This window comes from Pseudomonas sp. 58(2021) (assembly GCF_017491585.1).
GTDB lineage: Bacteria > Pseudomonadota > Gammaproteobacteria > Pseudomonadales > Pseudomonadaceae > Aquipseudomonas > Aquipseudomonas fluorescens_BT.
Genome location: NZ_JAFGYZ010000008.1, coordinates 112,613 through 170,283 on the forward strand (window position 1 = coordinate 112,613; position 57,671 = coordinate 170,283).

Sequence of the window (57,671 nt, forward strand, 5' to 3'; positions counted from 1 at the left end):
CACTCAGGCGTTGTTGATTGTTTGATCACTGTCCAAAAACGAAAGAAGTCGCCCGACCTGAAGACCGGGCGAATGCTCCCACTACCGACTGATGCTTGTAGCGACCCGCAAGGCCAGATCCTTCGCATATTTCCTCAATTCCGGGACAGCAGTGGCCTCCCAGAATTGCGCCTTGAGCATCGGGCCAACATAACTCAACCAAGGCACCGTGTTGCCGTGCGCATCCAATACGCAAAGCGATTCATCAACACGGATACCCAATCCCAGGCTGTCCAGCTTTATCAGACCTGCCTGACGCAACTGAGCGATCAGACGATCATCAACGCGGGCAAGGTTTGAGTTCGGTCCGGTGCAATTGATGACATGCGAAACGTCAACGGTCTCGACCGTGGACTTTCCTCGCTGTTCAACATGAACACGCAAGCCTTTTGCCAACCGCTCGATACTCTGGATTCTTCCTGCCATTGGCCGAAGTCGGCCCTGTTCGATCTGCGCTGAAAATGCTTTGAAAGACTCAGGTGCGACTCTGTGGCGATGAGCATCCCAGTAGACTTGCAGATGACGCAGAAAACGCCGCCGCTCCACTTCATTCAAGCGGCCCCACAAGTGCGCTGTAATCGGTCGCAAAGCGCCGACAATATCACGCCAGTCGATTTCTCTCTCGGCCGCCAGGCGAACCAGCTCGCGTATGCGGCGAAGGTAACCCAAAGCAGTCGGAGAAGCGGACTGCAGGCTCTGAACGACCTCGCCTGCAATGGACTCGACATGGCGAGAGGCACGGTGTGGCAATGGCCGGACACCTCGCCGGGAGAGCATGTACACCACCCCCCGATGCCCCTGCTGATCCAAAGTCAACGCCACATCCAACGCAGTCAATCCGGCTCCCAACAGCAGAATCGGAGCTTGCGGATCGATCGGTTCTTCGATGGCCCCCGACCAGGGATCAGCCAGATAACGACCGGCGTCTCGGGCAACCGAGGTGATGGATGGGTTGAACGGTGAAAAATTTCCGAATGCCAGGATCACATGATCGGCAATCAGATTGCGGCCATCAACCAAGCTGATCCGGGCCTTTCCATCTTGATACTCAAGACTGTTGGCCTCGCAAGTGATCCGCTCGAAAGTCACCCCCTCTCGACAATTGTGCCCGGCATCGGCCAATAACCATGAGAGGTAGTCGCCATAGAGCTTTCGCGGCACAAAAGTAGATGACGTCGTACCCGGCAGGCGACCTTCGCAAAAGTGCAAAAAGTGATCTGGCTGATCGACCAATGCCGACATGTTGCCGGCCGGCACATTCAGCAAATGCCTTGAACTACTAGTGCCATACGCCAAACCTCGAGCCATTTCACCGGACCGGTTGAGCAGCACCACATGTGTACCAGGCTCGCAGACTTGCAAGAACTGCACGGCCGTCACCGCACCACTGAATCCCGCACCGATAATGACCAGGGTCTTCAATGATCCTTCCGCCCTTCCATAAATTGCATGATTTTTCTTACAGCCTCTGGCACATCATCCTTGAGTGTATTGATGTGAACATCCGGCGCTTCCGGCGGCTCATAGGAAGAATCGATACCGGTGAAGTTTTTCAGCTCGCCCGAGCGCGCCTTGGCGTAGAGCCCCTTTGTATCGCGGCGCTCGCACTCTTCCAAGGATGTGTCGATATGGACTTCAATAAAAAAAGCATCACCGATCACCTGCCGAGCCAATGCCCGGTCACGCCGAAACGGCGAGATGAACGCACTCACCACAATCAGCCCGGCATCGACGAACAACTTGGCAACTTCTGCAACTCGCCGGATATTTTCCGTACGGTCCTGATCGCTAAATTTCAGATCACGACACAGACCGAGACGAATGTTGTCTCCATCCAGCAGGTAGGTGTGACGATGTTCCTCCAGTAACGCCTGCTCAAGAGCGTTGGCAATCGTCGACTTACCGGCACCGCTTAGCCCGGTAAACCACAAAACCACAGGTCGTTGAGACTTGAGAGCACTACGCTGCTCCCGATCGACGACCATTTTATGAGCGACAAGATTTTCCGCCATCGCAAACACACCGCTGATATATATACATTGACTTGAATCAGGTATTTAACGCTTGAAGATGATTAATCTCTGACGTAAAAGCCCAAGTCCTGAAATAAGCGTGAAGGATAGACCGGGCCATTGCCCGCGCCAAGAAAAACCTCTACGAGCCGAAAAGAACCGACTGTTCCTACATGGATGAGTTCCAAATCTGAAACAACTCATCCACATAGACAGAAACAGATTTTGGAGGCATGGAATTCGCAGACAACTCCTCCAGCAACCTCTCTTCGCCGATCAGGCGTGTGAGAGCGTGTTGGAGCCCAATAACGCTGCCTGGCGCAAATAGCAATCCGTTGACATCATGAGTAACCGCCTCGGCGATTCCGGGCACATCGGACGCCACAACGGGACAACCGGCAGCCTGAGCCGAGTAGACAACAAGCGGGGTATTTTCATTCCAGACAGATGGCACTACCAGTGCATCCAGACCACCCAACACGTTGAAAATGTCATCATTCGAAAATGTGCCGCAGAACGTCACCGACTCATTCCCATCCGACAGACGATGCAGTTTGGCTACATATTCCGGAAATTCGGTTTGTTTGCCGTATATCTTGAGATGCACCTCGCGGGAAGAGAACTGCTGCAGCGCCTCCAGCAACACATGGCAGCCTTTATGCGAGGCGAGCGTACCGATGAAACCCAATACCAGCGGCCTATCATGCAACGTCCGCTCGCGCACCACGACAGGCTGGGCCAGGTTGATGCCATAGGACGACCTGACCATTATTTCGGATCGCACGCCGTTACGCAGAAGCAGTGACTCAATCATCCGATTGGGCGCAATGACAGCCTGCAGAAGATTCAACCGACGAATGTTGCGGTCAAGACGCTTATCGAGAGCACGCACCTCACCCACGAACGAAACCGTTGGGATCCGAGGAGAACGAGCCAGACGCACCAAACTATCGCTGACACTGTCGGGAATTGCGCTGACCAGAGTCGCGATTCGACCGGGCAGCAGATTGGCCGCGAAATGCACCGCACAATTTCCCGCGTCCGGACTCGGCCCGTCACAGGTCTGCCCGCCGCAGCGCAACAACTGCCCAGTGGGACAAATACTCCAGAAGTCGGTCGGCGTGTAATAAGCAGGCACACCTGCCATCACGGCCTTTTCAATCAGTCCGGTGCCGAGGCGGTTAAGGTGAAAGAAGTGCACAACGTCCGGCTGGAACTCTTTCAGCAATTGCTGAAAAAAGTCCGCAGCCAGATGGTTATCATAGCCAATTTCGATTTTCGACGTCTGATCACCCATCGGCACATATGCGTGCCGAAATCGGTCCACCAGAAGCCCGTCGTAATGATATTGGTCGAATCGCTCTTGATCCGTCAGCGCTTCAGTGGCCGGAAAACCTGTGAAGATCCTTACCTCATGCCCCCGCCCCTTCAGCTCGCGAGCGACGGACAGAGTCAGAACTTCGGTGCCTGCAGAAAATTCCGGAAAAAACTGATGTACGGTGAGCAGTACCTTCATTCGAGGTTGCAGCCAGCATTGCTGGAGAGCAAAAGGCAGCTCACCCGATAACCCTCACTTCTGCGATTCTTTCTTGGCCCATTCAAACGTTCTGAAGATACCGTCTTTCATGGAAATCCTGGGCGACCATCCGAGATCATCCTGCGCCAATTTATTGCACAACACACTCACGGGTACATCGAAAGAACGCCCAGGCTTGTAGTTTCTGGCAACCGGGGTGCCGCTGACCTCTTCGATCATCGACATGAGGCTGTTCAAACTTGTACCGATACCCGAACTGATATTGAAAACACTGGTTTTGCCGGTGTAGGTCACCGCTTTTGCAAATGCCTCCGCTACGTCGCTGACATGAAGAAAATCGCGCTGGACGTTGCCGTCTCCCCAGATTTCGATCGGCGTGCCCTTCAATACATTATGAATGAACACACCCACAGCACCTTGGGCTGTTTCCACGCGCTGGCGCTCGCCATACGGATTGGCAACCCGCAAAGACACTTGTTTGATGCCATGAAGGTGGCTGTATAGATGCAAATATTTCTCGATGGCCAACTTGGTTATGCCATAAGAAACCTCTGGATCAGTCGGATGTTTCTCATCAATAGGAATGTACTTCGGAGCGCCGTAAACAGTCCCGCCCGACGAAATGAAAACAATTCGACCGACCTTTTTTTCAACCATGGCATCAAGCAATTGCAAAGTTGCAATTACGTTGCTTTGCACATCATAGATCGGGTTTTCATTCGAGCTTTTTGGCAAGGTCGTCGAAACAAGATGCAAAACAACATCAACGCCGTCGATTGCCTCTTTGATACTACTGATATCCGACAGATCGCCCGTCATCCACTCGACTTGCTCATCAGGCAGAAACGCACGATAGGCAGGCACTCTCGGGCGTTCGAAAACGCGGATCGAATGCTTATCCTGTAACAAACGATCAACGATAGTCGATCCGATAAAGCCGCCGCCGCCAAACACTGTGATTTTCATAAAAACTCTCGACTAACATCGAAACTGTCGAAAAAACATTGACGTTAATCTGCAATAAAAAAGACGAAAAACCTACCACACAAGCAGAAACGCGTCAAGAAACAGACACTTTCAACCTTCGCGCAACCCTCCTGATTAAAGGCCTGTTGAAAATGAACCTGGCCCAGCGATTTCGACGCACCTTCGCTATCAGGAAAGCAAGAATACCTTGATTGAATGGAGCAGCGGTCTGTGCTTCATTCGTCAGACAGTGCGTTGAGTACAGATGATCGAGATAGGAAGTGACTCGTCTGTTTTCCAACGCATTCGTCGCTATTTCTCTGGCCAACCCCAGCGGCAAAAATGGTTGAGACGAATGTTTTCTGTTGGCTCGTGCCTCATCCATGATTTCCAGCCACTGACGACTGGTTGCAGCGGCAGTATAGTTCGCCTCAATCAACTGCCGACAGGCCAGCGCCTTGCGACGACGTGTCTCGGCGTCCGCCGCCAACTCTTGAAGCACCTGCACATAACGAGCGACTTCATCCTCGCCATGCTGGACCAGGTATCCGGTTTCCGCACCCACCAACTCGTCCTGGCCACCCACATCAGCCACAACCGGAACCACACCTGCCGCCATGGATTCGATAAGCGCAACCGAAATGCCTTCGTATTCGGATGGCATCAACAAGACGTCGGACACTGCCAGCAAGGAAAGCCAGTCAGCATGAGCCTTCGCCCCCAGCACCCGTACCTCTGTGCCCAGGTCATACTGCGCGATCAGACTTTCAAACGCAGGGCGCAGCTCCCCCTCGCCAATGACCAAGGCATTGAAGCGAACCCCCTTCTGCTTCGCCACGCTTAAAATCTCGGCAAGCTTCAGTGGCCGCTTCTGATCGCACATACGACCGGCAAAAATAATGGTGAGAGCCTGCTCATCCAAAGCAAAACCGCGCAATACCGCACCGCGCTCGCCTTCGGACAGGGACACCGGATGAGATTTGATTCCCGTATACATCACTCGAATCTTTTCCGGATCGGCGCCGAGCCTCTCCATCCAATCGGACAAGTGACGCGTGCTCACCACATTCAGATCAAGCGCGTCCTGGTAACCAACCGCGAATCGCGGGTGCCCACCATTGAGCCAATGCATCTCTTCGGTATGGCACAAATCCACAAACGCCGTTTCAGGCGCCATGGTGCGCAAGTAAGGCAAAAGCTGATAGCCCAATGTACTGCCGGCGATCAGTACCGTGTCGATGCTCCGGGATTCAATCAGATACAAAATAAAGCGTGGAAAATCCGACAAAGACAGAAAATTCGGCAGCACGAAAACATCACGAGTCAATTCGGCAAACTTTCCGAGCCAGCGATGATCTGCTTCCAGGGTCGCGCACACAGTGACATCAGCGCCACCAGCAACCAGGCCTTCGATAAGGTCAATATTGACCCGATCAGCCCCCCCTTCAACCATCCACGGCAAGAGAAACATGACCCGCCGGCCACTTGCATTGCGCTTGAGCGGGTTGCGGAAAGGAAACGCAACCGGCAACGTTTCATAGGCTGAAGGAAAACGCCGATTGACCTGTGGAATTGCCTTACCGGCCTTTATCTGGTCAGAATCAACATCATGCCCCACCTCCGAGAAAGCGCACCACTGCAGATACTCGGGAATCGTGTATCCCCAATACCCCTTGTCAGCCAGGCAAGAAAGCATCGCGAGCGGATCTCGACCGTCAGACAAAATCGCGATATCGGAGAAAGTCTCCAACAACACCGAACTGCGGAATACCGCCGCTCTGACCCTCAATTGAGCACTGGCAAGGTAATGTTTACCCTCACTCAAATGATGGTTGATCAACCACCTATGCTCGCCCGGAATCATTCCCAAGGAGTTGCAAAAAGCAAATTCCGGATTCGATACCAAGGACCAGATGGCCTTTTCGATAAACGTTGATTTCAGTTGAGTTTTGGCATCCACCAGCACCACGTAATCAAATGCAGACCAAACCGCACTTGTGGATACACACTCGGCACGTGGGCGTAAAAGAACGCGCTCATCCTTCGCAACTTCAGCAATAAACGCCGCACTCAACTGTTCATCCAAGTTGCCGTCGTAACAAACTAGCCACTGCCAACGTTGAAAGGTCTGCACCCGCAGTGACTTGTAAACACCTGACAAATCACATGCGCGCTCACTTGCCAAACTGACAACAAGAACAGGCGCAGCCTGCCCCCCCTCGGCTTGAGCAGCTACGTAATCATTAGCCAGTGCGACCGTACCACAATAGCTGGAGAAATCCGGCGGTGTTGAGTTTTGCATAACAAGACCTACTTCCCTGCGCCAAGACGCTGGAGGCTCTTCAGAAATTTTACGAATGAAAACCCATCGACATCTCGAAGCTTCAGGAACGGCTTCTCAACCAAGCGATAAGTCAAATAAGCGAGCAGGTAAACACACAGAGTGAATATTGGATAAACGATCCAGGGATTATTATATATAGCCTCATGCAACCCAAATCTGTTCAACACCGAAATCACCAGGGTGAAGGCAAAAATATGCCCAAGGTAGATCGAGTAGGAGACCAGGCTCGTAAACTTGACAAAACGGTTGAGTAATTGCGAACGCGAAGGACGCAAATGGAAGAATGCGGGAATCAGAGCAGCAAAAAAAATCGCGGAACAGGAGAAAAACACTGACTGCAAAACTTTGTCATTTAACGTCCAAGGCACTCCCTGCTTTGTCAGAACAATGATGCCGACTACAAATGCCAAAGGGATATACCAAAAGCGGATAATCCGATCAAACAACGGTTTATGCCATGTATAGAGATAAGCCACCAGCACACCGAACCCAATGGCATCCAGACGATAGAGAACCACATAGCGGGCATCGTCATACCTGACCGGCTGGATTGGCATGCCAACACGGGCAAGAAACGGAACCACGATAAAAACCGCGATCGTTATCATCGCCGCCCGTTTTACGCTGGCGCCAAAACCGATCATCAGCAATATGAGCAAAGGGAACGTATAGTAAAACCATTCTTCTACAGCCAAGCTCCACGACAATCGATAAAAGTCTGTCATGGTCCAGGCGAAATTCTGAGCAAACACCAAGTATCGAAATTGCTCGCCGAAGGTCGTTGCACCTTGCCAGTCAAACTTCAACGAAACAAAGAAAAAGAACACGTAAAGCGGCAATGTTCTCATCCATCGGCGATACCAGAAGTTCGTGAGCCCTGCCGTTTTCGTTTCACCCCAACGCGCGGCCTCTTTAAGCAGAATTCGACCGATCAGGAAACCACTCAGGCAAAAAAACAAATCCACACCAAAAATGGCCAGAAATGCGAAATTTGACAGAATTGGGCTGGGAAGAGAGTGCCCCAGCATATGCCCGAATACGACAAGCAGGCATGCAAGCGTCCGACAGACATCAAGTCCGAAAGAACGATTGGGATCCGCAACAGCTGTGCTCATATCAATTCACTACCGAAGACTATTTATTAAAGGAGACCTGCTTGTCCCAGAGGATTTCGCAGCAGTTGCCCTGCGGCGAACGGAACTGGCCAACCGCAACCCGATCAACGGTTGAAAGCCCGTACGCAACCTCATAGCGACAGTAAGCAATCCCCGATCGCGTCTCCGTGGACGTAGGCTTGAGGGAATTCAGGTTGAAATCCTTGTTGATAAAGCCTTCTGCCCCCGCCTTTGAAGTGTCTCGTGGATAAATATGGAGAAAAAAGTTATCCGGAACCTGAGCAACATCGCAGCCTTTGAGCTCCAGCTTGAGGGCATTGCTGACGACATCCAGCGTCACGTGATCCGAAACCGCTATCGACGCAGCACGTTCAACAGGCGCCTCGGTATCTCCCCAACGGGTAAAATACAAAACGCCGGCCGCCAAACAGATAAAAAAAGAAACAGAACTCAGAATCTTCAGGTCAATCTTCACTCAGTGCCTCTACTTCACAAACAATAAAACCAGCGACACCCTCGGTTCCATATCAAAGAGAGTCACTGGTTACGGCGCCGCAGCGCTGGAAAATTCGGTGCGCCGCGTCAGACGGCGCCTAGCTTACGAAGAAACTTACCCACCAGAGCTCGCCATCCAGTAGCAACAGCAACCGCAGGCTGCTCGGTGATCACTGCCGGGCTAAAAAAATCTTCTTTACCCGTAAGCCCGATGAAGTCCAGGTAATTGAAGCCATGCAGCGCTTCAATCTGCACCTGGGATTCGGCGTCCGTCATCAATCGATAAAGCAATTCGATACCGAAGAGCCTCGTACCTGAACAGGTGCCTGCATGAATTGCAACCATTGCCAACAGAAACTGGGTATTTGCACCCTGAGGCGTTACCCATTGCGCAGCTTCCGGAAAGATCTCAAGAATATCCGCTTGTGGCAAATCGACATAGTGTTGTTTCTGCAGATGCCATTCCAGCTTCAAGCGGGCTCGTCTATCCGGACGATCACCACTGGCATTGGACTGATCAGAGAAGATCCGGTGCAATGTCAGCTTTTCCTGAACGACATGGATATCGGACACCTTCAACAAACGGGTCCAAAGCTCCGCATCATCGATCTGAGCATGCGCACACTTGTACAGTTCGCTTTGCTCGTAGGCACTGCGCCTGACCAGAGCACTCGGATGGCACAATCTGTTCTCGTTGAAAAACAGAGCACGCAACCAGGCCGCTCGTGACTTGTTTGGCTGATTGAACCAATCGATAGACAATGGTTGATTGTTTTCGTCAATACATTGCACATGGGAGAACACAGCCCCGATGTGCGGATTGGCATCCAGCACAGCGACTTGCTTCTCTAACTTGTCCAGCGCCCAGGCATCATCCGAATGATGAATAGCGATGTAGTCACCGGTGCTCTGCGATTGGATAGCGCGATTAATATTGTAAATATAGCGGCGAGTTCGATCATTTCGAACCTTGATAATCCGCGGATCATCATAGCGCTGGATAACTTCCCAGGAAGCATCTGGCGAAACATCATCAACGACAATCAGTTCCCAGTCACCATAGGTTTGTTTGAGAACAGTATTAATCGCCTGTTCAATATACTTATCGTGATTATAGGAAGTCAGTACAACCGAAACCTTTGCCACCTTAATCTCCCTTGCGCCTTTTCATAATATGCACCGTCCTGCGCAATCGAGCGACGATTTTTGCATCAATATATTTGTAGGAGGTTAGATAGCGCTTGTGCTTAAGAGCAAACGCTTCACGCTCAGAAACAAGTGAGGCCACCTCCAACCGCGACCGCTCAAGATCAGCCCTCAACTGTGCTGACTCGGCCTTAGTCTGCTCGTGTGCAACTTTCGTCCGCTCGTGCTCGCCCTTCGTGTGTCCATGGTCGACCTGAGACTGATCGAGGAGTGATTTCAACTGACTAAAATCAGTCCTCAATTGTGCCAGCTCGCCTCTTGTCTGCTCGTGCGCAACTTTAGTCTGCTCGTGCTCGGCTTTCGTCTGTTCCTGGTCGACCTGCGCCTGTTCGTGTAGTAACTTCAACTGAAGAAAATCAGTTCTCAACTTTTCCAGTTCGGCTCTTGCCTGCTCGTACTCAACTTTCGTCCGTTCGTGCTCGACTCTTGCCTGCTCGTAATCTGCTTTCGTCCGCTCGCGCTCGACCCTTGCCTGCTCAATTACGACTTTCAACTCGTCAAGTTCAATCCTGGACTGATCGAGTTCCTTTTTTGAGAACTCAGTCTCTGCCTTCGAGCGCTCCAGCTCGACCCTGAGTTGCTGGCTTCGATCCGCCTCGACCTGCCCTGCCTGTTCGCTAAAGGCAGCCTGGAGCGCAAATAGCTGATCTTCCTTGCTCTTGCCGAAATCCATCCATGTCAGACGCTGCTCTGCGAGCCACTCCTTATCTTTCAACAACCCGGAAATTTGCTCAATGAAATACCGGCGCATTTCGCCAATGCGCTGATGCCGCCCACGCAGCAATTCAATCCCCTTGAGCGCTACCGTCAACTGCTCTTGCGAGAACGCTTCTTTCGCAGGAGGGATGGAAGTTGAGTAGTCATAGACTTCGAAGTCTTTCGCATAGAGCTCATCGATCACTGCCTTGGATCGCGGACTGATGAATTGCGGAAGATAAGGGATCAGGCTTTCGTTTGCTCTGGCCTTACTGAACGGACTGATGTACCCGTCACCGAGATGGCTGCGCAGCGCAGCATTGAGCGCTGCGGTGTCCTCGATTTTGGAAACGGCACTGTAGGAAAATATATCCGGCTGTAGCAAATCATATTGCGGTGTCCAGTGGGCGTCCTTGAAGTCGTTTCGTTCATTGGCGAACAGAAACTCAAGAAAACACTCGAAAGACGCGGTCACATCCGACATGGTCTCGACCGGAAAATCCACAAACGCCTTGCCTTTATACGGCTCGATTTGCAAGGGCTCGCCCAAAAGGATCTTCGACTGCCATGCAGAAAATATTCGCTTGTAGGGATTTCTCACCAGGGCAAAACTGAAATATCCCTCTGCCCTGACACGCTCAAGCTGCTCGGGAGAACGCACGAGCAATTGAGGAGCAACGGCCAGCAATGTGTCATGAATCACCAGTTCGGGGTCCGACTCGGAGCTGATCTTCAATTGCTTGACAGCCTCAGCAACCCCCTCAAGCTCCGCGAACCACCACTTCAACGAGGTGCAGGCCACCTTCGGCGTAGCGATGTAGAGCAACTTGCGCTCATCCGAAACACAGCTATTCCAAGAAAAATAGTCCAGCAAGCGCTGGTGATCACTGCTCGTCATTACCGTCTACTCAGGCTTGTTTTTTTTCTTGGGAATGGAAATTTTAGCGGCATTAATGCACGTTATCTGCGTATCCGCCTGACAACCCTCAAATTCAGGCATGCTGTCAGCTGGCGTTTGAAACAATCCAACATTCCGGGGCTGAGCAAACGCTTTGCCTTCAGAACAGTTCAAGCGCTGGCTCATCGATAGACGCATCCATATAACCGAAAGATCTCGCACCTTGATCCGATACGAGCCGGAACATGATCGCATCCAGAATTCTGTGGCACAACGTGGGCTCAGTCTCCGACCAAACTCCACCACCGACAAAGTATACGCCGGGCAGCATCACCATCTGAAAGCTGAAAGTAATTCTGAATGCCCGCTCGGCACCTTCACATTCAAAATATTTTCCTTCCTCGGGAAAACGCTGACCCGTTATCACCACACCCGACACTGTACGAACATGCATGGCGAAGAAAATCCGTGATACGTTTTCGGTGATGACACCACGCATGACGATATCGTATTCCCCACCAGCCTTAAGCACATTGCAGCGTCGCCCCTGCTTGTCGAAAATTTCGAAGGCGTCGATCCGGGCACCCTGCTCCGGATAAACGGTAGTCGATTCAGGCACCATTCCCGCATCAAAGAACTGATCTTCCGGGGGAACGTCCTGCGTCACCTCCACCTCCCGGGTCTCGGCGACTATCTTGTCGGAGCCAATCGACTTGAACTCTTCAATCAAGCGCGGCTGCTCTTCGACTGGAGCGTAGATGAGCTTCTGATAAGCCCGTACGACTTCCATCGGCGATCCCGTGCAGATCCGCTCGCCGCGCTCCATCAAGATCGCCCGATCACACAGCTCGACAACTTGAGGCCCCGAGTGGGACACAAACAAAATTGAAGTGCCCTTGGCCTTCAACTCATCGAGTCTCGCAAAGCACTTGCGCTGAAAGCGCTCATCTCCGACAGCCAACGCCTCATCGACAATCAGGATGTCCGGGTCAACCATCGCCTGAACGGCAAATGCCAAGCGTACGATCATGCCGCTTGAGTAAGTCTTGACCGGTTGATGAATGAACTCGCCAATGTCGGCAAAAGCGGCAATGTCGTCATAGCGCTCATCCACTTCTGCGCGGCTCAATCCGAGAATCGCGGCATTCATGTAGACGTTCTCATGCCCGGTGAACTCCGGATTGAACCCCGACCCAAGCTCAAGCAGGGCACCGATCCGGCCCTGGGTCTGAACATCGCCGACACTCTGGTTCAACGTTCCACAAATGACCTGAAGCAATGTCGACTTGCCGCTTCCGTTACGGCCAACGATACCGACGGTTTCGCCTTTCTTGATATCGAAGGAAACGTTTTTGAGCGCCCAGAACTCACGGTAATACTGCTTGCGCTGACCGGCGAACATTTGCAGGAGCCGATCACGCGGCTTGTCATAAATGTGATAACACTTACTGACATTCTGAAGATTTATCGCAATTTCAGAGGACATCGGCAAACCCCTTTCTGGTCTTCTGGAAGAAGGCGAACCCGAGGTAAGCCACCGCAATAGCCACGCCTGCGTAGATGCCGAGCGCCTGCCAGTCGGGCTCCTGTCCAAAAAACAGAACGGCCCTGACATTTTCTACAACAATGGTCAACGGATTGAGCGCCAGAAGACCTCGATAGTCCTCCGGTACAGCCGTCGCAGGATAAAAGATCGGTGCAAGAAACATCAGGCCGCTTGTCACCAGTGCGATGAAATGCGCAACATCCCGCATGTAAACACCTATGGAGGCCAATCCCCAGGAAAGTCCAAGGATGATCAACAGCAAAGGCGCAACAACCAGTGGCAGGTAAAGAGCCGTAACCGGCGGCAAGCCAAAAAACACCGCGTAGGCAAGCAGCCAGACTATCAAGCTGACGAACGCGTGAAACACGGAGGATCCTGCAATCACGCAGGGCAATATCTCCAATGGAAACACTACCTTTTTTACGTAATTGGCATTCGAAATGATCAGGTTTGGCGCTCTGGTCACGCACTCGGAAAACAGGTTGAAAACCATCAAACCCGCAAACAGTATTAGAGCGAATTCCGCTTTTGAACCACTAGCACCGGCCCAGCGGGAATTGAAAACGTAGCTGAATACGAACGTATAGATGGCAAGCATCACGATCGGATTGAAGAACGACCAGAGAATGCCCATGAAGGAGCCTCGATAACGACCGATGACCTCCCGCTTGATAAGCGCAACAATAAGTGCGCGATTTTGCCAGACGCCGGTAAACATGGCGCCAGGTGCCGCCGAAAATTTCTGCATTAACCCGCGACCTCAAAAAAACTCATCTTCAACCCCTTTTGAAAGCACTCATTCTCAAATTCCTTTGAAAATGGTTGCCACTATCAGTCCCAGATTACCGAGGAGCGTCTGTCGATAAACGCCCGAGCGCCACATCTTGATCAAACGACAAGGCATGCTTTGACTACGAGCCGCCTTGAATCGACGAAGCACCTCGCGATTTTTTTCTGTAAGAAGAAATTCGACAGCATCCAGAGCGCAGATGTTCTGATCGATCCAGCCTCTGAGACGCCCTTGAAACAGCTTGTGAATGCGCATCAATGCCGCCATGAAACCAGCATTGGCACCAATAGAGTTTGACTGATGCTGACGGTAGAAAAGACGCGGAACCTGATCGAAATAGAACCGCCCCCCCGCTCCAGTCACAAGCAGATAGGCCCACCAGTCATGAGCCACAATGCCCTGAGACGGTCCAGCCTTCAGCAGCTCATGTGCCGCCCGGTTGAAGACCATGGTATTTCCGGCAGCGACGTTCTGCACAAGCGCATTGGGAAAGCCGAAAGCGCGGGAGAACGCTGGCGTACTGCCAACATCCGCACCGGACTCATTGACCACCGTTGTCCGAGAGGCGTACAGCGCAGGCACCTCAACCGGCACCTGGCGCAACCACGCCAAAGCGGAACTCAGCTTGTCGCGAGACCAGATATCATCCTGATCCGACCAGGCGTAGAAATCAGCACTGACCGTTTCCATACAGGTGACCGACATGAAATTATCGGCGAACCCTGTTTGAGGCCCGGAAAGCAAAGAGACTTTTTCTGTTCCATGGCGCGCCTGAAAAGCCTTGAGAACATCCAGTGTCGAATCGGTCGAACCGTCATCGGAAACAAACAAGTGCCACCGCGTGTGATCCTGATGCTCAATAGACGCCAATTGCTCAGCAAGGAATCGATCACCATTGTAAGAGCACATCAGGATCGCGACAGATTCATCCTTCGATGGCACTTCGACTGCGCCAAAATCCGGACTGGAATTCGCCGCATCCGCTGATATTGGGCTTGACACTGTATGCTCCATTTCAATTAAACGCCGGCCACGGGCCCCGAATCATCTCCAGTGCCTCACGCCACACCTGCTCCATTCGATCCTTTCACGAAGCGCGCGATTATAGAGAACTTTCATCATCGATTGTTAGGCTTCAAGCACGCCCGTTAAAAACACAAAAGGCATTCAAGGCCCGATCAGGATTTCGTACCGATCACAGCCGTAAGACAGCACACAAAAAAGAATAAAACCTTGTCCCGAAACCGGCGCCGGCACTGCCCTCCCCGGACCGAAAGCAATAGCAGATCGCGCCGCCTCAACTTCAACCAGCTTCTGACAAATGGCGCATTACCTACTCCGACAAGCTGCGCGATTGTTCTGACCTGCTTGAACCACCACCCTTCATGAATAGTGACATAGCGCTGAAACAACGATGCCAACCCCGTATTGGCCCCGACCTGATTATTCTCGTGCTGCCGATAAAGCATGCTGGAGTGGGAATCGATAAACCATTCGAACCCATGACTTCGGGCAAACGCATAGCTGTACCAGTCATGCAGCGTGACCTGCTGCAACGACTCCCAGTCGCAAACGACCTGCTGGCGCAGCGAACCCGCGAGCGCCGGGCTGAACACGTAGGTACAGCCCGGCCCCGCTGCCTCGAACAGAAAATCCCAGGCAACTTGCGGCTGGCTCTTGTCAAGAAGGACCGTTTTTCCATCCGGCCAGAAAGCCGTGACATTGCTTGAATAAGCATCGACACCGCGAGAAGCGATCTGCTGAGTCGCACGCAAAAGCTTGTCGGGTTGCCAGATATCATCCTGATCGGCAAAGGCTACCGCATCGTAACCGTGCGGATCGACATCGCGAATCAAGCGAAAAAAGTTGCGTGCAGCCCCACCAAAACGACCGGCGGGCGGCAAGAGAATCACACGATCGTCGAGAGCTGCGAATGCCTCGCACCACGCTTCGGTACCGTCATCGGACAAGTCAACACTGATATATACAGTGACATCGACGCCAGACTGGTCAAGGATCGAGGCCAACTGCTCCTCGATCCACTGCATGCCATTATAGGCTGCCAGCAAAACCGCGATCTTCGGATGTTTTACTGGCATGCCATTCCTGCTTGCAGCATTTGTACGCATCGATTGAAAGCTCTTCGCTTTCAAATCAGCGAGAAGGCGAGTCCAGCAGTTTCTGCAAATACTGGCCGTAACCTGTTTTCTTCAGTGCATCCGCCTGAGCCTTCAACTGCTCGGCAGTGATCCATTTGTTGTTGTAGGCAATCTCTTCCAGGCACGCCACTTTCAAGCCCTGACGCTGCTCGATGGTATGCACGAAGTGACTGGCTTCCAGCAACGAGTCGTGAGTACCGGTATCAAGCCAGGCGAATCCACGACCAAGCATCTCGACGTTGAGCGACTTCTGATTGAGATAGGCGCTGTTCACATCGGTAATTTCCAGCTCGCCACGCTCGGACGGCTTGATATTCTTGGCGATCTCGACAACCTGATTGTCGTAGAAATACAGCCCCGTCACCGCGTAGTTGGACTTCGGCTTCAACGGTTTCTCTTCAATGCTCAGCGCCCGACCCGTTTCATCGAATTCGACCACACCGAAGCGCTCTGGATCGGATACGTGGTAACCGAACACGGTAGCACCGGACTGCTGCGAACTGGCAGAGCGCAGGTTGTCCGAGAAATGCTGGCCGTAGAAGATGTTGTCACCCAGAATCAGGCAGCAAGGGTCCTTGCCGATGAACTCTTCGCCGATGATGAACGCTTGCGCCAGACCATCCGGGCTAGGTTGTTCCGCATAGGTCAGCTTGATGCCGTACAAGCTGCCGTCACCGAGCAGCTTTTTGAAGTTCGGCAGATCTTCCGGAGTGGAAATGATCAGGATTTCGCGCATGCCCGCAAGCATCAGCACCGACAGCGGATAGAAGATCATCGGCTTGTCGTAAATCGGCAGCATCTGCTTGGACACACCCAGAGTAAGCGGGTGCAGGCGAGTGCCCGATCCGCCAGCGAGGATGATGCCTTTACGATTTGTCGTTATCATTTGTTTAGAACTTCCCTAAGCATTCGAGTTACACCACTTTGCCAGTCCGGCAAGTGTAGAGAAAAATTGGTGCGCAGTTTCTGAGTATTCAATCGCGAATTCAGCGGACGACGAGCGGGAGTCGGGTAGGCGACGGCATCGATCGGATTGATCATCTGAACAGCCAGCTCTTCACCGCTGGCCTTGGCAAAATCAAGCACATGCCGGGCGTAACCGTGCCAGGAAACCTCCCCTGCGGCGGCCAGATGATACAAACCCGCCAGCTCAGGCCGGGTCAACGCTTGCTGCAGCGCAAGGGCGGTGACATCAGCGATCAGTTCAGCACCGGTCGGCGCCCCCACCTGGTCATTGATGACATTCAGCTCTTGACGCTCCCTTGCCAGACGCAACATGGTCTTGGCAAAGTTCTGGCCTCGCGCTGCAAAAACCCAACTGGTGCGAAAAATCAGGTGCTTGCACCCCGACGCCTGGATCGCCATCTCTCCAGCAAGCTTGCTTTCGCCATAGCGATTCAACGGCGCGGGAACATCGCTTTCCTGCCATGGCGTCTGACCCTTGCCGTCAAACACATAGTCCGTGGAATAGTGAACGAGCCAGGCACCCAGGCGCACAGCCTCTTCGGCCATCACCTGGATCGCCTGACCGTTGACCCGCAGAGCCAGCTCGGATTCCGACTCCGCCTTGTCAACCGCATTGTAGGCGGCTGCATTGACGATCACATCCGGCCGGACCTGATCGATGGTGTCACGCAAGGCCGACAGATTTGCCAGATCACCGCACAAACCATCAATCGTCTGCCGATCCAGCGCAATCAGCTCGCCAAGCGGAGCAAGTGAGCGTTGCAGCTCCCACCCCACCTGCCCATTCTTACCCAGCAGAAGAATCTTCATGCCTGATTCGAGCGATCCGCATAATTCTGATCGATCCACTGCTGATAGCTGCCGCTCTTGACGTGCTCCACCCACTCAGAGTTGTTCAAGTACCACTCAACGGTCTTGCGGATGCCGGAATCAAAGGTTTCTTCCGGGGTCCAGCCCAGCTCCCGCTGGATTTTGCTCGCATCGATCGCGTAGCGCTGGTCATGGCCCGGACGATCCTGAACGTAAGTGATCAGCTTGGCATGTGGACGATGCAGGGAATCAGGACGCAACTCGTCGAGCAGAGCACACAAAGTGTTCACCACTTCGATGTTTTGCTTTTCGTTATGACCGCCGATGTTATAGGTCTCGCCGATAACGCCTTCAGTCACGACCTTGTACAGGGCGCGGGCATGATCCTCGACATACAGCCAGTCTCGAACCTGATTACCCTTGCCATAAACCGGCAAAGGCTTGCCTTCCAGCGCATTGAGAATGATCAGCGGGATCAGTTTCTCCGGGAAGTGGCAAGGGCCATAGTTGTTCGAGCAGTTGGTAACCAGGGTCGGCAGACCGTACGTACGGGCCCAGGCACGAACCAGGTGATCGGAGCTGGCCTTGCTGGCCGAGTACGGCGAACTTGGCTGATACGGGGTAGTTTCGGTAAAGAGATCCTCTGGACCTTCCAGGTCGCCGTAAACCTCATCCGTAGAAATATGATGAAAACGGAAAGCAGCCTTGCGCGCATCATCCAACGCTGCCCAATAGTGGCGCGCAGCCTCAAGCAACGTGTAAGTACCGATGATATTGGTCTGGATGAACTCCGAAGGGCCGGAAATCGAGCGATCAACGTGGGACTCGGCCGCGAGATGCATGATGGCATCCGGCTGATGCTCACGCAGAACACGGTCGATCTGCTCGCGATCGCAGATATCGACGCGCTCAAACGCATAACGCGAGTTCTGACTCACCTCGGCCAGCGACTCCAGGTTACCGGCGTAAGTCAGCTTATCGACGTTGACGACAGCGTCGTTAGTGTTGGAAATGATGTGACGGATGACAGCCGAGCCGATAAACCCGGCGCCGCCGGTAACTAGAATTTTCACGCGAAACCATACCCTTGAGCTGCGGACTGCGCTCCCAAACGAGCGCTGTCTAATCCATGAATGCAAAAGCCGTCAAAGATACGGCCTCTGTCAAAGTCAGTCTGAATCGATGCGGGGTCAAGCCACTATCGAACAAGGGATGCATTTTACAGCTTAATTAACGTTTTACTAATGGATAAAGCCATGCGACGGAGCAATTCGACAAACGCCCCGCTGCAATCAGCTCTATACCAGACGCTTTCTCAGAATTCTGGACGAACGTCCAAGAAGCCACCCCAGGATCGGCCCGATCAGCATACCGACGAGCAACGCCGTGACGACTATCAAGGACACTGGAAGTGCAGGCCCCGACCACCCGAGAAACAACAGGGAAACCGATTGCTGATTCTCAAGGACAAAAGCCAGAATCACCAACACAAGTAAAAGAATGAAAATACCCAGAAACAGGCGCTTGAAGTTACGCATAAGCAACTCCCGGTTTGATAGCGGCCGTCAAACCCCCTCCTCCTCTTCGTCATTCACTCGATCACGCAGCTCTTTTCCAGGCTTGAAATGCGGAACGAACTTTCCGTCGAGACTGACAGACTGACCGGTCTTTGGATTACGCCCCACGCGCGGTGCGCGATAGTGCAGGGAAAAGCTGCCAAAACCACGGATCTCGATGCGATCGCCAGTGGCCAGACATTGGGACATTTGCTCAAGCATAGTCTTGATGGCCAACTCCACATCCTTCGATGAGAGCAGCCCTTGATGGGTGACAATTCGTTCGATCAACTCCGACTTCGTCATATTTTTCCCTTCTTTTTCAAGCAGCTAGATCAGCGCTTGAAAGGTTTTAGCACGCCCGGAAGAATTTGAACAGCCCAGGGGTTGACATATCTTTCACCGCATCGAAAGGCCTGTTTTCCGGACACCCAACCACTCCGGACAGATCAGCCCGAACCTAACGACAAATCACCAGCATGGTTCGAGTCACGAACCCTGCAGGATTGAAGCCGAACGGAAACCCATCCTCATCCTTCGCATCATCGGATCGAGTAACAACCTTATAGCCCGCCCCCTTACACTCCTTTGCCGCGCGCTTTTGACACTTCTCCCAACCAGACCCCAGACCGGAGCAATCAACTTCGATACCGCTGACTCCACGCGCCGCGTGAGTCTTTGCATTTGTGACGCAACCGGCCAATGCCAGTGCACCCATCAAGACAATCAGCTTGTTCATTCATTTCCTTATGCCAGGCCGGCAGCCCGACTACTGCGATCTCAAACCAAGCCTAGCTGCTAACAGGCGATTGATCCCAATAAAGAAACAGACCACTTAGAAACTCGATTGGTTTCGCTGGCGCACCACACCCCTGACCGACCACTGAATCGCAGGCACAAAAAAGGGCGACCGAAGTCGCCCTTTTTAATGATCAGACAGAACTCAGTTCTGTTTGGCCATTGCTTGACGCAGCAGTGCCGCCATAGTGGTGTCAGCTGCTTCACCTTCCGGAGCTGCTTTCAGGCTCTGGATGGCTTCTTTCTCTTCAGCATCGTCTTTCGACTTGATCGAGAGCTGGATTACGCGGCTCTTGCGATCAACGCTGATGATCTTGGCTTCTACTTGCTGGCCTTCTTTCAGAACGTTGCGCGCGTCTTCAACGCGGTCACGGCTGATTTCGGAGGCTTTCAGAGTCGCTTCGATATCGTCGGCCAGAACGATGATGGCGCCTTTGGCGTCAACTTCTTTCACGGTGCCAGTAACGATTGCGCCTTTGTCGTTAACCGAGACGTACTCGGAGAACGGATCGCTTTCCAGCTGCTTGATACCCAGGGAGATACGCTCACGCTCCGGGTCAACCGACAGGATAACGGTGTCCAGCTCGTCGCCCTTCTTGAAACGACGCACGGCTTCTTCGCCCACTTCGTTCCAGGAGATGTCGGACAGGTGAACCAGACCGTCGATGCCGCCGTCCAGACCAATGAAGATACCGAAATCGGTGATCGACTTGATGGTGCCGGAGATCTTGTCGCCCTTGTTGAACTGGCCAGAGAAGTCTTCCCATGGGTTCGACTTGCACTGCTTGATGCCCAGGGAGATACGACGACGCTCTTCGTCGATGTCCAGAACCATGACTTCCACTTCGTCGCCGACTTGTACGACTTTCGAAGGGTGGATGTTCTTGTTGGTCCAGTCCATTTCCGAAACGTGTACCAGACCTTCAACGCCTTCTTCCAGCTCAGCGAAGCAGCCGTAGTCGGTCAGGTTGGTTACACGAGCGGTAACGCGAGTGCTTTCTGGGTAACGGGCTTTGATAGCAACCCATGGATCTTCGCCCAGTTGCTTCAGGCCCAGGGAAACACGATTGCGCTCGCGATCGTACTTCAGAACCTTGACGTCGATCTCGTCGCCAACATTGACGATTTCGGAAGGGTGCTTGATACGCTTCCACGCCATGTCGGTGATGTGCAGCAGGCCGTCCACGCCACCCAGATCGACGAATGCGCCGTAATCGGTGAGGTTTTTGACGATACCTTTGACTTGCTGGCCTTCCTGCAGGGATTCCAGCAGAGCTTCACGCTCGGCGGAGTTCTCGGCTTCCAGGACGCTGCGACGGGAAACGACAACGTTGTTGCGCTTCTGGTCCAGCTTGATGACCTTGAATTCCAGCTCTTTGCCTTCCAGATGCGTGGTGTCGCGCACTGGACGGACGTCAACCAGGGAACCTGGCAGGAACGCACGGATGCCGTTAACGTCGACAGTGAAGCCGCCTTTAACCTTACCGTTGATAACGCCCTTGACCACTTCCTCAGCTGCGAAGGCTGCTTCCAGAACGATCCAGCATTCAGCGCGCTTGGCTTTTTCACGGGACAGCTTGGTTTCACCGAAACCGTCTTCAACCGAGTCCAGAGCAACGTGAACTTCGTCACCGACGTTGATGTTCAGTTCGCCAGCGTCGTTGTAGAACTGCTCCAGAGGGATCAGTGCTTCGGACTTCAAGCCAGCGTGAACGGTTACCCAGCGAGCCTGGTAATCGATATCAACGATAACACCGGTGATGATGGAGCCTGCCTGAAGGTTCAGGGTCTTTAGGCTTTCTTCAAAGAGTTCCGCAAAGCTTTCGCTCATTTTAATTCCTGTTGATTAGGGCGAAAAAGTACGCCCATCTCCACATCCCAGACAATGTGGGTTAGTTTCATTAAAAAGAAGCACCGCAGGACTATGACTGGTCCCCTGTGGCCTTCTTGGTCACCCGGCGATATCGCGAATGGCGATCTCGCTCATGATGCGTTCAAGCACCTGATCGATGGACAACTCCGTGGAATCCAGCTGTATGGCGTCGGCCGCCGGCTTGAGCGGGGCCACCGCTCGCTGGGTATCACGCTCGTCGCGCGCACGGATCTCATCTAGCAGACTCGACAGACTAACACCCTCGACTTTGCCCTTCAACTGCAAATATCGACGGCGCGCCCGCTCCTCGGCACTGGCGGTCAGGAAAATCTTCAAAGGCGCATTCGGAAACACCACCGTTCCCATGTCGCGACCATCGGCCACCAGACCCGGTGCTTCCTGGAAAGCACGCTGGCGTTGAAGCAGCGCCTCGCGCACGGCCGGCAATGCAGCCACCTGGGAAGCGCCGGAACCGACGCTCTCGGTGCGGATGACATCGCTGACTTCATCACCTTCCAGAATGATGCGCTGCAACTGACCGTCGGTCGCTGCAATAAACTGCACATCCAGATGAGCGGCGAGTTTTTTCAGCAGTTCTTCATTGGTCAGGTCGACACCATGGTTGTGCGCAGCAAACGCCAACAGGCGATACAGCGCACCGGAATCCAGCAGATTCCAGCCCAGACGCTTGGCCAAAATCCCGGCTACGGTGCCTTTGCCCGAGCCGCTTGGCCCATCGATGGTGATGACCGGAGCAATGTTGTTCACGACTGAGCCTCTTGCGCCACACGAATGCCGACCTGCGCGCACAGCGCCAGGAAGTTCGGGAACGATGTCGCGACGTTGGCGCAATCATGGATGCGGATCGGTGCAGAGGCGCGCAGCGAGGCCACGCTGAAAGCCATCGCGATACGGTGATCGCCATGACCGTGCACTTCGCCGCCGCCGATCTGGCCGCCGTCGATAATGATGCCGTCCGGGGTCGGTTCGCACTTGACGCCGAGCGCCAGCAAACCGTCCGCCATGACCTGGATACGATCCGATTCCTTGACCCGCAGCTCTTCGGCGCCGGTCAGCACGGTGCGCCCTTCGGCACAGGCTGCAGCCACGAACAGTACCGGGAATTCGTCGATCGCCAGTGGAACCAGCGCTTCCGGAATCTCGATACCCTTGAGTTTAGCTGCTCGCACGCGAAGATCCGCTACTGGCTCGCCGCCCACTTCACGCTGGTTTTCCAGGGTGATATCGGCGCCCATCAGGCGCAGGATGTCGATCACGCCGGTACGGGTCGGGTTGATGCCGACGTGCTCGAGCACCAGCTCGGAACCTTCGGCGATCGACGCCGCCACCAGGAAGAATGCCGACGACGAGATGTCGCCTGGCACTTCGATGTGGGTCGCGGTCAGCTTGCCGCCGGACTCGACCGATGCCGTCGCACCGTCGACGCTCACCGAATAGCCGAAGCCGCGCAACATGCGCTCGGTATGATCACGGGTAGGTGCCGGCTCGGTAACAGTGGTCTTGCCTTCGGCGTACAGCCCCGCCAGCAGCAGGCAGGATTTCACCTGAGCACTGGCCATCGGCATGGTGTAGGTCAGGCCTTTGAGCTTGTGACCGCCGCGAATGGTCATCGGCGGACGACCGTCGGCAGCGGTTTCGATCACGGCGCCCATTTCCCGCAGCGGGTTGGCCACGCGATTCATCGGACGCTTGGACAGCGAAGCATCACCGGTCAGGGTGCTGTCGAAGTCCTGCGCGGCCAGCAGGCCGGACAGCAGGCGCATCGAAGTGCCGGAGTTGCCCAGATAGATCGGGCCCGGCGCAGGTTTCAGGCCGTGCAGGCCGACACCGTGGATGGTCACGCGACCATGATGCGGGCCTTCGATGACCACACCCATGTCGCGAAACGCCTGCAAGGTCGCCAGGGCATCTTCGCCCTCCAGGAAGCCTTCGACTTCGGTGACGCCATCAGCCAGGGAGCCGAGCATGATCGAACGGTGGGAAATCGATTTGTCACCCGGTACGCGAATCCGACCGGACAGGCGGCCACCAGGTTGAGCCAGGAAGATCAGATCGTTGGAATTCATAGCGTCCACATAGGCCCTGCGGGCCAGGATTTTACTGAAATGCTCGCGGGCAACCCGGGCGCGCGTGAAGACGCCCAACAATTGGTGCCCATCCCCTGCATCGACCGCGTCGCGCAAGGCGTCGAGGTCGCTGCGAAATGTATCGAGTGTGCGCAGGACAGCCTCGCGGTTGGCGAGAAAGATGTCATGCCACATGACCGGGTCGCTTCCGGCGATTCTTGTGAAATCGCGAAAACCACCCGCAGCGTAACGGAAGATCTCAAGGTTTTCATTGCGCTTGGCCAGTGAATCGACCAGACCGAAGGCCAGCAGGTGCGGCAGATGACTGGTCGCGGCCAGCACTTCATCGTGACGCTCGACCTGCATGTGCTCGACGTCGGCGCCCAGCTCGCGCCACAGGCGATCAACCACCGCCAGGGCAGCCGGATCGGTCTGCTCCAGCGGGGTCAGAATCACCTTGTGACGACGAAACAGCTCCGAGTTGGAGGCTTCCACCCCGCTCTGCTCGGAGCCGGCAATCGGATGGCCCGGCACGAAACGCGCCGGCATGCCGCCGAACGCTTCGGTCGCCGCGCGCACCACATTGCCCTTGGCGCTGCCGACATCCGTGATGATCGCCTGACCCAGATCCATGCCGGCCAGGCGGGCCAGCACTTTTTCCATGGCCAGGATCGGGACCGCCAACTGAATCACGTCCGCGCCCTGGCACGCCGCCACCAGGTCATCTTCGCAACGATCCACCACGCCCAACTCGACCGCCAGCTTGCGCGATTGCGGGTCGAGATCGACCCCGACTACTTCGCGGCACACGCCGCTTTCACGCAAGCCCTTGGCAAACGAACCACCGATCAACCCCAGACCGACCACCACCAGGCGCCCGATCATAGGTGCAGCAGATTGCAGCGCAGTGACATCACCCACGAGCCAGAACCTTGCGCAGCGCTTCGAGGAAGTGGCTGTTTTCCGCCGGCAGACCGATGGTCACCCGCAGATGGTTCGGCATGCCGTAGTTGGCCACAGGACGCACGATCACGCCTTCGCGCAGCAGGCCCTGGAACACCGGAGCCGCCACCTGACCGAGATCGATGCAGATGAAGTTGCCCTTGGACGGAATCCAGCTCAGGCCCAACTCGCGCAAACCCGCTTCCAGCTGTTGCATTCCGGACTCGTTGAGTTGACGGCTCTGCGCCAGGTATTCCACGTCCTTCAGTGCCGCACAGGCCGCAGCCAAGGCCAGGCTGTTGACGTTGAACGGCTGGCGTACACGATTCAGCACGTCTGCCACCACCGGGGTGGACAGCCCATAGCCAACGCGCAGTGCCGCCAGGCCATAAGCCTTGGAGAAGGTGCGCGAGACCAGCAGGTTCGGATAAGCCGCGAGGAAATCCAGGCCATCCGGCAGATCGCTGCCTTCGGCGTATTCGATGTAGGCCTCGTCCAGCACCACCAGCACGTGCTCCGGTACGTCCTGCAGGAAATCGTCCAGCGCCTCGGCGCCGAACCAGGTACCGGTTGGATTGTTCGGGTTGGCAATGAACACCACGCGCGTGTTGGCATCGATGGCGGCCAGCATCGCCGGCAAGTCATGGCCCCAGTCCTTGGCCGGCACGACCTTGGCCTGAGCACCGACTGCCTGGGTCGCAATCGGATAGACCGCGAACGCGTGCTCGCTGAACACCGCATTCAGGCCCGGCGCCAGATAGGCACGCGCGACCAGTTCGAGAATGTCGTTGGAGCCGTTGCCCAGAGTCACCTGGTTCAGCTCGACGCGGCACTGCTCGGCCAGCAGGGATTTGAGCGCGAAACCGTTGCCGTCCGGATAGCGGGTCAGTTCGTCCAGCGCTTCGCGGATGGCGGCCAGCGCTTTCGGGCTGGCGCCCAACGGGTTTTCGTTGCTCGCCAGTTTGACGATGCTCGCCGGATCCAGATCCAGCTCGCGTGCCAGTTCGTCCACGGGCTTGCCCGGCACGTATGGCGAAAGTTGTTGCACGCCCGGCTGTGCCAGAGCGAGGAAGTTGCCACTCATTTGCTACCGCCCCTTAAAGAACTGCTTTCGGGTAGGAACCCAGCACCTTGAGTGCTACTGCTTCCTGACTGATCTTTTCCAGTACACCCTTGATCAGCGGATCACGGTGATGGCCGACGAAGTCGATGAAGAACACGTAGGTCCATTTGCCACTGCGCGACGGACGGGTTTCGATCCGGGTCAGGTCAATCCCGTTGTCATGGAACGGCACCAGCAGCTCGTGGAGCGCGCCGGGCTTGTTGCTCATGGACACGATGATCGAGGTCTTGTCGTCGCCGGTCGGCGGCACTTCCTGGTTACCGATCATCAGGAAGCGCGTGGAGTTGTCCGGGCGATCCTCGATCTTCTCCGCCAGACGGGTCAGGCCATACAGCCCGGCCGCCATGTCACCGGCGATCGCCGCCGAATTCCATTCGCCCTTGACCCGCTTGGCCGCTTCGGCGTTGCTGGCAACCGCCACGCGCTCGACATTCGGGTAATGGGCGTCCAGCCACTTGCGGCACTGGGCCAGCGACTGGGCGTGGGAATAGATACGGCTGATGCTGTCAGTCTTGGTGTTTTCACCGACCAACAGGTGGTGGTGAATCCGCAGCTCCACTTCGCCGCAGATCACCATGTCGTGCTCAAGGAAGCTGTCGAGGGTATGGTTGACCGCGCCTTCGGTGGAGTTCTCCACCGGCACCACGCCAAAATTCACCGCACCGGCCGCCACTTCACGGAACACTTCGTCGATCGCGGCCATCGGCTTGCTGATCACCGCGTGACCGAAGTGCTTCATGGCCGCCGCTTGGGTAAAGGTGCCTTCCGGACCGAGATAGGCCACTTTCAGCGGATTCTCCAGGGCCAGGCACGAGGACATGATTTCGCGGAACAGCCGCGCCATCTCTTCGTTGCCCAGCGGCCCCTTGTTGCGTTCCATCACGCGCTTGAGGACTTGCGCCTCGCGCTCGGGACGATAGAACACCGGCTGCTCGCCTTCGGCCAGACTGGCCATCTTGACCCGGGCAACCTCCTCGGCGCAGCGAGCGCGATCGCTGATCAGCTGGAGGATCTTCTCATCGAGGCTGTCGATGCGAACGCGCAGCGCCTTGAGTTCCTGCTCGGACATCAGGAATGCTCCTTCTCGAATTCAGCCATGTAACCGACCAGAGCCTCGACGGCGTCCAGACCCAGGGCGTTGTAGATCGAGGCACGCATGCCGCCGACCGAGCGATGCCCCTTGAGATTGAGCAGGCCGCGGGCGTCAGCGCCGGCCAGGAACGCCTTGTCCAGACGCTCATCTGCCAGACGGAACGGTACGTTCATCCAGGAACGGGCATTGGTGCTGATCGGGTTGGTATAGAAGTCGCTGTTGTCGATGAAGCCGTACAGGCGATCTTTCTTCGCCTTGTTGCGCTGCTCCATCGCGGCGACGCCGCCCTGCTCCTTCAGCCACTCGAAGACCAGGCCCGAGAGGTACCAGGAATAGGTGGCCGGCGTGTTGTACATCGAACCGTTGTCGGCCGAGATCTTGTAATCGAGCATGGTCGGGCACGAACTGCGGGCGCGGCCCAGCAGGTCTTCACGGACGATCACCACCACCAGACCGCTCGGGCCGATGTTCTTCTGCGCACCGGCGTAGATCAGGCCGTACTGCGACACATCGATCGGACGCGAGAGGATATCGGAGGACATGTCGACCACCAGCGGAACGTCACCGGCCTCGGGAACCCAGTCGAACTGCAGGCCGCCGATGGTTTCGTTGGACGCATAGTGCAGATAGGACGCACCCGGGGTCAGTTTCCACTCGTTCTGACCGGGAATGGCCAGGTAGTCATAAGGCTTGGCGCTGGCGGCAACGTTGATATTGCCGAAGCGACGTGCTTCTTCGATGGCTTTCTTCGACCAGATGCCGGTTTCGACATAGTCGGCAGTGCCGTTCTCGGGCAGCAGGTTCAGCGGAATCTCGGCGAACTGCTGGCTCGCGCCGCCCTGCAGGAACAGCACTTTGTAGTTGGAGGGGATGGACAGCAGGTCGCGCAGGTCCTGCTCGGCTTTCTCGGCAATGGCCACATAGTCGTCGCTACGATGGCTCATTTCCATGACCGACAGACCCTTGCCGTGCCAGTCGAGCATCTCGGACTGGGCACGCAACAGGACAGCTTCAGGCAGCGCAGCGGGACCTGCGCAGAAGTTAAAGGCTCGTTTGCTCACATCCACTCTCGCTATGCAATCACGGTAGCGGACAGAGCAAACACTCTGCCCTGCTACGATTTGGTTAGTCTTGCGACTCTTCTTCGTCTGCGGCATCCGCCTGCAGGTTGTCGACCGCATCGTCCGGTTCGGCGCCGATCACGCCCTCTTCCAGTTCGACACCTTCTTCACCTTCAAGCTCTTCACCCTCGACTTCCGACGGCTCCTGAACCCGCTCCAGACCGACCAGGGTTTCATCCTTGGCCAGCTTGATCAGGGTCACGCCCTGGGTGTTACGACCCAGACTGGAGACTTCGTCGACGCGGGTACGCACCAGCGTGCCCTGGTCGGAAATCAGCATGATTTCTTCGCCATCCTGCACCTGAACCGCACCGACCAGACGGCCGTTACGCTCGTTGCTGACCATGGCGATAACGCCCTGACCGCCACGCTTGTATTCAGGGAACTCGGTGATTGCCGTGCGCTTGCCGTAGCCACGCTCGGAAGCCGTCAGGATCTGGCTGCCCTCTTCCGGGATCAGCATCGAAATCAGTTTCTGCCCTTCCGGCAGACGCATGCCACGCACACCGCGAGCGGTACGGCCCATGGCGCGGACTTCGGATTCCTTGAAGCGTGTCACCTTGCCACCATCGGAGAACAGCATGATTTCCTGCTCGCCATCGGTGATGGCAGCGGAGATCAGGATATCGCCTTCGTCCAGCTCCAGCGCGATCAGACCGACACTGCGCTGACGGCTGAAGGCCACCAGCGGGGTCTTCTTGACAGTACCATTGGCGGTCGACATGAAGATGAACGGTGCCTTCTTGCGGTCGGCAGCCTTGATGCGCGCGCGGCGCTCCTCTTCGGTCTCGTTGCTGTTTTCGATGTCTTCTACATCGGTCTCGGCGCCTTCGGCTTCTTCTTCATCAGCCTGACGCTTCATGGCTTCGAGATCGACCGGCAGCATGGTGGTGATGTATTCACCGTCATCGAGCGGCAGCAGGTTGACCAGCGGACGACCACGGGCGGCGCGGGACGCTTCCGGAATCTCGTAGGTCTTGAGCCAGTACACCTTGCCCTTGCTGGAGAACAGCAGCAGCGTGGTGTGACTGTTGGCGACCAGCAGGTGAGCGATGTAGTCCTCATCCTTCACGCCGGTAGCCGATTTGCCTTTACCGCCACGACGCTGAGCCTGGTACGCAGCCAGTGGCTGGGTCTTGGCATAGCCACCGTGGGAGATGGTCACGACGCGCTCTTCTTCCGGGATCATGTCACCCAGGGTCAGGTCGAGACGGGCATCGAGGATCTCGGTGCGGCGCACGTCGCCGTATTCGGCGCGGATCACTTCCAGCTCTTCGCGGATCACTTCCATCAGGCGCGTGGCGCTGTTGAGGATGCGGATCAGCTCGCCGATCTGGTTGAGGATCTCTTGATACTCGGCCAGCAGTTTTTCGTGTTCCAGACCGGTCAGACGGTGCAGACGCAGCTCCAGAATGGCTTGCGCCTGTTCCGGCGAGAGGAAGTACTTGCCTTCACGCAGACCGTATTGCGGATCGAGGTTTTCCGGACGGCACGAATCGGCGCCGGCACGCTCCACCATCGCGACCACCGCCGAGGACTCCCACGGCGTACTGACCAGCGCTTCCTTGGCTTCCGACGGCGTCGGCGAAGCCTTGATCAGGGCGATGACCGGGTCGATGTTCGACAGGGCAACGGCCTGACCTTCGAGGATGTGACCGCGCTCACGGGCTTTGCGCAGTTCGAACACAGTACGGCGGGTAACGACTTCGCGACGGTGACGGACGAAGGCTTCCAGCAGATCCTTGAGGTTGAGGATCCGCGGACGGCCGTCGATCAGCGCAACGATGTTGATGCCGAATACCGATTGCAGTTGGGTCTGGGCGTAGAGGTTGTTGAGGATCACCTCAGGCACTTCGCCGCGACGCAGTTCGATCACGACGCGCATACCGTCCTTGTCGGACTCGTCGCGCAGTTCGGTGATGCCTTCGAGTTTCTTCTCTTTTACCAGCTCGGCGATCTTCTCGATCAGACGCGCCTTGTTCAGCTGGTAAGGCAGCTCGGTGATGACGATCTGCTGACGGCCACCGACCTTGTCGATGTCTTCGATGATCGAACGGGCGCGCATGTAAATGCGGCCACGGCCGGTGCGGTAGGCTTCGATAATGCCGGCGCGACCGTTGATGATCGCGGCGGTCGGGAAGTCCGGACCGGGGATGTATTGCATCAGCTCATCGACGGTCAGTTCGGGATTGTCGATGAGGGCCAGGCAACCGTCGATGACTTCACCGAGGTTGTGCGGCGGAATGTTGGTCGCCATGCCCACGGCAATACCGCTGGAACCGTTGACCAGCAGGTTCGGAACGCGGGTCGGCATGACCGCCGGGATCAGTTCGGTGCCGTCGTAGTTCGGCACCCAGTCCACGGTTTCCTTGTGCAGGTCGGCCAGCAGCTCGTGCGCCAGCTTGGTCATGCGCACTTCGGTGTATCGCATGGCCGCGGCGTTGTCGCCGTCCACCGAACCGAAGTTGCCCTGGCCGTCGACCAGCAGGTAACGCAGGGAGAAAGGCTGCGCCATGCGGACGATGGTGTCGTACACCGCGGTATCACCGTGCGGGTGATACTTACCGATCACGTCACCGACGACACGGGCAGATTTCTTGTACGGCTTGTTGAAGTCGTTGCCCAGCTCGCTCATCGCGAACAGCACGCGACGGTGCACGGGCTTCAAGCCATCGCGCGCATCCGGCAGTGCACGGCCGACGATCACGCTCATCGCGTAGTCGAGATAGGACTGTTTCAGCTCGTCTTCGATATTGACCGGGAGGATTTCTTTGGCCAGTTCGCCCATGAGAAGCCTGATTCCTTTTTCTGGTGAAACTTCGCCATATCCATAGGGGACGCACGAAGCTCGTCGATGCAGGCCGAGTGCCATGCGTCGACTTACGACAAATCGACAAGTTGACCCTGGATTTGCGCAGTGAAGACAACCCCGTGGGACTGCCTCGGAAAACGCCGGATGTTATCACAAGAGCCGCCACGCACCTATCCCCCAGATGCGCATGGAGCATAGTTAGATGACCGATGACAGGCTTAAAGGGGACGAGAGAGGCTCAGAGCTTCCCTGAATGCAAATTTCGGGACGAAATTGCGGATGTTTATTGACTTTCAAGGCCCCATCGCGAGCAGGCTCGCTCCCACAAGGTTCTGTGGCGATCACAAAACCTGTGGGAGCGAGCCTGCTCGCGAAGAGGACAACGCAAACATCAAGCCAATCAATGCAAGCGCTTGCGGCACATCAACTGCGCCATTTTCGCGGTATCGGGACGTTCGACGATGCCTTTCTCGGTAACGATCGCATCGATCAGGTCCGCCGGCGTCACGTCGAACACCGGATTGAACGCCTCGACATCCGCCCCGACACGCTTGCCGCCAACTTCCAGCAACTCGGCGCCGTCGCGCTCCTCGATCGGAATGTCATCACCGCTGGCCAGGTTCATGTCGATGGTCGAACTCGGCGCCACGACCATGAAACGCACGCCGTGGTGCATGGCGTTGACCGCCAGTTGGTAGGTGCCGATCTTGTTCGCCACGTCGCCGTTGGCGGTGATCCGGTCGGCACCGACGATCACCCAGGTCACACCTTTGGTTTTCATGATGTGCGCGGCGGCGGAGTCGGCGTTGAGGGTTACCGGAATGCCTTCGTTGGCCAGTTCCCACGCGGTCAGGCGCGAGCCTTGCAGCCAGGGACGGGTTTCGTCGGCGTAGACGCGCTCCACCATGCCTTCGATGAACGCTGCGCGAATCACCCCGAGCGCGGTACCAAAACCGCCGGTGGCCAGGGCGCCGGTGTTGCAGTGGGTCAGGATCGCCTGGGCGTTGCCCTGATGCCTGCGGATCAGGTCGACGCCGAGCTGGGCCATGGTCAGGTTGGCTTCGCGATCGCTTTCATGAATGGCAATGGCCTCGGCTTCGAGCGCCTCCAGCGGATCGGCGTTGTCCTTCAGGCGATCCAGCCGGTCATGCATGCGGTTCAGTGCCCAGAACAGGTTGACCGCCGTTGGACGGGAATCGGCCAGCAGCATGAAATCCTCTTCCAGCGCGGCATACCAATCGCCACCCTCGGCAATTCGGGCACGGGCGGCCAACACGATGCCGTACGCGGCACTGATTCCGATGGCCGGCGCACCGCGCACCACCATCGAGCGAATCGCCTCGGCCACGCCGGCAGCGCTGGTGTAGGCGATCCAGTTTTCCTCGAACGGCAAAACGCGCTGATCCAGCAGGTGGAGCGCGCCATCACGCCAATCGATGGCCTTCACTTTCTCCGCAGCCAACAGTCGATCGCGCATCCCTCACCCCGCACTCATGAACAAAAGCCGCCGATTATAGCGATCCCCCCGTGAAGACGCTCGGGTATACTTCGCCATCCTATACAAAAGCACTGGAACCAACCCTCGATGCCGAAACCTGCCATTGCGCTCGACTTATTATTGCTGCCGACCTGGCTGGTACCCGTCGAACCCGCAGGCGTTGTGCTCAAGGAGCATGGCCTGGGCATCCGCGACGGTCGCATCGTGTTCATCGGCCCGCGCGCCGAAGCCTTGAAGTGTAACGCCGCTGAAGTCCGCGAATTGCCGGACGTTCTGCTCGCCCCCGGCCTGATCAATGCTCATGGCCATGCCGCCATGACCCTGTTCCGCGGCCTCGCCGACGATCTGCCGTTGATGACCTGGCTGGAAAACCATATCTGGCCGGCCGAGGGCAAGTGGGTCGATGAAGATTTCGTGCGTGACGGCACCGACCTGGCCATCGCCGAGCAGATAAAAGGCGGCATCACCTGTTTTTCGGACATGTACTTCTTCCCGAAGGTTGCCAGTGAGCGCGTACACAACAGCGGAATTCGCGCGCAGATTGCGATTCCGATCCTCGACTTCCCGATTCCGGGCGCCGCCAGCGCCGATGAAGCCATTCGTCAGGGTGTCGAATTGTTCGGCGACCTGAAGCATCACGAGCGCATCAAGATTACCTTCGGCCCTCATGCACCCTACACCGTTGGTGACGAGAACCTGGAAAAAATCCGCGTGATCGCCGAAGAACTGGATGCTTCGGTCCACATGCACGTCCACGAAACCGCCTTCGAAGTGCAGCAAGCGGTCGAACAACGCGGTGAACGCCCATTGGCCCGCCTCGGCCGACTGGGCCTGCTCGGACCGCGCTTCCAGGCCGTGCACATGACCCAGATCAGCGATGACGACCTGGCGTTGCTGGTAGAAAGCAACACCAGCGTGATCCATTGCCCGGAGTCGAACCTGAAACTGGCCAGCGGCTTCTGCCCGGTAGAGCGTCTGTGGCAGGCCGGGGTCAACGTCGCGGTCGGCACCGATGGCGCGGCGAGCAACAATGATCTGGACCTGCTGGGTGAAACCCGCACCGCCGCCCTGCTGGCCAAAGCCGTCGCCGGCTCGGCCACCGCGCTGGACGCCCACCGGGCGCTGCGCATGGCCACGCTGAACGGCGCGCGCGCCCTGGGAATCGAAGCCGAGACTGGCTCGCTGGAGCTCGGCAAGGCTGCGGACATTGTCGCTTTCGACCTGTCCGGCCTTGCGCAACAACCGGTCTATGACCCGGTTTCGCAACTCATTTACGCCACCGGCCGCGACTGCGTAAAGCACCTGTGGGTCGCCGGCAAGCAGTTGCTCGACGACCGCCGCCTGACGCGCCTGGACGAACAGCAGCTCGGCGAAACCGCCCGGGCCTGGGGTCGACGCATCAGCGGCCACACCGAATCGTAAACACCCCGGAGCAGACTTCGGGGCTACAACCCTTTTTCAAGTTTTAGAGGATTGAATCATGAGCAACGTCGACCACGCCGAAATCGCCAAATTCGAAGCCCTGGCCCATCGCTGGTGGGACCGCGAAAGCGAGTTCAAACCGCTGCATGACATCAACCCGCTGCGGGTCAACTGGATTGACGAGCGCGTCAATCTGGCCGGCAAGAAGGTGCTCGACGTCGGCTGCGGCGGCGGCATCCTCAGCGAAGCCATGGCCCAGCGCGGCGCGACCGTCACCGGCATCGACATGGGTGAAGCGCCGCTGGCGGTTGCACAGCTGCATCAGCTGGAATCCGGCGTGAACGTCGAATACCGCCAGATCACCGCCGAAGCCCTGGCCGAAGAAATGCCCGAGCAGTTCGATGTCGTCACCTGCCTGGAAATGCTCGAGCACGTGCCGGACCCCTCCTCGGTGATCCGCGCCTGTTTCCGCATGGTCAAGCCCGGTGGCCAGGTGTTCTTCTCCACCATCAACCGCAACCCGAAGGCGTACCTGTTCGCCATCGTCGGCGCCGAATACATCATGAAACTGCTGCCGCGCGGCACCCACGACTTCAAGAAATTCATCCGCCCCTCCGAGCTGGGCGCCTGGAGCCGCATGGCCGGCCTGACCGTCAAGGACATCATCGGCCTGACCTACAACCCGCTGACCAAGCACTACAAGCTGGCGGCGGACGTTGACGTCAACTACATGATCCAGACCCTGCGCGAGGAATAAGCCGATGGCCATCAGAGCAGTCCTTTTCGACATGGACGGCACGCTGCTCGACACCGCGCCGGACTTCATCGCCATCTGCCAGGCGATGCGCGCGGATCGCGGCTTGCCGCCGATGAACGACAAGCACATCCGCGACGAAATCTCCGGCGGCGCCAAGGCCATGGTCGCGGTGACATTCTCGATGGATCCGGAGTCGCCGGGCTTCGAGGAGCTGCGCCTGGAGTTCCTCGAGCGCTACCTCGCCGGTTGCGCCGTGCACAGCAAGCTGTTCGACGGCATGGGCGAATTGCTGGCCGACATCGAAAAAGCCAATCTGGTCTGGGGCGTGGTCACCAACAAGCCGCTGCGCTTCGCCGAGCCGATCATGCAGCAGCTGGGACTGGCCGAGCGCTCGGCGTTGCTGATCTGCCCGGATCACGTCAAGAACAGCAAACCGGATCCCGAGATGCTGATCCTTGCCTGCAAGATGCTTGACCTGGATCCGTCGAGCGTTCTGTTTATCGGCGATGATTTGCGTGACATCGAATCCGGCCGCGATGCCGGCACCAGGACCGCCGCCGTGACCTATGGCTACATTCACCCGGACGACAACCCTCGGCACTGGGGGGCGGATGTCGTGGTGGATCACCCGCTGGAGTTGCGCAAGGTGCTCGACAACGCACTCTGCAGTTGCTGAGACCTGACGCTGAGCGTCATTGGCTGCATTCCCACGCGGTCGCGTTCGACGCCTCGACGTGGGAACGATCTGACTCTTGATGAGGTTTTTTATGTTTGATTACACCGCTCGCCCCGAATTGCTCAAGGATCGGGTCATTCTGGTCACCGGTGCCGGTCGCGGCATCGGCGCCGCTGCCGCGAAAACCTACGCAGCCCACGGCGCCACCGTTCTGCTGCTGGGCAAGACGGAAGCCAACCTGACCCAGGTCTACGACGAGATCGAGGCGGCCGGGCATCCTCAGCCGGCCGTGATCCCTTTCAACCTCGAAACCGCCCTGCCCCATCAATACGATGAGCTGGCGGCGATGATCGAGACCGAATTCGGTCACCTCGACGGCTTGCTGCACAACGCCTCGATCATTGGCCCGCGCACGCCGATCGAGCAGTTGTCCGGTGAAAACTTCATGCGCGTCATGCAGGTCAACGTCAACGCGATGTTCATGCTGACCAGCACCTTGTTGCCACTGCTCAAACTGTCCCGGGACGCCTCGGTGGTGTTCACTTCCAGCAGTGTCGGGCGCAAGGGCCGCGCTTACTGGGGTGCCTATGGCGTGTCCAAGTTCGCCACCGAAGGTCTGATGCAGACCCTGGCCGACGAGGTCGACGGCGTGGCCCCGGTGCGTTCCAACAGCATCAACCCGGGCGGCACCCGCACCAGCATGCGCGCCCAGGCGTACCCGGGGGAAAACCCGCTGAACAACCCGACGCCGGAAGAGATCATGCCGGTCTATCTGTACCTGATGGGCCCGGACAGCACGGGCATCAATGGCCAGGCATTCAACGCCCAGTAATGCCATACGTCGCATTTGTGGCCGTGGCGGTTTCCCGTCATGGCATACATTTGCCGCTTTGCGCAGACCCGTTTCAGTCAAATAACCACCCACCCCGCTCAACGTTAAAAATTCAAATCGTTGATTCATAACGGTTTTAATAAAACCTGAACTGAATGGCACGACTTTCGCTCTACATTTCCTCAAAGCACGCCGAGTGAAGGCAGTCGGGCAAGGCCTGATTCGATAGCTGACTAATCGTCATCGGGCAGACTAAACTTACGCCAAACGTCCTACGGGACTGATGGATCAGTATGACGCGCAGCCCATAGCCGCTCTCACCCAGCCTGTAAGACAGACTTACTGCTTAGGGGCTCACGCCGTATGAAATCACCCTCCCAGACCACTGCAATTGACTTCGACAGTGCCAAATTGCAACGCCTGGGCTTTGGTCAGCTGCCTCCGCTTCTGCAGCGACCTGTCAGCGCGGCGCAATTGCGCCAGCAACTGAGCCTGCAACTGCAAACCAGCCTTGAGCCCCAGCGCATCCTCGGCCTGTTTTTCCGCGAAGTTCAACGCCTGGTGCCCTTGGACGCCATGACCTATGTGCACAGCGGCAGCGATTTACGCCTGGAGTTCGGCGCCCGCGGCCACCACTCGGTCAGCTACAGCCTCAGCCACGAAGGCGAGCACATGGGTGAACTGGTATTGCGGCGCAATCAGCGGTTCAGCGAAGTCGAGTTGGGCAACTTCGAGTCGCTCCTGTCTTCGCTGCTGTATCCGATGCGCAACGCGCTGCTCTATCGCGTCGCCACGCAAACAGCTCTGCGCGATCCGCTGACCGGCACCGGCAATCGCATCGCCATGGAGCAGACCCTGCAGCGGGAGATCGAGATGTCCCGGCGGCACTTGCAACCCTTGTCGTTGCTGATGCTGGACATCGACCACTTCAAACAGGTCAATGACAGTCATGGTCACAGTGCTGGCGATGAAGTGCTCAAAGCCGTGGCGGCGTCGATCAAGAATCAGTTGCGCAATGTCGACATGGTTTTTCGTTATGGCGGGGAAGAGTTTCTGATTCTGCTGTCCAACACCAGTCGCGAAGCCGCCGCAATGGTCGGTGAACGTCTGCGCCATGCAACGCAAGCCCAGGACTACTATGCCGATGGCCAGTTGATCGAGCTGACCGTGAGCCTTGGCTGCGCCACCCTGCTGCCCGGCGAATCGTCCGACAGCCTGCTGCGCCGCGCCGACAGCGCGCTCTATGTGGCCAAGCGCGAGGGACGCAATCGCCTGACGATGGCCGGCTAGACAGCTGCCGGCAATAAAAAACAGGAGCCTGTGGCGGACCGTGGGAAAACACAGCCTGCCAAGGTCCGGTTTTCACCTTGGATATAGCGCATAAGAAAAATGCCCGTATCTTGCGATACGGGCATTTTCTTTAACCGGCCAGCAGATTGCCAGGTTTTCACACGGTCTGTGTGGGCTCCCGTTTTTATGGGCGCTGTCGGAACTAGCTCTCGACCAGTGCCCGTCGCTCGCGACCGGCCAGCACCCGCTCCGTCAACTCCAGCTGCATGCAGCGCTCGAGGAACAGATACATGTAGTCATAACTCTTGCACACGGCCTGGCGCAGCTCCGTTTGCAACGCACGACTCGGATTTGTCCCGGCCAGGGTGCAGATGATTTCCAGCGCCTCCCAGGGGTGAGCGTCATCGTACTGGGCGTGCATCTTCAGCCACTTCATTGCCCGTTTGCGATCCTCTTCAGGGAATGCGGCGGCATACACACCGGTCGAGCAAACCAGCGCCGACCACTCCCCGGTCGCGCCTTCGATCGCATAGTTGGTGGCGGCAATGGCCACGATCAGCGAATCCGCCGAACTGGTGTGCCAGCACCAGTGACTCAGGGCGTGCAACTCCGGCGGCACTTGCTGCGCCTGCAAGTCTTCCAGACTTACACCGTGGGCCCGACTCCAGTTCAACCAGTAATCGGCGTGATTGAGTTCGACGCGGATGTTGCGCATCAGCCAGCGCCGCGCCATGTCTTCCCCGGGGTGACGGGCAAATTTGGTTTTGGTGAGATTCTGCGCCATGTACAACGCGAACTGCTCAACGACGGGCCAGCCCCCGATCAGGTACTGGCGCATGGTCTTGGCGCTGAGCTTGTTATCACGCATGCGCAGATAAAGTTCATGTTCGACAACCCGGCGTTTGCTCTCGCTGCAATCCTGGATCAACTGTTGCGCCCAGGCGGGATAACTTGCAGCTTCCATGAGTGGTCCGGTTCGGTTGAATGTGTCGATCACTGTTCGGCTCCTTTTGATTTGTGATTGTAAGGATCGGCAAGAGACTTCAACGGAACGTGCCAGGCGCTTTGAATAACAGCGGCTGCGGTCTGGCGGGCCGGCTTTGCAAACTGTCGCAGGTAAACAATTGCGGGCGCTCGACTACATAACCCTGAGCGTAATCCACACCAATTTCAAGCAACGCCTGCTCGATTTGCACTGTTTCAACAAACTCGGCAATTGTCTGCTTACCCATGACATGCCCGATGTGGTTGATCACTTCGACCATAGCGCGGTTAATCGGGTCGTCCAGCATATCCTTTACGAAACTCCCGTCGATCTTCAGGAAGTCTACAGGCAAATGTTTCAGATAAGCGAATGAAGACATTCCGGCACAAAAATCATCAAGGGAGAAGTAACAACCTAAGCCTTTGAGTTCATTAATAAATCTGATTGCACTGCCGAGATTTGCAATAGCACTGGTTTCCGTAATTTCAAAACAAATCATTTCAGGCGGTACGCAATAGATATCAAACTGTTCCCGTAGAAAGTGCAAGAAAGCGTCATCTCCGATAGTAATGCCTGAAAGATTAATCGCACACATTGCCAGAGGACCTTCGCACTCTTCGTTAATACATTGGGCGATAACCTTAAATACATTCTCCACAACCCAGCGATCCAGCGAGGTCATCAAACCGTAACGTTCCGCTGCCGGTATGAAACTGTCCGGCAGAATCATCCGGCCTGCCTCGTCATGCAGGCGCAACAGAATCTCGATGTGCCCGCGGTCGCCAGCAGCGACCGAACCCAACGGGGCGATTTCCTGGGCGTAGAGACAAAAACGGTTTTCCTCCAGGGCCATGTGCAGGCGTTGTACCCAGGCCATCTCGCCAAAACGCAGGGACAATTCCGAGTCGTCGGCATGGTAGACCTGCACCCGGTTGCGGCCCTTTTCCTTGGCCATGTAGCAGGCCATGTCGGCGGCCCGCAACGAGGTCTCGAGGGTGGTCGGTGTCTGGCAAACATGCACCAGACCGATGCTGACAGTGGTCAGGAACGGGCGTCCCTTCCAGACGAAATGCAGATTCTGCACGGTCTGACGCAAGCTTTCGGCGATCTTCTCGGCCGCCTCCGGCGCGCAGTTCTCCAGCAGGATGCCGAACTCATCGCCGCCCAGCCGAGCCAGGGTGTCGCCCTCGCGCAGACCTGACTGCAGCAACGCGCAGATATGCCGCAGCAACTCGTCGCCGGCCGCGTGACCGCAGGTGTCGTTGACCAGTTTGAATTGATCGAGATCGAGGAACATCAATGCATGCCGCCCCGGCTGCCGGGTCAGGTTGTGCAGGGCCTGTTCGAGGCGGTATTCGAACTCGCGACGGTTGGCCAGGCCGGTCAGCGCATCGTGGGTGGCCTGCCATGACAGATTGGCGATGTATTGCCGCTCCTGGGTCATGTCATGCAGCACCAGCACCGTGCCGCTGACCTTGCCGGCGTTGCGGATCGGCGCGCCGACCAGGGTCACCGACACGGTGCTGCCGTCCAGTCGCTGGATCAGCTTCGAGTGTTCACTGCCGCCGGAGAGCTGGCCGCTGAGAATGTGCTCGATCAGGGTCAGCCCTTCGGTCTGGGCGTTGTCATCCAGCAGATTGAACAACGCCGCCAGCGGCAGACCGGAAGCCTGTTCAGCCTTCCAGTGAGTCAATGCTTCGGCGGCCGGGTTCATGTAGTCGATCGCCCCGCTCACATCGGTAGTGATCACCCCGTCGCCAATGGAATGCAGGGTGACATGAGCCCGATCCTTTTCCATCTGCAGCGCTTCGGCAAAGGCGTGCCGCTGCTTGAGCAATTTGTGGGTGCGCAGCAGCGCCAGCACGATCAGGCCCAGCGCGGTGGCGAGGTTGGTGAACAGCAGCAGGCGCATGATCATCCGCGAGCCTTCACCCAAGGCATCGCTGAACGCCTTGGCGGCCGGCGTCACGCCGTCGTTGATCGCAAAGATCCGGTCCTTCCAGCGGTGGATATCGGCCTCGGTGGCGGCATTTGCAGTGATGCGCTGATGCATCTCTCGCGCCACGCCGTCGAGCTCCACCAGGTAGGCGTCCCCCAGCGTCCAGCGGTCGATCGCGGTTTCCAGATAGCTGAAGTGACGGAAATTCAGGTACAGCCAGATCAGGCTGGAGACATCGTCAGGGTGGTTGCCCCCCTTGAGAATGCCCTCGCGCGCCGATTGCAGGTCGGGCGGTTGCCTGTCCAGTGCCAGGCGCAACTGGTGGCCGCCCTGGGGCACGGCGATTGCGCTCTGGTATTTGAGGTAAATCGCCTCGTCACGGCTGTCGGCATAGAGGTTGAGGTAATAGATAGCGTCTTTCTGGCCCTTGGACCACAGGCTCTCGCCCGCGACATAGCCGCGAACGGCCGACAGGACGTAAAGACTCACGCCCCCCAGCAATGCCTGAAACAACACGACGGCGATGAATGGCCAGACGATGCCCAGCAACCGAGGCGTTCCGAGAGTCCGCTTTTGCTTCATGGTATTCCTTGCATGAGCACTGCCTGATCGTCCTGCGAACATCCCCCCAAGACTAGGAGGCCTTCACGGTTCCGGCAAGCGGCGGATCAGCCTCAGTTCAGGACAGAAGCTCGATAGACATATGTACGGCCACCATTGTGGGCGGGACCGATTAACTGTGCGCTCCAGGCATCCCCCTCTGTGGCGGGAATGCTTTCACAAGGAGTGTGATATGTCCTCGACGTCTCCAGCTTCAATCGATCCATCGGCAACCGCAGAATCGAACGCTCGCAAGACTCTGGGTCTGGATGCCAGCCCGGATATCGAATCCCTGGTTCCCCGGCCGACCGCCAGGGACCGCAAAAGGTTCAAGGCCGCGCAGCTTGCGACACCGCCCCTTGCGCCCTCCATGACCCTCGAGCAGTACAAGGCGAAACGCATCAATGAGCAAATAATCGAAACGGTCAGATCCTTTCTGATCGGCAAGCCCTCGCTGATCCGTCATTTGAGCGGCAGTATATTGCGCCTCGCGGACCCGGAAGAACTGCGCGCGACACCTTCGGTTTTCCTCCAGCGAATACTGGATACCCCCGAATCACTGGATCTGACAGAACGGCTGCTGAAAAAGCTCAAATGGTACGGCGCATCCCCCGGCGAACAGACGCCGGCATCGGTGCGTTATCAATTGATCTGCAAAGCCATCTGCCTCTATCTGCACGCCCCCTCAGCTGACGAGCCGCAAGAGCTCGCCGGTTTCCACTGGCAGGACCCGACTCACCGGGGCAAGAGCTACCAAACCTTGCGCCACGATTTCGAACAGCATTTGCTGCGCACCGGCCGGGTTGCCACTACCAAAGAGGCGATCCTGCTGGCTCAGGTATTCCAGACCCGCCTTTCGAAAGACTTCAGCGTACGCGATGTACCACCGGAGCTTCGCTACAAGACCTCGGTGGTATGGGTGAACTTCATGCACGGCGTATTGCTGGCCGAGGATCTTGGCCTGGATCCGTCGCAGCCATTGTCCTTCCAGCAACTTGTCGATCTGCCTCTGGAGCGCAGCACCGGCGCATCGGCCGAACAACTTGAGGCGATTGCACGATTGCGTACAGGCCCTGCCCTGGAATGGGCCGTCTGCACCGGCGCCATTGCGCAGCGAACGACAACCGATTACGACCCGGAAGATATCAGGCGCGCGCTGGCAGCACTGGAAGAACAAACCGAGCGCCTGAACAAAGCCGTGACGACACTGGACTTGCGTCCTCCTGAACGATTGCAGATGGCCAGGCAGGTCATGACTGACTTGTTCAGAGGCGTCACGTTCGAACGGGACGGGCGCAAATTGATGTCTGCGGATCCGAGTCATAGTCATTCCAGAGCACCACTGGACCTGAATAAACAGCAAGGCCACGACTTTCTGGATGTCTATGCAGACGGTCAGCTTGATGGCGGGAAGCGATGGATCGTCTCCATGCCCGATGGCACCACGCGCTCGACGACAGCACTAAGGCTCGATGGACAGCGAATGCTCTATGCCGAGCGGGAAAACCGGCGTGGCGGTTATGACCGGGTGGACGACGATGTCTACAGTTGGGCAGGCTATTTTTTGCCTGACATCAACGCCCGGTTCGAAACCGCCTTCAACGACTACCTGACAACCATCAGACAGGCATATCAATCGCTGATTGCCAGTTTACTGACATCACTGCCAGCGGCTGATCGCCGGGCGCTGGTTCAAGGTGAAGTCCAGGTGCTGAGCCTGCGGCAGAAACCCGGGCCGAATGCCAATTCGGAGCAGGTCCGCGCAAGGAAGGGTTTTGTTCTGAAAGTGATCTACGGCACAGACATCACCTACTACGAGCTCATTCCGAGTGCGGGCGTCATTCGTCAGCGGACCGGTTTGAGGTTTTCCACCATCAATGGCGTTCGCACCGAGTTTCCACTGCATGCCTCGATTCCGGGACAAAGCTATTCCCCCGAGCGCAATCTGAGTACTTCCCTTCTGCTCGACTGGTCCGCCCACCTCCACGGCAGAGCGCCCGCAGAGCGAGCATCGTGTCCTGGATTCCTCGATATCATGGGGTTCATGCCGGCAGCGGTATCGCCCGTTCAAACCGTTACCGAGGAGGAAACCAGCCTGACGGCATCCCGACTGAATGAGGTGGCTCGCTATATTTCAACGAACTTCCTCTTTGTCGATGAGCAGCATTTGCGCCAGCAGGCCCGAGGCATCACGACCTTCGACACCGCTCGGGCGAAAACCGAGAAGCGACTGGAGACGTTCCTGTCCATCGTCAAAGGATTTGTGCCTTTCTGGGGCAGCATCGATGATCTTCTGTCGGACAGCACCACCAGCAAAGTCCTGGGCGGGGTCGGACTCCTGTTTGACCTGGCGTCATTCCTTCTCCCTATCGGCAAATTTATCTCGGGCTCGGTCCGCCTGCTCCGTGCCTCTGCCGGCACTACTCGCATGGCCGTCAAAGCGAGTCTTCCGCCCTTCTCGACGCTGACTCGCAAGCTTCTGACCGCTTCAATGGCAAACCTCAATCCGCTGGACGGTATCCCCTCACTACTCAGAGGTCTGGGGAGCGGTGCCGGCAGAGGACTGCTCTTCATCGGTCGGGCGAGTATCGGCGGCATCAGAAGACTCACGGGACATGCAGACAGCTACCGACTGGTTCAAAACCTGCCCCAGGCCATCGATCCCGGGAGCTGGAAGCCGCTGACCAATAGCGACGAGCTGGCAACGATCAACGGCATCGATGACATCATTGTGCGTCACACCAATGCGTTGGATCTGAAACAACTGCACCTGGTCGACCCGGTCACATCCCTGCCTTACGGTCCGCGCCTGCACAACAACACCAGGAATCTCATCCAGGGCAGGTCCACGTTCAAGAAGTTGCCGCCAACCGAATCCCATGCCCTGTCCGAACTCCCGGAACACGCCCATGTACGAGAATTCCTGGAGGTTGATGGTCGAACCACGATGTTGATTGATGACATCCCCTATCGTCTGGACGGCGATCAATTGCGTCGTGCCGATCTGATCGATGATGCATCGCTTTTAAAAACGCTGCCCTGTCGGGTACGGCGCAAGGGTCCCATAGCCTGCAAGACACGTTTTGTCACCGGTGATCTCGCCCCGCACCCGGATATCGGCAGTTTCGACGAAAGCAAAGGCTGGGCCCCCTGGTTCGGAGACAGCATCTATACGCCAGCAGTTGAAGGGCGAGCGAAGCTGTTCAAACACCTGAAAAGGAAGAACCGGCTCGACGCGACGATGGAATTTCAGAAAGGGATATACGGCAGAATCAACGTAAAAACGCCCTATGGAACCCGAGGTGAATTCGACACCTTCCAGGCCGGTGCCATCATCGTTCCCGCCATGGACGAATCGAAGCGCTATGTGTTTACCCGGCTGGATGCCGGAGCCTTCTACGTTGCCGAACTCCCCAAGGGGCAAAACATTTCCGGCCCCCTGAAACTGCGCCAGGCCAAAACCCTGCCCAACAATTTGCGAAAAGAACTGATGACTGTTTATACCGGCTCACTCAACGCCAACAACACGGCGAGGATCTATGGTGTGCCGGCGGTGGAGCGCGCTCTGAAAACCATGGAGGAGATTGCCATTCCGATTGGTGGCCACAATCATCCACCCAATACCCTCAATCTGCTCAAGGTCGACACAAGTCCCGGCGAGGCGGTGCTGTTCGACCACTCCACGCGGATGATTGTCAGCCAACTCCAGACCGGAGCAGCGTCCTGGTCTCGCAGCGGCACCGCACCAGCCGCCCTGCGCCAAAGGGCTGCGGACATATTCGACACACTGTTTGTCAAGAAAACCATCAATGTCGTGGCAGGCGCCGACTTGCGGATCAATAAAACGATGAAAAAATTCCAGAAGCTGCTCCCGAGCCACCTGCAAACCGAGAACGCGAGAAACATCGCTTACGCCGACATCATAACCTCGACCGGCAAGCGGGAGGTTTACGTCAGTATCTCCGGCGCAAGGGGACTTACAGGGGAACTGCCACTGTTCAAACATCCATTCGCCCCGGACAAGGTCATCGTAGGCGATACGACTTACTTCAACATCGACTACGGCCAGACATTTGCCAGAACTTCTTTGAACGTCTCCCCCGAGGGGAAAATATTGGCTATTCCCCGTACGATCAAGGACGTACACAACTACACGCCGGAGATGACCAGTCGACCGACCTCGCTGGACAGTGAATCCAAGCTGATCAGTGTGCTTCGGCAAAAGTACCCGGACAACTCGATGATCACATCGGTGGATGTGGCGACCACCATGCCTCCATGCACCAGCTGTTCAGTCGTCATGAAGGCGTTCGGCCACAACGCTGGAGCGGATGCACTGAAGGTCTTGTGGGGCTGACCTACAAGCGCTGCAAATGCCCATAAAGCTTGGCGTACAACCCACCATCGGCAATCAGTTGCTGATGGTCGCCATCCTCGGCCACTTGTCCGCCGTCGAACACCAGCACCCGGTCTGCCTGCTTAACCGCCGACAGACGGTGAGCGATGATCAGCGTGGTGCGGCCATGGAGGAACCGCGCCATGGCCTGGTGCAGGTTGTATTCGGTGGCGGCGTCAAGGGCTGATGTGGCTTCGTCGAGGATCACCACTTTGGGTTCGGCGAGGATCATCCGGGCGATGGCCAAACGTTGCCGCTGACCACCGGACAGGCGCACGCCGGAGCGGCCGACGATGCTGTCCAGACCGTCCGGCAATGCGCGGATGGCGGGTTCGAGCTGGGCGATTTCCAGCGCCTGCCAGCAGGCCTCATCGCTGCGGGTACGGCCCATGGTCAGATTGGCGCGTACGGTGTCGTTGAACAGCGCCGGATGCTGCAGCACCACCGCGACATTGTCCCGAACCGTTTCCAGGCCGATTTCCTGCTGGGACGATCCACCGAAACGGATCGTCCCGGCCAGTGGCGTGTACAGGCCCAGCAGCAATTGCACCAAGGTACTTTTGCCGCCGCCGCTGGCGCCGACAATCGCCACTTTCTCGCCGGGGGCGATGGACAGGTCCAACTGATCCAGCACCAGTTCGTCACCGTAACCGAAGCTCAGACCCTGCACCTGAATCCCGACGGTATCGCGGCCCTTGAACGGATCGACGCCGCCGGGGTATTGCGGCTCGTCGGCGCGGGCCAGCAGTTCGTTGATCCGCGACAGCGCACCGCCCGCCGCGTAATAGGCGTATTGCAGGTTCAGCAATTGTTCGACCGGGCCGATCATGAACCACAGGTAACTGAACACCGCGAGCATCTGGCCGATCGAAAGATCGGAGAACAGCACCGTGAGCATCGCCGCCGCGCGGAAGATGTCGATGCCGAACTGGAACAGCAGGCCACTGGCACGATTCGAAGCGTCGGTCTTCCACTGCGAGTTGACCGCGTAGTTGCGCACTTCCTGAGCCCGTAGACCCAGCCGTCCGAGGAAGAAGCCCTGACGGTTGCCGGCGCGCACTTCCTGGATCGCATCAAGGGTTTCGCTCAGCGCCTGGGTGAAGCGCGAGGTGCTGTCGTTCTCCAGTTTCTTAAGGTGTTTGACCCGTTTGCCCAACTGCACCGTGGCGTAGATCACCAACGGGTTGAACAGCAGGATCAGCAGCGCCAGTTTCCAGTGCATCCACATCAGAATGCTGGCGGTGCCGACCAGGGTCAGCATCGCCACGAGGAAACGGCTGAGGGTTTCGCCGACAAACTTGTCGAGGGTGTCGAGGTCGGTGACCAGGTGCGTGGTGACCGTGCCGCTGCCCAGGCTTTCGTATTCGCCGAGGGAGATCCGTTTCAGACGTTCGATCAGGCGCACGCGGATGCGATACACGATGTCCTTGGCCAACCGCGCAAACAGACGGGCCTGCAACACGCCAAAACACAGGGCGCTGCAGCGCAGGGTCAGCGTCACCACCAGCATCAGGCCGATGTAGCCCGCCGCTTGCTGCCACATCGAAGGCAGCACGTGGTTCATGACTTTCAGCGCGGCATCGCCGTGGCCGAGCAGGACTTCGTCCACCAGCAACGGCAGCAGCAACGGAATCGGCACGCTGCACAGCGTCGCCAGTACGGCCACGCCGTTGGCGATCCACAGGGATTTTTTGTGATGAAGTGCCAGACGCCGGACTTCAGCCCAGCTCAGCCGGTCGACACGCTTGACGGCTGGCGTGTCATCGGCCGGGTCAGACACAGGCGGCGCGCTCCAGCCATCGGCCGAGCAACGGCGACAGTTCACTGAGCGGCTGGTAGCCGTTGGTCAGCAACGCCAGTTGGCCGTTGCGTTCGGCGAGCAGGGTCGGGAAGCCGGCGATGCCCAGATCCTGCACCCAAGTGAAATCGGCCTGGGTCGCCTTGTGTTGATCGGCATGATCAAACAGGGCAGCAAATTCGATACGGGGGACGCCGGCCTTTTCTGCCAGCTCCACCAGAACGCTGGCCTGGGTGACATCGCGACCTTCTGCGTAAAACGCGTGCTGGATCAACCCCACCAGTTTCCACGCGCAATCCGGCGCCAGGCTGCGCGCGGTGACGATGGCCCGACAAGCTGGCTCGGTGTCGTAGACAAAGCCGTCCGGCAGCGCGCCTTCGAACTTGAACGGCTGGCCGGTGGCCTCGGTGACCGCCTGCCAGTGTTCGAGAATGTAGCGCCGAGTGGTCGGCTCCAGCGCCGCACCGCTGCCGGTGCGCAACCCGCCGACCACCAGGTGCAGTTCCACCCCGGCCGCCTGCGCCTGCTCCACCAATGCCTTGGCCACCGGGGCAAATCCCCAGCACCACGAACACATCGGATCCATCACATAGAGCAGGCGTGCAGACATGATTAAGCCTCGGTGGATGCTTGCTTATAGTTGTAGCCGATCGGGTGCGGCATGTTGCGCGCTTTGGCCAGCTCGATCTGCTTCTGCCGATCGATGGCGCTGCGGCGGGTCTTTTCGCTCAGGCTGTTCCAGCAGTGCGGGCAACTGATGCCGGCCACATAATGCTCGGAGGCGCGATCCTCGACGCTGACCGGGGTGCGGCAGGCATGGCACTGATCGTAGTCGCCCTCGCTCAGGTCATGACGCACGGTCACGCGGTTGTCGAAGACGAAGCAGTCGCCCTGCCATTTGGTTTCTTCCTGCGGCACTTCTTCGAGGTACTTCAGGATGCCGCCCTTGAGGTGGTAAACCTCTTCGAAGCCTTCGCCCAGCATGTAGCTCGACGCCTTCTCGCAGCGGATGCCGCCGGTGCAGAACATTGCGACCTTCTTGTGCACGGCCGGGTCGAAGTGCTCTTTGATGTAGTCAGGGAATTCACGAAAACTGGTGGTTTTCGGATCGATGGCGCCTTCGAAAGTGCCGATCGAGACTTCGTAATCGTTGCGGGTGTCGATCAGCAGCACTTCCGGATCGCTGATCAGCGCGTTCCAGTCCTTGGGCTCGACGTAGGTGCCGACCTTCTTGTTCGGGTCGACGCCTTCCACGCCCAGGGTCACGATCTCTTTCTTGAGCTTGACCTTGGTGCGATAGAACGGCTGCTCGTCGCAGTACGATTCCTTGTGATCGATATCGACCATGCGCGGATCGTTGCGCAGCCAGGCCAGCAGGCCGTCGATGCCTTCGCGGCTGCCGGAAACCGTGCCGTTGATGCCTTCTTCGGCGATCAGCAGGGTGCCTTTGATACCGTTGTCGACCATCGCTTGCAGCAGCGGCTCGCGCAGGTTGACGTAATCTTCGAGGGTGACGAACTTGTACAGTGCCGCCACGACAATCGGTTGTGTCATGGGTATTTCTCCAGGTGGCTACCCTCGTAAAGGGTGAACCGGATGCGAAAAAAAACGCGCCGGGTCAGCGGCGCGTTGCGGATTCTAGCAAAAAACCTCAGTTCATTGCTGCAAGGCTCAATGCTTGCTGCCGCCGGCACAGGTCGGCGACGCTGGAGCGACGCCCACTTCTGCCCATTCCTGCGGGGTGTAGGTGTGCAGCGCCAACGCATGGAACTCGCCCATCAGCTCGCCGAGCGTGCCATAGACTTTCTGGTGGCGCTTGACGCGGTTCAGGCCTTCGAACTGTGCACTGACCACCACTGCCTTGAAGTGGGTCTGCAACCCGCGACTGTGCATGTGGCTTTCGTCCAGCACTTGCAGATGCTCAGGCTGAAGCAGCGCCAGCGTCGATTCGATGCGTTGTTGCATGGTCATCACGAACTCCGCTTACTTCTTCTTGGCCGCAGCCGCGCCTTTGGGTGCCAGCTCGTTGGTCATGTCGTCCAGCAGCTTGTTGACCACAGGAACGGCGGGTTCCAGTTTGGCCTGGGTCATCTGGGCCGATTGCTGGGTCAGCTGCGGCATTTTCTCAAGGACTTTCTTGCCCAGTGGCGACTGGTAGAACGCGACCAGGTCTTTGAGCTCCTGCTCACTGAAGGTGCTGGTGTAGAGCTTGACCATGTCCGGTTTCAGCTTGTTCCAGCCAATGGCCTGATCCAGGGCGGCGTTGGCCTTGGCCTGGTAGGTATCCAGTACGGCTTTCTTGGATTCCGGAGCCTTGGTCTGTTCAAAACGCTGGGCGAACATCTGCTGCACCTGCATGTACACCGGAGTGCCCAGCTTGTCAGCGTGCGCCAGGGTCAGGAAAGCTTCGGCACTGGCGTTGTGGCTGGCGGTATCGGCAAGCACCTGGCCGCTGGCGCAAACCAGGGCAACCGCGGTGCAGATGGCACGAAGACGAGTCATCGAGTTTCCTTTTCAGCTAGGCGAGGTAAAACCCCAAGGGCGACCATTCTGCGCCTGAATAACGCTGCGGCTCAACCCCCGGCCCTTGCCGCGCTTGATTGGCGGGGATTTGCCGGTCAACAATCGGCCGGAGGGAACCACCCGGGCCGACACCGGCCTAAACTGCGCAAACAGACCAACAGGAGTGTGCACGATGAGCCGTATCGAAACCGACAGCCTGGGCCAGATCGAGGTCCCGGACGACGCTTACTGGGGCGCTCAGACGCAACGCTCGCTGATCAACTTCGCCATCGGTCAGGAACGCATGCCGTTGCCGGTCTTGCATGCACTGGCGTTGATCAAGAAAGCCGCGGCCCGGGTCAACGACCGCAACGGCGACTTGCCGGCCGACATCGCCCGCCTGATCGAACAGGCCGCCGACGAAGTGCTCGACGGCCAGCACGACGACCAGTTTCCGCTGGTGGTCTGGCAGACCGGCAGCGGCACGCAAAGCAACATGAACGTCAATGAAGTGATTGCCGGTCGCGCCAACGAACTGGCCGGCAACCCACGCGGCGGCAAAACGCCCGTACACCCGAACGATCACGTCAACCGCTCGCAGAGCTCCAACGACTGCTTCCCCACCGCCATGAGCATTGCCACCGCGCAGGCTGTACAAACCCAACTGCTGCCGGCCATCGCCGAGCTGTCGGGTGGCCTGGCCGAGCTGTCGGCGTGGCACATGCAGCTGGTGAAGACCGGTCGCACCCACATGATGGACGCCACGCCGATCACCTTCGGCCAGGAACTCTCCGGTTTCATAGCGCAGCTGGATTACGCCGAACGGGCAATTCGCTCAGCGTTGCCGGCCGTGTGCGAACTGGCCCAGGGCGGTACAGCCGTCGGCACCGGGCTCAATTCGCCCCACGGTTTCGGCGAAGCGATTGCCGCCGAGCTGGCTGCACTTTCCGGTCTGCCGTTCGTCACCGCGCCGAACAAGTTCGCCGCCCTCGCCGGCCATGAGCCTCTGACCACCCTCTCCGGCGCCCTGAAAACCCTCGCCGTGGCACTGATGAAGATCGCCAATGACCTGCGCCTGCTGGGCTCCGGCCCTCGTGCAGGTTTTGCCGAAGTACGTCTGCCGGCCAACGAACCGGGCAGCTCGATCATGCCCGGCAAGGTCAACCCGACCCAGTGCGAGGCGCTGTCGATGCTCGCCTGTCAGGTGCTGGGCAACGACGTCGCGATCGGCTTTGCCGCCAGCCAGGGTCACCTGCAACTGAACGTGTTCAAACCGGTGATCATCCACAACCTGCTGCAATCGATTCGCCTGCTGGCCGATGGCTGCAGCAACTTCCAGCAGCACTGCATCGCCGGGCTTGAACCGGATGCCGAAGTCATGGCGAAACATCTGGAACGCGGCCTGATGCTGGTGACGGCGCTGAATCCGCACATCGGCTACGACAAATCGGCGGAAATCGCCAAGAAGGCCTACAGCGAAGGCAAGACTTTGCGCGAAGCGGCGCTGGAGCTGGGCTATCTGACGGATGAAGAATTCGATGCCTGGGTGCGGCCGGAGAACATGATCGAGGCCGGTGCAAAGGGCTGAAATCATCAGCGTCTGTAAGTCAGTCTTCGCGAGCAAGCCCGCTCCCACATTTGACCGCAATCCCATCTGAGGAATGCGGTTAAAAGTGGGAGCGGGCTTGCTCGCGAGGAACGATGACTCGATTAACCTGCTGCCATGCGCATCCGCCGGGCCTTGAGTCCGGCAATCAGCGAAGGCCCCAGCGCTACCAGCGCCGACCCCAGCACCACCAGCACCGCCCCGCCATACCCCAGCAGATTGATTTGCTCGGCATGCACATACTCAGGCCACACCCCGGCCGCCACCGCCACCGCGCCGAACGTCACCAACGGCGTGATCGCCAGCGTCGCACTGACCCGCGAAGCTTCCCAATGCGCAAGCGCCTCGGCAAACGCGCCGTAGGCGATCAGGGTGTTCATGCAGCACGCCAGCAGCAGCCAGCCTTGCAACGGGCTCAACGACAGTGCTTCGAGCGGATGCACCCAAGGCGTCAGCAGCAAGGCGCAGAACAGGTAGATCACCATCATCACCTGCAGCGAATTCCACACCGTCAGCAATTGCTTCTGACCCAGTGCATAAAACGTCCAGACCGTCGACGCCAGCAGCACCAGCAACACGCCGGCGGTGTAGTCGGATAAAGACGTGAGCAATTCAGCCAGACGCTGATTGAAGAACAACCCAAAGCCGACCAACAGCACCGCCAGCCCAATGCCCTGGCCGATACTGAAGCGTTCCTTGAACACGAACAGGCTGGCGATCAGCAACATGATCGGCCCCATCTGCACCACCAGTTGCGCGGTGCCGGGGCTGAGCAGGTTCAGGCCCATCAGGTACAGCACGTAGTTGCCCACCAGCCCCAGCACCGCCATCAGCACCAGCCAGCCGCCCTTCGGCCCGAGCACCTTGCGGCTCGGCAATCGTTTGGTCGCCGCCAGATAAATGAACAGACAACCGCCGGACACCAGCAGGCGAAACCAGGTCACCGTGACCGGGTCCATCACCACCAGCACCTGCTTGAGCTTGATCGGCAGGATTCCCCACAGAAACGCCGTCAACAACGCCAGGAACATGCCGTACACCCAACGACCCGATGAAACGTGCATGAGAACCCCAAGCGCCAGAGACAGGAGCGCTCATTCTAGGCGCAGAGCCTCGGCCGACACAGGGACAGTTGCGCTCCAGCCGCAAATGAAACTGTGCAGGTCGCAGCATTAAATTGACGTGCTGCCGTTGATCGGCTGGCGAACCACTGCAAGTGGTTCAGGCATAAGCTCTTTGGACCCCATCCGCGCAGCGCTCAAGGAGATCGATCATGTTCGGAATGCGTGCCCAGGACACCGCCCCCGCCACGCACTTTCGCAGCGACCGGGTGTGCCGGGTCAACGGCGAACTGTTTTTCAGCACCCGTGAGAACACGCTCGAAGGGCCGTTCGACAGCCCCGAGAAAGCCGAGCAGGAAATCCGCGCGTACATCGCGCGGATGCAATGGATGGATGCCGGCAGTCAGGCCTAGCGCACCGCTTCAAACAAGCCGGTCGCGCCCATCCCGCCGCCCACGCACATGGTCACGATCCCGTAGCGCAGGTTGCGCCGCTGCAACTCGCGCACCAGATGCCCGACCTGCCGTGAACCGGTCATGCCGAATGGATGACCGATGGAAATCGAGCCGCCGTTGACGTTGTACTTCTCGTTATCGATTTCCAGCCGGTCACGGGCGTACAGGCACTGCGAGGCAAACGCTTCGTTCAACTCCCACAGGTCGATGTCCGCTACCTGCAAACTTTTGGCCTTGAGCAGCTTCGGCACCGAGAACACCGGGCCGATGCCCATTTCGTCCGGCTCGCAACCGGCCACGGTGAAACCGCGGAAAAACGCCTTTGGCTTGAGCCCCAGTTGCAGGGCTTTTTCCAGGCTCATCACCAGCGTCATCGAGGCGCCGTCGGACAACTGCGACGAGTTGCCAGCGGTCACCGAACCGTCTTCGGCGAACACCGGTTTCAATCCGGCAAGGCTTTCATAGGTGGTGTCCGGGCGGTTGCAATCATCACGATCGACGACGCCGTCGAGGATCTGCACTTCACCACTGTGCTTGTCTTCGACCCGGTACTTCACCGCCATCGGCACGATCTCATCATTGAACAGGCCGGCTGCCTGCGCCTGAGCGGTGCGGATCTGACTTTGCAGCGAGTAGCGATCCTGCGCCTCGCGGCTGACGCCATAACGGCGCGCCACCACCTCGGCGGTCTGGCCCATGGTGTAGTAGATGCCCGGGGTCTGCTGCTTGAGCAACGGGTTGATCAGGTGATCGGTGTTGACGCTTTTGAGGGTCAGACTGATCGACTCGACACCGCCGGCGACAATGATGTCGCTGCAACCCGAAGCGATCTGGTTGGCGGCAATCGCAATCGCCTGCAAACCCGAAGAGCAGAAACGGTTGAGGGTCATGCCCGCCGTGCCGGTGCCCAGTTGCGAGAGCACCGCCACGTTGCGCCCGATGTTGTAGCCCTGGGCGCCTTCGTTGGAGCCGGCACCGACGATGCAGTCCTCGACGCTGGCGGGATCGACGTCGTTGCGCGACAGCAAGGCGTTGACACAATGAGCCGCCATGTCATCGGGGCGGGTCTGGTTGAACTTGCCGCGAAAGGACTTCGCCAGGCCGGTCCGTACACTGTCGACGATCACCACTTCACGCATGGCATACCTCATTGTTGTAGTCGGTTGAGAGTGAACCGAGCATAAGTCCCCCCCTCACCGACCGCGACAATCATTCACCTCGCGTATGCGTGCCCATCGGTCAGTCCTTGTGCTTCTTTTCCTTCTTGTCGGATTTCTCGAAGGCTTCTTCCAGCGCCCGGTTGATCGTGCGCAGCACCTTGACCCGGGCCCAGCGCTTGTCGTTGGCCTCGACCAGTGTCCACGGTGAAATTTCGGTACTGGTGCGGTCGACCATGTCGCCCACCGCCGCACGATAGGCGTCCCACTTGTCGCGGTTGCGCCAGTCGTCCTCGGTGATCTTGAACCGCTTGAAGGGGATTTCCTCACGGGCCTGGAAACGCTCCATCTGCGTATCCTTGTCGATGGCCAGCCAGAACTTGACCACGATCACCCCGGCATCGGCCAGTTGCTCTTCGAAGTCGTTGATTTCGCCGTAGGCACGCATCCAGTCCGCCGTGCTGCAAAAGCCTTCGATCCGCTCCACCAGCACCCGGCCGTACCACGAACGGTCGAACACGGTGAACTTGCCCCGGGCCGGAATGTGTCGCCAGAAACGCCACAGGTACGGCTGCGCCCGTTCCTCTTCGGTCGGCGCGGCAATCGGCACGATGTTGTACTGACGTGGATCGAGCGCCGCCGCGACCCGCCGGATCGCCCCGCCCTTGCCCGCCGCATCGTTGCCTTCGAACACCGCCACCAACGCATGACGGCGCATGCGCTTGTCACGCATCAACCCGGACAGACGCGCCTGCTCGGTGATCAGTTGCTCTTCGTAATCCTTCTTGTCCAGGCTCTGGCTCAGGTTGAGGCTGTCGAGCAGGTTCAACTGATCCACCGATGTGCCCAGCGGCTGGGCACTGACAACGTTCGAATGCACGTCCGGACGTTTCAGCGCATTTTGCAGGCCTTCGAGCAGGAGCTTGCCCACTGTCAGGCTACGGTAATGCACGTCCACCCCTTCGATGACATGCCAGGGTGCGTAGTCGCGACTGGTGCGACGCAGAACCCTCTCGCCATATTTGACGAACTTGTCGTAGGTCTCCGATTGCTGCCAGTCCAGCGGACTGATCCGCCAACTGTGCAACGGATCATCGGCGAGTGCCTTGAGCCGCGCCTTCATCTGCTTCTTGGACAGATGGAACCAGAACTTGAAGATCAGCGCGCCTTCATCGCACAGCATTTTTTCCAGGCGCTCGGCGCCGGCAATGGCCTGGTCCAGTCGTGGATCCTTGAACAACCCGTGCACCCTGCCCTGCAGCATCTGGCTGTACCAGTTGCCGAAGAAGACCCCCATGCGCCCCTTGGCCGGCAGCATCCGCCAGTAACGCCAGGCCGGTGGCCGTGCCAGTTCTTCGTCGGTCTGCTGGTCGAAGGTACGCACTTCGATCAGGCGCGGGTCCATCCATTCGTTGAGCAACTTCACCGTCTCGCCCTTGCCGGCGCCTTCGATGCCGTTGATCAGAATGATCACCGGGAAACGCTTCTGCTGCTGCAACTCGAACTGGGCTTCAAGCAAGGCTTCACGCAGGGCGGGAACGGCGGCTTCGTAGGTGTCTTTGTCGATGGCGTGACCGATTTCAGCGGATTCGAACATAGGGACGGCTCCTTCCAGGATTCAGCAAGACTAGCGGATTGGGCATGGGGGCGGCACAGAAATTCCCGCTGGCGGCGGATTGTCCATGAGTCGTGCGCAACCAGGCTTGCCATGGATCAAGCGCCGCCCGCGTGATCGGCTAGAATGGCCGCCTTGTCGTTGCCGAGCCTGCCATGAAACCTGTAATGCCCCACGCCCAACTCGACTGGGATGACCAGGGACGCCCGCGTTCGCGAGTGTTCGACGATGTGTATTTTTCCGATCAGTCGGGGCTGGATGAAACCCGCTACGTGTTCCTCGAACAGAACCGTCTGGCCGAGCGCTTTGCCGCGCTGCCGTCGGGTGGGCGACTGGTGATCGGCGAAACCGGCTTCGGCACCGGGCTGAATTTTCTCTGCGCCTGGCAGTTGTTCGAACAGCACGCGATGGCCGGTGCGCGACTGCATTTTGTCAGCGTCGAAAAATTTCCGTTGAGCCCTGCCGACCTGCAACGGGCGCTGGCGTTGTGGCCCGACCTGAAGCAATTCTCCGATCAGTTGCTCACGCATTACGTGGCAATCCATCAGGGATTTCAGCGCATTGTTCTGGACAACGGTCGAGTCACCCTGACGCTGTTGATCGGTGATGCGCTGGAGCAGTTGCCGCAACTCGACGCACAGATCGACGCCTGGTTTCTCGACGGTTTTGCTCCGGCAAAAAACCCCGAAATGTGGACCGCCGAACTGTTCGCCGAACTGGCGCGGCTGGCGGCGCCCGGTTCGACCATCAGCACGTTTACCAGCACCGGCTGGGTACGGCGCCTGCTCAACGCTGCCGGCTTCAAGATGAAGCGCACGCCGGGCATTGGACACAAATGGGAAATCCTGCGCGGCGAATTTCTCGGCTGGCCCGAGGGCGTTGCACCTCCCGCCGTTGAAAAACCGTGGTTCGCCCGCCCGGCTCCCGTCGCCGGTGAGCGACGGGCGCTGGTGATCGGTGCCGGTCTGGCCGGCTGTGCCACGGCGGCCAGCCTCGCGGCGCGGGGCTGGCAGGTCAGTCTGCTGGAACGGCATGACGCGGTTGCACAGGAAGCATCGGGTAACCCACAAGGCGTGCTGTATCTGAAACTGTCCGCCCACGGCACGGCACTGTCGCAGTTGATCGTCAGCGGTTTCGGCTACACCCGACGCCTGCTCGAAAACCTGCAACGCGGCACCGACTGGGATGACTGCGGGGTGCTGCAACTGGCATTCAATGAAAAGGAACGCGAACGTCAGGCGCAACTGGCAGCCGCGTTCCCCGAAGACCTTGTGCAATGGCTCGATCAACCCGAGGCACAGGCCCGCGCCGGGGTCGGTCTGGAACACGGTGGTTTGTATTATCCCGAGGGCGGCTGGGTGCATCCGCCGGCGTTGTGTCAGGCGCAATCGGCACAACCGGGCGTCACGCTGCTGACTCATCAGCAGGCCGTTGAACTGCGCAAGGTCGACGGTCAGTGGCACGCCTTCGACGGGGAACGGTTGATCGCAACAGCACCCGTCGTGGTGCTGGCCGGTGCCGCTGAAATCAAACGTTTTGCCCAGAGCGCCGACCTGCCCCTCAAGCGCATTCGCGGGCAGATCACCCGCCTGGCGCAGACCACACAAAGCCAGGCGCTGACCACCGTCGTGTGCGCCGAAGGTTATGTCGCACCGGCACGGCTGGGCGAGCACACCCTCGGTGCCAGTTTCGATTTCAACAGCGACGACCTGACCCCGACCACCGCCGAACACCTGGGCAATCTGGCGATGCTCGAAGAGATCTCCACGGACCTGGTCGCGCGCCTGCACATCAGTGAACTCGACGCCGACAGCCTTCAGGGCCGTGCAGCCTTCCGTTGTACCAGCCCCGACTACCTGCCGATCGTCGGCCCGCTCGCCGATCGCGAAGCCTTCACCGAGGCCTATCGCGCCTTGAGCAAGGATGCCCGACAGGTGCCGGACATGTCCTGCCCCTGGCTGGACGGTCTGTACGTCAACAGTGGCCACGGTTCCCGGGGGCTGATCACGGCACCACTGTCCGGTGAGCTGCTGGCAGCCTGGCTGGACAACGAACCGCTGCCCCTGCCCAGAGGTGTCGCAGAGGCGTGTCATCCGAA

46 protein-coding genes (1 of these 46 cut by a window edge) are annotated in these 57,671 nt (G+C 57.9%); 9 read left to right on the top strand and 37 right to left on the bottom strand.

Features of this window, described 5'->3' with window-relative positions; genetic code table 11:
• Nucleotides 1–81: 81 nt before the first annotated feature.
• The 27 genes from J5M72_RS11465 to mtnA form a co-directional block, all read right to left on the bottom strand.
• A complete protein-coding gene (locus J5M72_RS11465) occupies nt 82–1,461 on the bottom strand; it encodes an FAD/NAD(P)-binding protein (protein ID WP_207865501.1) in 1,380 nt (459 codons plus the stop codon).
• Nucleotides 1,458–2,051, bottom strand: coding sequence for an adenylyl-sulfate kinase (gene cysC, locus J5M72_RS11470; RefSeq protein ID WP_169431360.1), 594 nt, complete (start codon nt 2,049–2,051; stop codon nt 1,458–1,460). Before cysC ends, J5M72_RS11465 begins: the two co-directional genes overlap by 4 nt.
• A 169-nt stretch (nt 2,052–2,220) precedes the next feature.
• Entirely contained in the window at nt 2,221–3,567 is a 1,347-nt protein-coding gene (locus J5M72_RS11475; RefSeq protein WP_207865502.1) for a glycosyltransferase, read from the bottom strand.
• 54 nt (nt 3,568–3,621) lie between these two features.
• The gene (locus tag J5M72_RS11480; protein ID WP_207865503.1) at nt 3,622–4,554 is read right to left on the bottom strand and encodes an NAD-dependent epimerase/dehydratase family protein; all 933 of its coding nucleotides are present in this window, start codon (nt 4,552–4,554) and stop codon (nt 3,622–3,624) included.
• Nucleotides 4,555–4,648: 94 nt separating this feature from the next.
• Nucleotides 4,649–6,856, bottom strand: coding sequence for a glycosyltransferase family 4 protein (locus J5M72_RS11485; RefSeq protein ID WP_243433290.1), 2,208 nt, complete (start codon nt 6,854–6,856; stop codon nt 4,649–4,651).
• An 8-nt stretch (nt 6,857–6,864) separates the two neighbouring features.
• On the bottom strand, nt 6,865–8,013 hold the full coding sequence (locus J5M72_RS11490; protein WP_169431363.1) for an acyltransferase: 1,149 nt from the start codon (nt 8,011–8,013) through the stop codon (nt 6,865–6,867).
• 19 nt (nt 8,014–8,032) lie between these two features.
• Nucleotides 8,033–8,488, bottom strand: coding sequence for a hypothetical protein (locus tag J5M72_RS11495; protein ID WP_169431364.1), 456 nt, complete (start codon nt 8,486–8,488; stop codon nt 8,033–8,035).
• A gap of 107 nt (nt 8,489–8,595) precedes the next feature.
• Nucleotides 8,596–9,654 (bottom strand): glycosyltransferase family 2 protein, encoded by a 1,059-nt coding sequence (locus J5M72_RS11500; RefSeq protein WP_207865504.1) that lies wholly within the window; start codon nt 9,652–9,654, stop codon nt 8,596–8,598.
• Between the two features lies 1 nt (nt 9,655).
• On the bottom strand, nt 9,656–11,308 hold the full coding sequence (locus J5M72_RS11505; RefSeq protein WP_207865505.1) for a sulfotransferase family 2 domain-containing protein: 1,653 nt from the start codon (nt 11,306–11,308) through the stop codon (nt 9,656–9,658).
• 160 nt (nt 11,309–11,468) lie between these two features.
• A complete protein-coding gene (locus tag J5M72_RS11510; RefSeq protein WP_207865506.1) occupies nt 11,469–12,794 on the bottom strand; it encodes an ABC transporter ATP-binding protein in 1,326 nt (441 codons plus the stop codon).
• Nucleotides 12,784–13,602: an ABC transporter permease gene (locus J5M72_RS11515; RefSeq protein ID WP_169431368.1), complete on the bottom strand. Its 819-nt coding sequence runs from the start codon at nt 13,600–13,602 to the stop codon at nt 12,784–12,786. The genes J5M72_RS11510 and J5M72_RS11515 overlap by 11 nt, the downstream gene beginning before the upstream one ends.
• Before the next feature lie 54 nt (nt 13,603–13,656).
• Complete coding sequence (locus J5M72_RS11520; RefSeq protein ID WP_207865507.1) at nt 13,657–14,646, bottom strand: glycosyltransferase family 2 protein; 990 nt, start codon at nt 14,644–14,646, stop codon at nt 13,657–13,659.
• A 176-nt stretch (nt 14,647–14,822) separates the two neighbouring features.
• Nucleotides 14,823–15,743: a glycosyltransferase gene (locus J5M72_RS11525; protein WP_169431370.1), complete on the bottom strand. Its 921-nt coding sequence runs from the start codon at nt 15,741–15,743 to the stop codon at nt 14,823–14,825.
• Between the two features lie 55 nt (nt 15,744–15,798).
• Complete coding sequence (gene rfbA / locus J5M72_RS11530; RefSeq protein WP_169431371.1) at nt 15,799–16,689, bottom strand: glucose-1-phosphate thymidylyltransferase RfbA; 891 nt, start codon at nt 16,687–16,689, stop codon at nt 15,799–15,801.
• Entirely contained in the window at nt 16,686–17,579 is an 894-nt protein-coding gene (rfbD, locus tag J5M72_RS11535; protein ID WP_207865508.1) for a dTDP-4-dehydrorhamnose reductase, read from the bottom strand. Before rfbD ends, rfbA begins: the two co-directional genes overlap by 4 nt.
• Nucleotides 17,576–18,652 (bottom strand): dTDP-glucose 4,6-dehydratase, encoded by a 1,077-nt coding sequence (gene rfbB / locus J5M72_RS11540; protein WP_207865509.1) that lies wholly within the window; start codon nt 18,650–18,652, stop codon nt 17,576–17,578. Before rfbB ends, rfbD begins: the two co-directional genes overlap by 4 nt.
• A gap of 225 nt (nt 18,653–18,877) precedes the next feature.
• Nucleotides 18,878–19,117 carry a LapA family protein gene (locus J5M72_RS11545; protein WP_207865510.1) on the bottom strand — a complete coding sequence of 80 codons (240 nt, stop codon included), beginning with the start codon at nt 19,115–19,117 and terminating at the stop codon, nt 18,878–18,880.
• A gap of 27 nt (nt 19,118–19,144) precedes the next feature.
• Nucleotides 19,145–19,441, bottom strand: coding sequence for an integration host factor subunit beta (gene ihfB / locus J5M72_RS11550; RefSeq protein ID WP_169431375.1), 297 nt, complete (start codon nt 19,439–19,441; stop codon nt 19,145–19,147).
• A 154-nt stretch (nt 19,442–19,595) separates the two neighbouring features.
• Nucleotides 19,596–19,874 carry a hypothetical protein gene (locus J5M72_RS11555; protein WP_169431376.1) on the bottom strand — a complete coding sequence of 93 codons (279 nt, stop codon included), beginning with the start codon at nt 19,872–19,874 and terminating at the stop codon, nt 19,596–19,598.
• Between the two features lie 204 nt (nt 19,875–20,078).
• Nucleotides 20,079–21,764, bottom strand: coding sequence for a 30S ribosomal protein S1 (gene rpsA / locus J5M72_RS11560; RefSeq protein ID WP_007950918.1), 1,686 nt, complete (start codon nt 21,762–21,764; stop codon nt 20,079–20,081).
• A 120-nt stretch (nt 21,765–21,884) separates the two neighbouring features.
• The gene (gene cmk / locus J5M72_RS11565) at nt 21,885–22,574 is read right to left on the bottom strand and encodes a (d)CMP kinase (protein WP_011335369.1); all 690 of its coding nucleotides are present in this window, start codon (nt 22,572–22,574) and stop codon (nt 21,885–21,887) included.
• Entirely contained in the window at nt 22,571–24,778 is a 2,208-nt protein-coding gene (locus tag J5M72_RS11570) for a bifunctional prephenate dehydrogenase/3-phosphoshikimate 1-carboxyvinyltransferase (RefSeq protein WP_243433297.1), read from the bottom strand. The genes cmk and J5M72_RS11570 overlap by 4 nt, the downstream gene beginning before the upstream one ends.
• A gap of 28 nt (nt 24,779–24,806) precedes the next feature.
• Nucleotides 24,807–25,919: a histidinol-phosphate transaminase gene (gene hisC / locus J5M72_RS11575; protein ID WP_207865512.1), complete on the bottom strand. Its 1,113-nt coding sequence runs from the start codon at nt 25,917–25,919 to the stop codon at nt 24,807–24,809.
• A 13-nt stretch (nt 25,920–25,932) separates the two neighbouring features.
• A complete protein-coding gene (pheA, locus tag J5M72_RS11580; protein ID WP_169431379.1) occupies nt 25,933–27,027 on the bottom strand; it encodes a prephenate dehydratase in 1,095 nt (364 codons plus the stop codon).
• A complete protein-coding gene (gene serC / locus J5M72_RS11585; RefSeq protein WP_169431380.1) occupies nt 27,027–28,112 on the bottom strand; it encodes a 3-phosphoserine/phosphohydroxythreonine transaminase in 1,086 nt (361 codons plus the stop codon). Before serC ends, pheA begins: the two co-directional genes overlap by 1 nt.
• A gap of 64 nt (nt 28,113–28,176) precedes the next feature.
• Nucleotides 28,177–30,960 carry a DNA gyrase subunit A gene (gene gyrA / locus J5M72_RS11590; protein ID WP_207865513.1) on the bottom strand — a complete coding sequence of 928 codons (2,784 nt, stop codon included), beginning with the start codon at nt 30,958–30,960 and terminating at the stop codon, nt 28,177–28,179.
• Nucleotides 30,961–31,384: 424 nt separating this feature from the next.
• Entirely contained in the window at nt 31,385–32,461 is a 1,077-nt protein-coding gene (gene mtnA, locus J5M72_RS11595) for an S-methyl-5-thioribose-1-phosphate isomerase (RefSeq protein WP_207865514.1), read from the bottom strand.
• 108 nt (nt 32,462–32,569) lie between these two features.
• Here mtnA and J5M72_RS11600 point away from each other — a divergent pair, with 108 nt between their 5' ends.
• The 5 genes from J5M72_RS11600 to J5M72_RS11620 all read left to right on the top strand — a co-directional run bounded on the left by J5M72_RS11600 (nt 32,570) and on the right by J5M72_RS11620 (nt 37,459).
• Nucleotides 32,570–33,904, top strand: coding sequence for a TRZ/ATZ family hydrolase (locus tag J5M72_RS11600; RefSeq protein ID WP_169431382.1), 1,335 nt, complete (start codon nt 32,570–32,572; stop codon nt 33,902–33,904).
• A 58-nt stretch (nt 33,905–33,962) separates the two neighbouring features.
• Nucleotides 33,963–34,661: a bifunctional 2-polyprenyl-6-hydroxyphenol methylase/3-demethylubiquinol 3-O-methyltransferase UbiG gene (gene ubiG / locus J5M72_RS11605; protein WP_007950906.1), complete on the top strand. Its 699-nt coding sequence runs from the start codon at nt 33,963–33,965 to the stop codon at nt 34,659–34,661.
• A 4-nt stretch (nt 34,662–34,665) separates the two neighbouring features.
• Complete coding sequence (mupP, locus tag J5M72_RS11610) at nt 34,666–35,337, top strand: N-acetylmuramic acid 6-phosphate phosphatase MupP (protein ID WP_169431383.1); 672 nt, start codon at nt 34,666–34,668, stop codon at nt 35,335–35,337.
• Nucleotides 35,338–35,428: 91 nt separating this feature from the next.
• Entirely contained in the window at nt 35,429–36,169 is a 741-nt protein-coding gene (locus tag J5M72_RS11615) for a YciK family oxidoreductase (protein ID WP_169431384.1), read from the top strand.
• A gap of 363 nt (nt 36,170–36,532) precedes the next feature.
• Entirely contained in the window at nt 36,533–37,459 is a 927-nt protein-coding gene (locus J5M72_RS11620; RefSeq protein ID WP_207865515.1) for a GGDEF domain-containing protein, read from the top strand.
• A gap of 202 nt (nt 37,460–37,661) precedes the next feature.
• On the opposite strand, the gene J5M72_RS11625 is transcribed toward J5M72_RS11620, so the two are convergent.
• Together J5M72_RS11625 and J5M72_RS11630 are read right to left on the bottom strand one after the other, a co-directional pair.
• A complete protein-coding gene (locus J5M72_RS11625) occupies nt 37,662–38,456 on the bottom strand; it encodes an iron-containing redox enzyme family protein (RefSeq protein WP_169431386.1) in 795 nt (264 codons plus the stop codon).
• Nucleotides 38,457–38,502: 46 nt separating this feature from the next.
• The gene (locus J5M72_RS11630; RefSeq protein WP_207865516.1) at nt 38,503–40,965 is read right to left on the bottom strand and encodes an EAL domain-containing protein; all 2,463 of its coding nucleotides are present in this window, start codon (nt 40,963–40,965) and stop codon (nt 38,503–38,505) included.
• A 211-nt stretch (nt 40,966–41,176) separates the two neighbouring features.
• On the opposite strand from J5M72_RS11630, the gene J5M72_RS11635 reads away from it, so the two are divergent.
• Nucleotides 41,177–45,340: a deaminase domain-containing protein gene (locus tag J5M72_RS11635; RefSeq protein WP_207865517.1), complete on the top strand. Its 4,164-nt coding sequence runs from the start codon at nt 41,177–41,179 to the stop codon at nt 45,338–45,340.
• A gap of 1 nt (nt 45,341) precedes the next feature.
• Here J5M72_RS11635 and J5M72_RS11640 read toward each other — a convergent pair whose 3' ends face one another.
• The 5 genes from J5M72_RS11640 to J5M72_RS11660 form a co-directional block, all read right to left on the bottom strand.
• On the bottom strand, nt 45,342–47,159 hold the full coding sequence (locus tag J5M72_RS11640; protein ID WP_169431389.1) for an ABC transporter ATP-binding protein: 1,818 nt from the start codon (nt 47,157–47,159) through the stop codon (nt 45,342–45,344).
• Nucleotides 47,152–47,754 carry a DsbA family protein gene (locus tag J5M72_RS11645; RefSeq protein ID WP_169432679.1) on the bottom strand — a complete coding sequence of 201 codons (603 nt, stop codon included), beginning with the start codon at nt 47,752–47,754 and terminating at the stop codon, nt 47,152–47,154. Before J5M72_RS11645 ends, J5M72_RS11640 begins: the two co-directional genes overlap by 8 nt.
• A 35-nt stretch (nt 47,755–47,789) precedes the next feature.
• Nucleotides 47,790–48,731 (bottom strand): rhodanese-related sulfurtransferase, encoded by a 942-nt coding sequence (locus tag J5M72_RS11650; RefSeq protein WP_064383409.1) that lies wholly within the window; start codon nt 48,729–48,731, stop codon nt 47,790–47,792.
• A gap of 117 nt (nt 48,732–48,848) precedes the next feature.
• Entirely contained in the window at nt 48,849–49,148 is a 300-nt protein-coding gene (locus tag J5M72_RS11655; protein ID WP_169431391.1) for a BolA family protein, read from the bottom strand.
• A 12-nt stretch (nt 49,149–49,160) separates the two neighbouring features.
• Nucleotides 49,161–49,679 carry a DUF2059 domain-containing protein gene (locus tag J5M72_RS11660; protein WP_169431392.1) on the bottom strand — a complete coding sequence of 173 codons (519 nt, stop codon included), beginning with the start codon at nt 49,677–49,679 and terminating at the stop codon, nt 49,161–49,163.
• A gap of 193 nt (nt 49,680–49,872) precedes the next feature.
• On the opposite strand from J5M72_RS11660, the gene J5M72_RS11665 reads away from it, so the two are divergent.
• Nucleotides 49,873–51,267 (top strand): class II fumarate hydratase, encoded by a 1,395-nt coding sequence (locus tag J5M72_RS11665; protein WP_207865518.1) that lies wholly within the window; start codon nt 49,873–49,875, stop codon nt 51,265–51,267.
• Between the two features lie 122 nt (nt 51,268–51,389).
• Here the strand turns inward: J5M72_RS11665 and J5M72_RS11670 are convergent, their stop codons facing one another.
• Nucleotides 51,390–52,349, bottom strand: coding sequence for a DMT family transporter (locus J5M72_RS11670; RefSeq protein WP_207865519.1), 960 nt, complete (start codon nt 52,347–52,349; stop codon nt 51,390–51,392).
• 209 nt (nt 52,350–52,558) lie between these two features.
• Between J5M72_RS11670 and J5M72_RS11675 the strand changes: the two genes are divergently transcribed.
• Nucleotides 52,559–52,759, top strand: coding sequence for a DUF6316 family protein (locus J5M72_RS11675; RefSeq protein WP_169431395.1), 201 nt, complete (start codon nt 52,559–52,561; stop codon nt 52,757–52,759).
• Here J5M72_RS11675 and J5M72_RS11680 read toward each other — a convergent pair.
• Together J5M72_RS11680 and pap are read right to left on the bottom strand one after the other, a co-directional pair.
• The gene (locus tag J5M72_RS11680) at nt 52,756–53,940 is read right to left on the bottom strand and encodes a thiolase family protein (RefSeq protein WP_207865520.1); all 1,185 of its coding nucleotides are present in this window, start codon (nt 53,938–53,940) and stop codon (nt 52,756–52,758) included. The genes J5M72_RS11675 and J5M72_RS11680 overlap by 4 nt on opposite strands.
• Before the next feature lie 100 nt (nt 53,941–54,040).
• Nucleotides 54,041–55,555, bottom strand: a complete 1,515-nt coding sequence (gene pap, locus J5M72_RS11685; RefSeq protein ID WP_207865521.1) for a polyphosphate:AMP phosphotransferase — start codon at nt 55,553–55,555, stop codon at nt 54,041–54,043.
• Between the two features lie 173 nt (nt 55,556–55,728).
• Here pap and mnmC point away from each other — a divergent pair, with 173 nt between their 5' ends.
• Nucleotides 55,729–57,671, top strand: the 5' portion of a protein-coding gene (mnmC, locus tag J5M72_RS11690; RefSeq protein WP_207865522.1) for a bifunctional tRNA (5-methylaminomethyl-2-thiouridine)(34)-methyltransferase MnmD/FAD-dependent 5-carboxymethylaminomethyl-2-thiouridine(34) oxidoreductase MnmC. Its footprint extends 37 nt past the window's final position; the window shows 1,943 of its 1,980 coding nt (coding positions 1–1,943); the start codon lies at nt 55,729–55,731; its stop codon lies beyond the right edge, outside the window.

What these genes read in the sequence shown, in the direction of transcription:
- cysC (WP_169431360.1), bottom strand. Translation starts at nt 2,051, where the DNA reads ATGGCGGAAAATCTTGTCGCTCATAAAATGGTCGTCGATCGGGAGCAG.
- J5M72_RS11475 (WP_207865502.1), bottom strand. Translation starts at nt 3,567, where the DNA reads ATGAAGGTACTGCTCACCGTACATCAGTTTTTTCCGGAATTTTCTGCA.
- J5M72_RS11480 (WP_207865503.1), bottom strand. Translation starts at nt 4,554, where the DNA reads ATGAAAATCACAGTGTTTGGCGGCGGCGGCTTTATCGGATCGACTATC.
- J5M72_RS11485 (WP_243433290.1), bottom strand. Translation starts at nt 6,856, where the DNA reads ATGCAAAACTCAACACCGCCGGATTTCTCCAGCTATTGTGGTACGGTC.
- J5M72_RS11490 (WP_169431363.1), bottom strand. Translation starts at nt 8,013, where the DNA reads ATGAGCACAGCTGTTGCGGATCCCAATCGTTCTTTCGGACTTGATGTC.
- J5M72_RS11505 (WP_207865505.1), bottom strand. Translation starts at nt 11,308, where the DNA reads ATGACGAGCAGTGATCACCAGCGCTTGCTGGACTATTTTTCTTGGAAT.
- J5M72_RS11510 (WP_207865506.1), bottom strand. Translation starts at nt 12,794, where the DNA reads ATGTCCTCTGAAATTGCGATAAATCTTCAGAATGTCAGTAAGTGTTAT.
- J5M72_RS11515 (WP_169431368.1), bottom strand. Translation starts at nt 13,602, where the DNA reads ATGCAGAAATTTTCGGCGGCACCTGGCGCCATGTTTACCGGCGTCTGG.
- J5M72_RS11525 (WP_169431370.1), bottom strand. Translation starts at nt 15,743, where the DNA reads ATGCCAGTAAAACATCCGAAGATCGCGGTTTTGCTGGCAGCCTATAAT.
- rfbA (WP_169431371.1), bottom strand. Translation starts at nt 16,689, where the DNA reads ATGATAACGACAAATCGTAAAGGCATCATCCTCGCTGGCGGATCGGGC.
- rfbD (WP_207865508.1), bottom strand. Translation starts at nt 17,579, where the DNA reads ATGAAGATTCTTCTGCTGGGTAAGAATGGGCAGGTGGGGTGGGAGCTG.
- J5M72_RS11545 (WP_207865510.1), bottom strand. Translation starts at nt 19,117, where the DNA reads ATGCGTAACTTCAAGCGCCTGTTTCTGGGTATTTTCATTCTTTTACTT.
- ihfB (WP_169431375.1), bottom strand. Translation starts at nt 19,441, where the DNA reads ATGACGAAGTCGGAGTTGATCGAACGAATTGTCACCCATCAAGGGCTG.
- J5M72_RS11555 (WP_169431376.1), bottom strand. Translation starts at nt 19,874, where the DNA reads ATGAACAAGCTGATTGTCTTGATGGGTGCACTGGCATTGGCCGGTTGC.
- rpsA (WP_007950918.1), bottom strand. Translation starts at nt 21,764, where the DNA reads ATGAGCGAAAGCTTTGCGGAACTCTTTGAAGAAAGCCTAAAGACCCTG.
- J5M72_RS11570 (WP_243433297.1), bottom strand. Translation starts at nt 24,778, where the DNA reads ATGATCGGGCGCCTGGTGGTGGTCGGTCTGGGGTTGATCGGTGGTTCG.
- hisC (WP_207865512.1), bottom strand. Translation starts at nt 25,919, where the DNA reads ATGAGTGGCAACTTCCTCGCTCTGGCACAGCCGGGCGTGCAACAACTT.
- pheA (WP_169431379.1), bottom strand. Translation starts at nt 27,027, where the DNA reads ATGTCCGAGCAGGAACTCAAGGCGCTGCGCGTTCGCATCGACAGCCTC.
- gyrA (WP_207865513.1), bottom strand. Translation starts at nt 30,960, where the DNA reads ATGGGCGAACTGGCCAAAGAAATCCTCCCGGTCAATATCGAAGACGAG.
- mtnA (WP_207865514.1), bottom strand. Translation starts at nt 32,461, where the DNA reads ATGCGCGATCGACTGTTGGCTGCGGAGAAAGTGAAGGCCATCGATTGG.
- J5M72_RS11600 (WP_169431382.1), top strand. Translation starts at nt 32,570, where the DNA reads ATGCCGAAACCTGCCATTGCGCTCGACTTATTATTGCTGCCGACCTGG.
- ubiG (WP_007950906.1), top strand. Translation starts at nt 33,963, where the DNA reads ATGAGCAACGTCGACCACGCCGAAATCGCCAAATTCGAAGCCCTGGCC.
- mupP (WP_169431383.1), top strand. Translation starts at nt 34,666, where the DNA reads ATGGCCATCAGAGCAGTCCTTTTCGACATGGACGGCACGCTGCTCGAC.
- J5M72_RS11615 (WP_169431384.1), top strand. Translation starts at nt 35,429, where the DNA reads ATGTTTGATTACACCGCTCGCCCCGAATTGCTCAAGGATCGGGTCATT.
- J5M72_RS11620 (WP_207865515.1), top strand. Translation starts at nt 36,533, where the DNA reads ATGAAATCACCCTCCCAGACCACTGCAATTGACTTCGACAGTGCCAAA.
- J5M72_RS11630 (WP_207865516.1), bottom strand. Translation starts at nt 40,965, where the DNA reads ATGAAGCAAAAGCGGACTCTCGGAACGCCTCGGTTGCTGGGCATCGTC.
- J5M72_RS11635 (WP_207865517.1), top strand. Translation starts at nt 41,177, where the DNA reads ATGTCCTCGACGTCTCCAGCTTCAATCGATCCATCGGCAACCGCAGAA.
- J5M72_RS11645 (WP_169432679.1), bottom strand. Translation starts at nt 47,754, where the DNA reads ATGTGTTCGTGGTGCTGGGGATTTGCCCCGGTGGCCAAGGCATTGGTG.
- J5M72_RS11650 (WP_064383409.1), bottom strand. Translation starts at nt 48,731, where the DNA reads ATGACACAACCGATTGTCGTGGCGGCACTGTACAAGTTCGTCACCCTC.
- J5M72_RS11655 (WP_169431391.1), bottom strand. Translation starts at nt 49,148, where the DNA reads ATGACCATGCAACAACGCATCGAATCGACGCTGGCGCTGCTTCAGCCT.
- J5M72_RS11660 (WP_169431392.1), bottom strand. Translation starts at nt 49,679, where the DNA reads ATGACTCGTCTTCGTGCCATCTGCACCGCGGTTGCCCTGGTTTGCGCC.
- J5M72_RS11665 (WP_207865518.1), top strand. Translation starts at nt 49,873, where the DNA reads ATGAGCCGTATCGAAACCGACAGCCTGGGCCAGATCGAGGTCCCGGAC.
- J5M72_RS11670 (WP_207865519.1), bottom strand. Translation starts at nt 52,349, where the DNA reads ATGCACGTTTCATCGGGTCGTTGGGTGTACGGCATGTTCCTGGCGTTG.
- J5M72_RS11675 (WP_169431395.1), top strand. Translation starts at nt 52,559, where the DNA reads ATGTTCGGAATGCGTGCCCAGGACACCGCCCCCGCCACGCACTTTCGC.
- J5M72_RS11680 (WP_207865520.1), bottom strand. Translation starts at nt 53,940, where the DNA reads ATGCGTGAAGTGGTGATCGTCGACAGTGTACGGACCGGCCTGGCGAAG.
- pap (WP_207865521.1), bottom strand. Translation starts at nt 55,555, where the DNA reads ATGTTCGAATCCGCTGAAATCGGTCACGCCATCGACAAAGACACCTAC.